The sequence below is a fragment of the Litorilituus lipolyticus genome (genome assembly GCF_006439335.1).
GTDB lineage: Bacteria > Pseudomonadota > Gammaproteobacteria > Enterobacterales > Alteromonadaceae > Colwellia > Colwellia lipolytica.
On sequence record NZ_SAWY01000027.1, the window covers coordinates 57672 to 115342 of the forward strand.

Annotated in this window: 50 protein-coding genes and 11 tRNA genes (2 of these 61 cut by a window edge); 40 read left to right on the forward strand and 21 right to left on the reverse strand. The window is 36.3% G+C overall.

The features are described 5' to 3' along the window. The 3 genes from EPA86_RS12240 to EPA86_RS12250 all read left to right on the forward strand — a co-directional run. A protein-coding gene (locus tag EPA86_RS12240) for a Tll0287-like domain-containing protein (protein ID WP_140604016.1) crosses the window boundary here: on the forward strand, window positions 1–471 show its 3' portion. 300 nt of this gene lie to the left of the window's left edge; the window shows 471 of its 771 coding nt (coding positions 301–771); its start codon lies off the left edge, out of view; it ends in the stop codon at window positions 469–471. Between the two features lie 27 nt (window positions 472–498). Next, on the forward strand, window positions 499–1233 hold the full coding sequence (locus EPA86_RS12245) for a type 2 periplasmic-binding domain-containing protein (RefSeq protein ID WP_170309648.1): 735 nt from the start codon (window positions 499–501) through the stop codon (window positions 1231–1233). A 129-nt stretch (window positions 1234–1362) separates the two neighbouring features. Further along, the gene (locus EPA86_RS12250; RefSeq protein WP_140604020.1) at window positions 1363–2337 is read left to right on the forward strand and encodes an aldose epimerase family protein; all 975 of its coding nucleotides are present in this window, start codon (window positions 1363–1365) and stop codon (window positions 2335–2337) included. Window positions 2338–2976: 639 nt separating this feature from the next. Here EPA86_RS12250 and EPA86_RS12255 read toward each other — a convergent pair. The 3 genes from EPA86_RS12255 to EPA86_RS12265 form a co-directional block, all read right to left on the reverse strand. After that, a tRNA-Met gene (locus EPA86_RS12255) sits at window positions 2977–3053 on the reverse strand. 76 nt (window positions 3054–3129) lie between these two features. Then, window positions 3130–3206 (reverse strand) — tRNA-Met (locus EPA86_RS12260). Between the two features lie 118 nt (window positions 3207–3324). After that, window positions 3325–3401: transfer RNA gene (locus EPA86_RS12265), tRNA-Met, on the reverse strand. Between the two features lie 297 nt (window positions 3402–3698). Here EPA86_RS12265 and rlmKL point away from each other — a divergent pair. The 5 genes from rlmKL (at window position 3699) to rmf (ending at window position 10426) form a co-directional block, all read left to right on the forward strand. Further along, window positions 3699–5831, forward strand: a complete 2133-nt coding sequence (gene rlmKL / locus EPA86_RS12270) for a bifunctional 23S rRNA (guanine(2069)-N(7))-methyltransferase RlmK/23S rRNA (guanine(2445)-N(2))-methyltransferase RlmL (RefSeq protein ID WP_140604022.1) — start codon at window positions 3699–3701, stop codon at window positions 5829–5831. Between the two features lie 17 nt (window positions 5832–5848). After that, window positions 5849–6103, forward strand: coding sequence for a glutaredoxin family protein (locus EPA86_RS12275; protein ID WP_140604024.1), 255 nt, complete (start codon window positions 5849–5851; stop codon window positions 6101–6103). A 59-nt stretch (window positions 6104–6162) separates the two neighbouring features. Further along, window positions 6163–8085: an ATP-binding cassette ATPase Uup gene (uup, locus tag EPA86_RS12280; protein ID WP_140604026.1), complete on the forward strand. Its 1923-nt coding sequence runs from the start codon at window positions 6163–6165 to the stop codon at window positions 8083–8085. A 75-nt stretch (window positions 8086–8160) separates the two neighbouring features. Then, window positions 8161–9978, forward strand: coding sequence for a DUF3466 family protein (locus tag EPA86_RS12285; protein WP_140604028.1), 1818 nt, complete (start codon window positions 8161–8163; stop codon window positions 9976–9978). A gap of 274 nt (window positions 9979–10252) precedes the next feature. Then, window positions 10253–10426: a ribosome modulation factor gene (gene rmf, locus EPA86_RS12290; RefSeq protein WP_140604344.1), complete on the forward strand. Its 174-nt coding sequence runs from the start codon at window positions 10253–10255 to the stop codon at window positions 10424–10426. An 87-nt stretch (window positions 10427–10513) separates the two neighbouring features. Here the strand turns inward: rmf and fabA are convergent, their stop codons facing one another. Next, complete coding sequence (gene fabA, locus EPA86_RS12295) at window positions 10514–11029, reverse strand: bifunctional 3-hydroxydecanoyl-ACP dehydratase/trans-2-decenoyl-ACP isomerase (RefSeq protein WP_140604346.1); 516 nt, start codon at window positions 11027–11029, stop codon at window positions 10514–10516. 263 nt (window positions 11030–11292) lie between these two features. Between fabA and EPA86_RS12300 the strand changes: the two genes are divergently transcribed. From EPA86_RS12300 to EPA86_RS12355, 12 genes are all read left to right on the forward strand, one after another. Further along, on the forward strand, window positions 11293–11562 hold the full coding sequence (locus EPA86_RS12300) for a hypothetical protein (RefSeq protein ID WP_140604030.1): 270 nt from the start codon (window positions 11293–11295) through the stop codon (window positions 11560–11562). 136 nt (window positions 11563–11698) lie between these two features. Next, window positions 11699–12343 (forward strand): UvrY/SirA/GacA family response regulator transcription factor, encoded by a 645-nt coding sequence (gene uvrY / locus EPA86_RS12305; RefSeq protein ID WP_140604032.1) that lies wholly within the window; start codon window positions 11699–11701, stop codon window positions 12341–12343. Between the two features lie 80 nt (window positions 12344–12423). Continuing rightward, window positions 12424–14253 carry an excinuclease ABC subunit UvrC gene (uvrC, locus tag EPA86_RS12310; RefSeq protein ID WP_140604348.1) on the forward strand — a complete coding sequence of 610 codons (1830 nt, stop codon included), beginning with the start codon at window positions 12424–12426 and terminating at the stop codon, window positions 14251–14253. Between the two features lie 47 nt (window positions 14254–14300). Further along, window positions 14301–14888: a CDP-diacylglycerol--glycerol-3-phosphate 3-phosphatidyltransferase gene (gene pgsA, locus EPA86_RS12315; RefSeq protein ID WP_140604034.1), complete on the forward strand. Its 588-nt coding sequence runs from the start codon at window positions 14301–14303 to the stop codon at window positions 14886–14888. A 160-nt stretch (window positions 14889–15048) separates the two neighbouring features. Then, window positions 15049–15124, forward strand: a tRNA-Gly gene (locus tag EPA86_RS12320). 60 nt (window positions 15125–15184) lie between these two features. Beyond that, window positions 15185–15258: transfer RNA gene (locus tag EPA86_RS12325), tRNA-Cys, on the forward strand. 4 nt (window positions 15259–15262) lie between these two features. Next, window positions 15263–15349 (forward strand) — tRNA-Leu (locus EPA86_RS12330). Window positions 15350–15469: 120 nt separating this feature from the next. Then, window positions 15470–15545: transfer RNA gene (locus EPA86_RS12335), tRNA-Gly, on the forward strand. A gap of 52 nt (window positions 15546–15597) precedes the next feature. Continuing rightward, window positions 15598–15673, forward strand: a tRNA-Gly gene (locus EPA86_RS12340). 71 nt (window positions 15674–15744) lie between these two features. Beyond that, window positions 15745–15831, forward strand: a tRNA-Leu gene (locus EPA86_RS12345). A 27-nt stretch (window positions 15832–15858) separates the two neighbouring features. Further along, window positions 15859–15934: transfer RNA gene (locus EPA86_RS12350), tRNA-Gly, on the forward strand. Between the two features lie 111 nt (window positions 15935–16045). Further along, a tRNA-Leu gene (locus tag EPA86_RS12355) sits at window positions 16046–16132 on the forward strand. Between the two features lie 195 nt (window positions 16133–16327). Here EPA86_RS12355 and EPA86_RS12360 read toward each other — a convergent pair. The 3 genes from EPA86_RS12360 to EPA86_RS12370 all read right to left on the reverse strand — a co-directional run bounded on the left by EPA86_RS12360 (window position 16328) and on the right by EPA86_RS12370 (window position 18643). After that, window positions 16328–17089 (reverse strand): substrate-binding periplasmic protein, encoded by a 762-nt coding sequence (locus EPA86_RS12360; RefSeq protein WP_170309649.1) that lies wholly within the window; start codon window positions 17087–17089, stop codon window positions 16328–16330. A 48-nt stretch (window positions 17090–17137) separates the two neighbouring features. Further along, window positions 17138–17575 (reverse strand): nucleoside deaminase, encoded by a 438-nt coding sequence (locus tag EPA86_RS12365; RefSeq protein WP_140604038.1) that lies wholly within the window; start codon window positions 17573–17575, stop codon window positions 17138–17140. 153 nt (window positions 17576–17728) lie between these two features. Next, a complete protein-coding gene (locus EPA86_RS12370) occupies window positions 17729–18643 on the reverse strand; it encodes a LysR family transcriptional regulator (protein WP_140604040.1) in 915 nt (304 codons plus the stop codon). Window positions 18644–18767: 124 nt separating this feature from the next. Between EPA86_RS12370 and EPA86_RS12375 the strand changes: the two genes are divergently transcribed. Then, window positions 18768–19289 (forward strand): NADPH-dependent FMN reductase, encoded by a 522-nt coding sequence (locus EPA86_RS12375; RefSeq protein WP_140604042.1) that lies wholly within the window; start codon window positions 18768–18770, stop codon window positions 19287–19289. 19 nt (window positions 19290–19308) lie between these two features. Here EPA86_RS12375 and EPA86_RS12380 read toward each other — a convergent pair whose 3' ends face one another. Together EPA86_RS12380 and EPA86_RS18465 are read right to left on the reverse strand one after the other, a co-directional pair. Continuing rightward, the gene (locus EPA86_RS12380; RefSeq protein WP_140604044.1) at window positions 19309–20004 is read right to left on the reverse strand and encodes a 2OG-Fe(II) oxygenase; all 696 of its coding nucleotides are present in this window, start codon (window positions 20002–20004) and stop codon (window positions 19309–19311) included. A 139-nt stretch (window positions 20005–20143) separates the two neighbouring features. Continuing rightward, the gene (locus EPA86_RS18465; RefSeq protein WP_281284883.1) at window positions 20144–25426 is read right to left on the reverse strand and encodes a S8 family serine peptidase; all 5283 of its coding nucleotides are present in this window, start codon (window positions 25424–25426) and stop codon (window positions 20144–20146) included. A 355-nt stretch (window positions 25427–25781) separates the two neighbouring features. On the opposite strand from EPA86_RS18465, the gene EPA86_RS12390 reads away from it, so the two are divergent. From EPA86_RS12390 to EPA86_RS12430, 9 genes are all read left to right on the forward strand, one after another. After that, window positions 25782–26609 (forward strand): MipA/OmpV family protein, encoded by an 828-nt coding sequence (locus tag EPA86_RS12390; RefSeq protein WP_140604046.1) that lies wholly within the window; start codon window positions 25782–25784, stop codon window positions 26607–26609. 69 nt (window positions 26610–26678) lie between these two features. Further along, window positions 26679–27032, forward strand: coding sequence for a DUF3019 domain-containing protein (locus EPA86_RS12395; protein ID WP_170309650.1), 354 nt, complete (start codon window positions 26679–26681; stop codon window positions 27030–27032). A 10-nt stretch (window positions 27033–27042) separates the two neighbouring features. Continuing rightward, window positions 27043–27747, forward strand: coding sequence for a response regulator transcription factor (locus tag EPA86_RS12400; RefSeq protein ID WP_140604050.1), 705 nt, complete (start codon window positions 27043–27045; stop codon window positions 27745–27747). A gap of 76 nt (window positions 27748–27823) precedes the next feature. Further along, a complete protein-coding gene (locus tag EPA86_RS12405; protein ID WP_140604052.1) occupies window positions 27824–29050 on the forward strand; it encodes an ATP-binding protein in 1227 nt (408 codons plus the stop codon). Window positions 29051–29330: 280 nt separating this feature from the next. Next, on the forward strand, window positions 29331–31205 hold the full coding sequence (locus EPA86_RS12410) for a diguanylate cyclase domain-containing protein (RefSeq protein ID WP_140604054.1): 1875 nt from the start codon (window positions 29331–29333) through the stop codon (window positions 31203–31205). A 174-nt stretch (window positions 31206–31379) separates the two neighbouring features. Continuing rightward, window positions 31380–33050, forward strand: a complete 1671-nt coding sequence (glnS, locus tag EPA86_RS12415) for a glutamine--tRNA ligase (RefSeq protein ID WP_140604056.1) — start codon at window positions 31380–31382, stop codon at window positions 33048–33050. Between the two features lie 135 nt (window positions 33051–33185). Further along, on the forward strand, window positions 33186–34742 hold the full coding sequence (locus EPA86_RS12420) for a mechanosensitive ion channel family protein (RefSeq protein WP_246058386.1): 1557 nt from the start codon (window positions 33186–33188) through the stop codon (window positions 34740–34742). Between the two features lie 56 nt (window positions 34743–34798). Next, the gene (locus EPA86_RS12425) at window positions 34799–35605 is read left to right on the forward strand and encodes a hypothetical protein (protein ID WP_246058388.1); all 807 of its coding nucleotides are present in this window, start codon (window positions 34799–34801) and stop codon (window positions 35603–35605) included. A gap of 116 nt (window positions 35606–35721) precedes the next feature. Next, window positions 35722–36162: an excinuclease ABC subunit A gene (locus tag EPA86_RS12430; protein WP_140604060.1), complete on the forward strand. Its 441-nt coding sequence runs from the start codon at window positions 35722–35724 to the stop codon at window positions 36160–36162. A gap of 82 nt (window positions 36163–36244) precedes the next feature. Here the strand turns inward: EPA86_RS12430 and ilvN are convergent, their stop codons facing one another. Beyond that, complete coding sequence (gene ilvN, locus EPA86_RS12435; RefSeq protein WP_140604062.1) at window positions 36245–36742, reverse strand: acetolactate synthase small subunit; 498 nt, start codon at window positions 36740–36742, stop codon at window positions 36245–36247. Further along, window positions 36742–38469, reverse strand: a complete 1728-nt coding sequence (locus EPA86_RS12440; RefSeq protein ID WP_140604064.1) for an acetolactate synthase 3 large subunit — start codon at window positions 38467–38469, stop codon at window positions 36742–36744. The genes ilvN and EPA86_RS12440 overlap by 1 nt, the downstream gene beginning before the upstream one ends. A 495-nt stretch (window positions 38470–38964) precedes the next feature. Between EPA86_RS12440 and EPA86_RS12445 the strand changes: the two genes are divergently transcribed. Both EPA86_RS12445 and EPA86_RS12450 read left to right on the forward strand, forming a co-directional pair. Then, window positions 38965–39543: a DUF4136 domain-containing protein gene (locus tag EPA86_RS12445; RefSeq protein ID WP_140604066.1), complete on the forward strand. Its 579-nt coding sequence runs from the start codon at window positions 38965–38967 to the stop codon at window positions 39541–39543. 131 nt (window positions 39544–39674) lie between these two features. Continuing rightward, window positions 39675–41219, forward strand: a complete 1545-nt coding sequence (locus EPA86_RS12450; protein ID WP_140604068.1) for an HD domain-containing phosphohydrolase — start codon at window positions 39675–39677, stop codon at window positions 41217–41219. Window positions 41220–41305: 86 nt separating this feature from the next. Here the strand turns inward: EPA86_RS12450 and EPA86_RS12455 are convergent, their stop codons facing one another. The 6 genes from EPA86_RS12455 to EPA86_RS12480 all read right to left on the reverse strand — a co-directional run bounded on the left by EPA86_RS12455 (window position 41306) and on the right by EPA86_RS12480 (window position 47818). Further along, complete coding sequence (locus EPA86_RS12455) at window positions 41306–42046, reverse strand: substrate-binding periplasmic protein (protein WP_140604070.1); 741 nt, start codon at window positions 42044–42046, stop codon at window positions 41306–41308. Between the two features lie 213 nt (window positions 42047–42259). Further along, entirely contained in the window at window positions 42260–43474 is a 1215-nt protein-coding gene (locus EPA86_RS12460; protein ID WP_140604072.1) for an ABC transporter permease, read from the reverse strand. 16 nt (window positions 43475–43490) lie between these two features. Next, on the reverse strand, window positions 43491–44801 hold the full coding sequence (locus EPA86_RS12465) for an ABC transporter permease (protein ID WP_140604074.1): 1311 nt from the start codon (window positions 44799–44801) through the stop codon (window positions 43491–43493). A gap of 23 nt (window positions 44802–44824) precedes the next feature. After that, window positions 44825–45517, reverse strand: a complete 693-nt coding sequence (locus tag EPA86_RS12470) for an ABC transporter ATP-binding protein (RefSeq protein ID WP_140604076.1) — start codon at window positions 45515–45517, stop codon at window positions 44825–44827. A 75-nt stretch (window positions 45518–45592) separates the two neighbouring features. After that, window positions 45593–46870 carry an efflux RND transporter periplasmic adaptor subunit gene (locus EPA86_RS12475; protein ID WP_140604078.1) on the reverse strand — a complete coding sequence of 426 codons (1278 nt, stop codon included), beginning with the start codon at window positions 46868–46870 and terminating at the stop codon, window positions 45593–45595. A gap of 282 nt (window positions 46871–47152) precedes the next feature. Then, on the reverse strand, window positions 47153–47818 hold the full coding sequence (locus EPA86_RS12480) for a PEP-CTERM sorting domain-containing protein (RefSeq protein ID WP_140604080.1): 666 nt from the start codon (window positions 47816–47818) through the stop codon (window positions 47153–47155). Window positions 47819–48308: 490 nt separating this feature from the next. Between EPA86_RS12480 and EPA86_RS12485 the strand changes: the two genes are divergently transcribed. Beyond that, the gene (locus EPA86_RS12485) at window positions 48309–48494 is read left to right on the forward strand and encodes a hypothetical protein (protein ID WP_140604082.1); all 186 of its coding nucleotides are present in this window, start codon (window positions 48309–48311) and stop codon (window positions 48492–48494) included. Between the two features lie 35 nt (window positions 48495–48529). Here EPA86_RS12485 and EPA86_RS12490 read toward each other — a convergent pair whose 3' ends face one another. The 3 genes from EPA86_RS12490 to EPA86_RS12500 all read right to left on the reverse strand — a co-directional run bounded on the left by EPA86_RS12490 (window position 48530) and on the right by EPA86_RS12500 (window position 50117). Further along, entirely contained in the window at window positions 48530–48874 is a 345-nt protein-coding gene (locus EPA86_RS12490; RefSeq protein WP_140604084.1) for a hypothetical protein, read from the reverse strand. 50 nt (window positions 48875–48924) lie between these two features. Further along, window positions 48925–49356, reverse strand: a complete 432-nt coding sequence (locus EPA86_RS12495; protein WP_140604086.1) for a DUF6641 family protein — start codon at window positions 49354–49356, stop codon at window positions 48925–48927. Between the two features lie 113 nt (window positions 49357–49469). Then, window positions 49470–50117, reverse strand: a complete 648-nt coding sequence (locus EPA86_RS12500; protein ID WP_140604088.1) for a response regulator transcription factor — start codon at window positions 50115–50117, stop codon at window positions 49470–49472. Window positions 50118–50203: 86 nt separating this feature from the next. Here EPA86_RS12500 and EPA86_RS12505 point away from each other — a divergent pair, with 86 nt between their 5' ends. The 3 genes from EPA86_RS12505 (at window position 50204) to EPA86_RS12515 (ending at window position 54200) form a co-directional block, all read left to right on the forward strand. After that, complete coding sequence (locus tag EPA86_RS12505; RefSeq protein ID WP_140604090.1) at window positions 50204–51808, forward strand: MASE1 domain-containing protein; 1605 nt, start codon at window positions 50204–50206, stop codon at window positions 51806–51808. A 109-nt stretch (window positions 51809–51917) separates the two neighbouring features. After that, window positions 51918–52211, forward strand: a complete 294-nt coding sequence (locus EPA86_RS12510; protein WP_140604092.1) for a hypothetical protein — start codon at window positions 51918–51920, stop codon at window positions 52209–52211. 168 nt (window positions 52212–52379) lie between these two features. Then, entirely contained in the window at window positions 52380–54200 is a 1821-nt protein-coding gene (locus EPA86_RS12515; protein ID WP_170309651.1) for an FG-GAP repeat domain-containing protein, read from the forward strand. 70 nt (window positions 54201–54270) lie between these two features. Here the strand turns inward: EPA86_RS12515 and EPA86_RS18525 are convergent, their stop codons facing one another. Then, window positions 54271–54570, reverse strand: a complete 300-nt coding sequence (locus EPA86_RS18525) for a DUF6626 family protein (protein WP_425462573.1) — start codon at window positions 54568–54570, stop codon at window positions 54271–54273. Window positions 54571–54795: 225 nt separating this feature from the next. Between EPA86_RS18525 and EPA86_RS12520 the strand changes: the two genes are divergently transcribed. The 4 genes from EPA86_RS12520 to EPA86_RS12535 all read left to right on the forward strand — a co-directional run. After that, window positions 54796–55269 carry a hypothetical protein gene (locus tag EPA86_RS12520; protein ID WP_140604096.1) on the forward strand — a complete coding sequence of 158 codons (474 nt, stop codon included), beginning with the start codon at window positions 54796–54798 and terminating at the stop codon, window positions 55267–55269. A gap of 373 nt (window positions 55270–55642) precedes the next feature. Then, entirely contained in the window at window positions 55643–56311 is a 669-nt protein-coding gene (locus EPA86_RS12525; protein WP_140604098.1) for a hypothetical protein, read from the forward strand. Between the two features lie 248 nt (window positions 56312–56559). After that, window positions 56560–57357, forward strand: a complete 798-nt coding sequence (locus tag EPA86_RS12530; protein ID WP_140604100.1) for a hypothetical protein — start codon at window positions 56560–56562, stop codon at window positions 57355–57357. Between the two features lie 94 nt (window positions 57358–57451). Further along, on the forward strand, window positions 57452–57671 hold the beginning of the coding sequence (locus EPA86_RS12535; RefSeq protein ID WP_140604102.1) for an AAA family ATPase. 416 nt of this gene lie beyond the right edge of the window; the window shows 220 of its 636 coding nt (coding positions 1–220); the start codon lies at window positions 57452–57454; its stop codon lies off the right edge, out of view.

The following is a 57671-nucleotide window of genomic DNA, read 5'->3' on the forward strand; positions in this document are numbered from 1 at the left end:
ATGGTAGAGGTAATGGAAGATAATAAAATGCTGTTTAATGATGAAGACATTGGTTTTAAAGGTATTATTCCCGCTATATTCGCTGCTCAGTTATCGGCAAAATTAGCAACTAAAGGAATAGGTTTAAAAATTAAGTTTACTCGAACCAAAGAAGATATAAGAAATGTACTAAATATTCCTGATCAATGGGAAAGTAAAGTCATGGCGAAAATAATAGAAAAACCAGAGATTTATTATGATGAGCAAGCCATAATTAATGACAAACCCGCTTATAGACAATTTACGCCTTTGCCTATGGCGCCTTATTGTTTGAAATGTCATGGTTCCATGGAGCACAATCCCTTAAATGCAGGAAAAGATAAAGAGGAATGGACAAATATTGATATGACAGGCTTTGAAATGGAAAACTGGACACTAAACGACTTTGGTGGTGGAGTTAGTATTTCAATTGAAAAGTCAGTGTTAGAGTAGCACTGTAATATTTATGAGTACTTTATATTGAAAAATAGTTCTTTATTCATCCTTTGGGTTGTATTTTTATTGTTTTCTCAAAAGGTGATTTCGCAACAGGCAGTAACTAAAAGCATTAATATTGGTGTAATTGAATACCCGCCTCATATAACTTTTCAAGGCTCAAAAATTGAAGGAAAGCTTATTAAGTATATCTCCTCTGTTTTTACGAAAGAGGGCTATGATATTGAAATAACACAACTACCAAGAGGCAGAGCAATTGTTGAATTACAAAAAGGTAATATCGAACTATTGCTTCCTTATGATGAATTACATGAAGAAATAAAAGTATTAACGTCGCCTTTGTTTCATGCTATGCCCGGTTTATGCTTTAGAAAAGAGAACTTTATTCCCATTCTGAGTGCCACCCATCAATTTAAGCACTTAACTGTCGGGGCACCTGTTGGAACTCCTGTCGTTAGCGCATTAAAAAATTCACAAGCAGTGTTAGTTCCTTTGATTGGTGATAACTCAATAAAAAGAGGAATTGATCTGACTCAGCGGGGCCGAATTGATGCTTTCTATCATCCAAGTCCTGTACAGGTATATCATCAAGAAAATACAGAGTTCAAAGAATTGGCTTGTTCATATTTTCATGGTTACAGTAATGGTGTATATGTTGCTGTAAAGCCTAACATGTCACAAGAAAACTTCGATAAACTCAATAGGTTACTTAATAGTGCGATTCATGAGATGTCTTATGGATATTATTTTGCCAAGTAACCAGATGAGATGATTTTTGGTGAAAATATCTAAAGAAACTTTATAAACTGATAATTTTAAAAGACAACCTAATAAGTAGTTTATTTTAAGTGTGCTGAGAACTTAGTACTGCAAAGGTAAAATGTTAATATGATGAAGAAGTACCAAGTTTCGGATGGTATGGGGCTTACAGTTACCGTTATCCCCAAGGGAGCGACGATAACAAGCATCTGCTTTCAAAATAAAGAATTAACCCTTGGTTATTCAGATATAAATGATTACTTATCCGATGATTTTTATCTTGGGGCTACAGTCGGTAGATATGCTAACAGAATAAAAAACGGTAAGTTTTCTTTAGATGAACATACTCACCAACTTAGTGTTAATCAACTACCACACTGTTTACATGGTGGAGAAAATAATTTCAGTAAACGCCTTTGGTCGGTAACTGAAATTACCGATAGTGAAATTGAACTTCACATTATCTCAGAAGATGGCGATCAAGGCTTTCCTGGTACCTTAGAAGTTTGGCATCGAATACGGGTAAGTAATAATAAAGTCTATCTTAGTTACAGGGCTTTTTCAGATAAAGACACCGTGGTTAATTTGACGAATCATTGTTACTTTAATCTAGAAGAAAACTCTCTTAGCATTAATGAACATCAGTTGAAAATTGAAGCAGAAGCATTTCTACCAATTGATGAAAACGGCATACCTTTAATAAAACAATCATTGAGTGAGCACAAGGCGTTTGATTATAGTGAGTTCAAGCTTATTGAACATTCGCTTTGTAGTGATCATGAGCAAATAAAAATAGCTAATGGCATAGACCATTGTTTTACTCTTAATGTTCAACATCAACATCAACATCAACATGCACTTGAGCTTGCTGCGCAGCTAATTTCTCCTAAAAGTCAGTTAAAATTATCGGTATATACCACTTTACCTGGACTGCAAGTCTATACAGGTAACTATCTATCCGATCCCTTTCTGCCTAAGCAAGGTATTTGTTTAGAAGCACAATTTTGGCCTGATTCGCCTAATAGAGCCGAATTTCCATCTGTTAAATTATGTGCAGGTGAAGAATATTTTCATGAAATTATTTATGAAATTAGTCGTTTGTGATAATTAATTAACTATACCATTTAAACTTGAATAGTTTAGGCGGATTAATACTGTTTTTGCTATAAAGTAAGTGAAAGTGAGGAATTGGTTACGGGAGCTTTTATTTTATGAAGAGTGAGCCAACGGCCATGTTTTCTAAGATGAATTGGTTGCGGGAGCTCTTATTTTATGAGGAGTGAACCAACGACCATACTTTCTAAAATGAATTGGTTACGGGAGCTCTTATTTTATGAAGAGTGAACCAACGGCCATGTTTTCTAAGATGAATTGGTTGCGGGAGCTTTTATTTTATGAAGAGTGAATCAACGGCCATGTTTTCTAAAATGAATTGGTTATGGGAGCTCTTATTTTATGAAGAGTGAGCCAACTGTCATGTTTCTGAGATGAATGGGTTACGGGAGCTCTTATTTTATGAAGAGTGAACCAACGGCCATGTTTTCTAAGATGAATGGGTTACGGGAGCTCTTATTTTATGAGGAGTGAACCAACGGCCATGTTTTCTATGATGAATTGGTTGCGGGAGCTCTTATTTTATGAAAAGTGAACCAACGACCATGTTTTCTAAAATGAATTGGTTACGGGAGCTTTTATTTTATGAAGAGTGAACTAACGGCCATACTTTCTATGCTATGAAAAAATTGGTTGCGGGAGCTGGATTTGAACCAACGACCTTCGGGTTATGAGCCCGACGAGCTACCAAGCTGCTCCATCCCGCGTCCGAATGACTTGATAAGAGTTTATCAAGAAAGCTAATAAGTTTTTTAATTCTATTATTAGAGAATAGCTAAAAATTGGTTGCGGGAGCTGGATTTGAACCAACGACCTTCGGGTTATGAGCCCGACGAGCTACCAAGCTGCTCCATCCCGCGTCCGAATGTTTATCAAAAGATAAAAAGCTAAGCCTGTTTTAATTCTGTACTTAAGAATTGGTGCGAAAGCTCTTGCTTTATGAAAAGTGAACTAACGGCCATACTTTCTATGAAAAATTGGTTGCGGGAGCTGGATTTGAACCAACGACCTTCGGGTTATGAGCCCGACGAGCTACCAAGCTGCTCCATCCCGCGTCCGAATGTTTATCAAAAGATAAAAGCTGAACTTATTTTATTTCTTAGTTCAAGAAACGCTTTATCAGTAAAATTATCACTGCTTGAAAGCGAGGCGTATATTAAGGAGTGCTGCGCGATAAAGCAAGCTGTTTTTTGAAACTATTGGCTATTTGTATAAATGTTCTACGTTGTGGGTTAATTATAGGCTATTTAGTTGTTTAACTCATACGATACTGACCTAATCCTTTAAGTTTTGTTTCTGTCATGCCTGCTTTAGGTATATAATCGCGCTATTGTTTAATTGGGAAATGCACTATGCAAAACTTTCTAGCTTTAACCTCACCAGGTATTGAAGTATTACTAGTAAATGAAATTGAAAACCTTGGCGGTGAACATGTTGTTCAAAAGCCAGAAGGGGTTTACTTTAAAGCCTCTCTTGAATTAGGTTATCGCATTTCTCTTTGGACACGGCTTGCCACCAGAGTTATGTTAAAAATTGGTGAAGGCGAGGCAAAAAATAAAGATGAATTATTTCAAACGGCTTCAAGTATCAATTGGGTAGAGCATTTTGATAGTCATCATAGCTTTGCTATTGATTTTGTTGGATATAGTGATGAGATAAGAAATAGTCAATTTGGTGGTTTAACCATCAAAGATGCCATTGTAGATCAGTTTAGAGAGCAAGGACTAGAGCGTCCAGATGTTGATAAAAAATCTCCTGAAATTAGTTTCCAGGCTAGGTTACTCAAAGATCAAATTAGTCTTTATTTGGACTTTTCTGGCCGCGGGTTGTTTCAACGAGGATATAGACAACATACCGGCGCGGCGCCTTTAAAAGAAAATTTAGCCGCGGCGCTTATTATTCGATCTGGTTGGTTGACTGATACAACAAAGCCTTTAGTTGACCCAATGTGCGGTTCAGGTACTATTTTAATTGAAGCTGTTTCTATGGCAGCAAAACAAGCCCCAGGAATTGAAAGAGCCACATGGGGTTTTGATGTTTGGAAGATGCATGATGAAGCGTTATGGCAGCAAGAGTTAAATAACGCCATAGAGCAATCAGCGACTTCTTTAGAGCAGCTTAATGTAAAAGTTTTCGGTATAGATATCGATTCAAGAGTATTAAAAACGGCTCAGCAAAATGCTCGTAATGCTCAACTGCAGCGATTTATTGAGTTTAGCTGTAAAGACACTAATAAAATGAATAATACCTTTGGTCAAGGTGGCACCATTTTATTTAACCCTCCTTATGGTGAACGAATTGGTGAATTACCTGAACTAGTTGAAAGCTTTGTCTTATTTGGACAAAAACTAAAGGCACAGTTCATGGATTGGCGTGTTGCTATTTTAACAGCCAATGTTGATTTGTTAGCTATGCTTAAGCTTTCAAGCTTTAAACGCTACAAATTCAAAAACGGTCCTCTGGATTGCCAACTTGCGCTTTATAATATTGATGAAAAGCAGCTTGAAAAAGACTCTACAACACCACAATCAAATTTTGCTGAGCAAGACAGTGCCTTTGCCAATCGATTAAAGAAAAACAGAAAATCATTAAAAGGCTGGTTGAAGTCAGGTCAAATCAATTCTTATCGCCTTTACGATGGTGATATTCCTGAATACAATGTTGCTATTGATATTTATAACGAATATCTAGTTATTCAAGAATACGCCGCACCTAAATCTATCGATGCAGAAAAGGCCGCCAAAAGATTACAAGAAGTTATTTATTGGGCTCCTAAAGTGTTAGATATCACCACAGATAAAGTGGTGTTAAAAACACGTGCAAAGCAAAAGGGGCGAAACCAATATCAGCGTCTCGATAAGTCTAAACAAGCACTTACGGTGAATGAGCACGGTGCTTTGTTTAAAATTAATTTATGGGATTACCTTGATACAGGCTTATTCTTAGATCATCGAAAAACACGTCAGATTGTGGCTAAGAAAGCAAAAAATAAGAGCTTATTAAACTTGTTTGCATACACAGGTTCAGTGTCTGTTCAAGCAGCATTACATGGCGCAAACTCTGTAACCACGGTAGATATGTCGAATACTTACTTAAGCTGGGCACAGGATAACTTTGCTTTAAACAAGTTATCTGGCCATAAGTATGAGTTTATCCAAGCTGATTGTTTAGATTGGCTGAAAAAAAATACTAAGCAATTCGATTTAATATTTATTGACCCGCCAACGTTTTCAAACTCAAAAAGAATGGAAGACAGCTTTGATGTTCAACGTGATCATGTCGCTTTGATAACTGATGCATTGAAGTGTTTAACCCCAGAGGGTGAAATATTCTTCACTAACAACAAGCGTAATTTTAAAATGGACTTTGAAGCAATGGACACTTTAGGATTGAAAGCAGAAAATTTATCAGATGTAACACGAGATAAAGACTTTGCTCGTAATAAACATATTCATAATAGCTGGTCAATTACTCGCAAAAAATGAGTGAGAGAACATAATTCATGACATCAATAAAGTATAACTTATATGGTAGTGAAGGCTGCCACTTATGTGAACAAGCATTGGCGCTTTGTAAAACACAATTGCCCCATGGCAGTTATGAGCAAATCGATATTATTGAAACCGAAAATGTTGCTCATGAATCGTTAACATTAGTTGAGCTATATGGTGTCCACATACCTGTTTTAGAAAGGTTGTCAGATCATAAGAAACTGTTTTGGCCTTTTGATGAAAAACAGGTTAAGGCGTTGCTTTAACGTCATTACATTTGCACAGTTATTTTCAAAAACTACTTTAAATAAATAAGTTAAAAAATATGGAATTATTCAGAATCGCCAATGGTGAACTTGCTTTTGGTGAAGGTAAAATTTTAGATCAAGCTGAACTAAGCGTACAAAGCAATGAACGTATATGTTTGGTTGGTAAGAATGGCGCAGGTAAGTCGACCTTGATGAAAGTTATCATGGGCTTACAGAAGCTTGATGATGGCCAAATATTGAAATCTAATACCATGCAAATGGCCATGTTAGAACAAGACCCTCCTGAATCATCTAATGTAAGTGTTTTTGATTATATTGCCCAAGGCGTAAAAGCCAATGCTGAGTTAATAAAGCGTTATCATGGTTTAATTAACTTAATAGCAGAAGACCCTAGTGAAGCAAATTTAGAAAAATTATCTAAAGTGCAAGAAGATCTTGAACAAGCTGGCGCTTGGCAAGATGAACAAAAAATTGAACAAGTAATGAGTACGCTTGCTTTAAACCCTGACGATAAGATATGTGACTTGTCAGGAGGATGGTTGCGAAAATTAGCCCTAGCAAAGGCATTAGTGACTTCACCCGATATTTTGTTACTTGATGAACCTACTAACCATTTAGATATCGATAGTGTTCTTTGGTTGGAGAAATTCTTAAAAGATTTCAGTGGCACTATTATCTTTATTAGTCATGACAGGGCATTTATTCGAGGCTTATCAACACGTATATTAGATTTAGATAGAGGTAAGTTAAAAAGCTACCCTGGTGATTACGATCTTTATATCGAGCAAAAGCAGCATGACTTGCAAGTAGAAGAGCAGCAAAATGCCTTGTTTGATAAGCGCCTTGCAGAGGAAGAAGTTTGGATAAGACAAGGTATCAAAGCTAGACGCACAAGAAATGAAGGACGTGTAAGGGCGCTAGAAAAACTGCGTTTAGAAAGAAAAGCCCGCAGAGAAGTGAAAACTCAAGGCAGCATGACAATCAGTCAAGGTGAGCGTTCAGGTAAATTAGTCTTTGAAGCTGAACATGTCAGCGTTGCCTTTGATGATAAAGTCGTGATTAAAGATCTAAATTTATTAATTAACCGAAATGATAGGTTAGCGTTAATTGGTGCAAATGGTACTGGTAAATCGACGCTTATTAAATTGATTATGGAAAAGCTTGCCGCTACCAGTGGTAAGATGCGCTCTGGCGTTAATTTAGATGTCGCCTACTTTGATCAACACCGTGAAGCATTAGATATAAATAAAACTGTACAAGAAATTGTTGGTGAAGGTAAACAGGAAGTCATGGTAAATGGTAAATCACGCCATGTTCTTGGTTATCTACAAGATTTTCTCTTTAGCCCCAAGCGCGCACGTACTCCGGTAAGAGCACTTTCTGGTGGTGAGAAAAATCGATTATTACTGGCGAGATTGTTTTTAAAGCCAAGTAATTTATTGATTTTAGATGAACCAACAAACGATCTTGATATAGAAACATTAGAACTTTTAGAAGAAGTCGTTGCAAATTATGCAGGAACCGTTATTTTAGTAAGCCATGATCGTGATTTTGTTAATAATTGTGTAAACACTTGCCTTTATTTCGATGGAACAGGTCATATAAATCAGATTGTTGGTGGTTATGATGATGTTGACAGTTACTTAGCGCAGAAAGAACAACAAAGACAAGCACAATTATCAGAAGTTAATAAAGTCCATAAATCACAGGAAAAAGGCCAAACGTCTAATGTGACTAATAATCAACAAAAGACGATAAAGAAGAAGTTATCTTATAAAGAAAAGAAAGAGCTTGAAGAGCTTCCTGAAATAATTGATGATCTTGAAACTTTAATTGAATCTTTACAAGATCAAATTAACCAAGCTGATTTTTTTAATCAAGACAGCGAACAAAGTCAAAAAATATTGAACCAGCTAGCAGAAAGTGAGTCAAAACTTGACCTTGCTTATACTAAGTGGCAAGAATTAGATGAGTTATAGTCTAAAAAACAATAACTTGAAGTCATCACCGCGTATTTTCAACAAATAATCTAAAGATTGAGTTAAGAAGTAATAATGAAGCATTTTGGAAAGAATTTTATTGCACTAGGTATTGTCAGTGCATTTAGTGCAGGTTTAATTACAACTGCACAAGCAGCTACTTATAGAGTGGTAGATAAAAACGTTGTCGATGAGCTTAAATATACTTATGCGCAACATCAAAATAATAATGGTGTGCTAGCCATATCAGGGGCAAAATTATATAACCTACCTGTACAGTTTGACTATCTAGATGAGCTTAATTTTCAAGATATTGAGCGATATGCTGAAACATTTCATGAGCAATATCATGAGTTGGAAGATTTAGAAGATTATGATGCGATGGTCGCTGGCAACCCAACGGCTAACGACTTATCATGGATTATCAAGTGGTTAGACGATGATACTTACGGAGCGGGTAGAAGACACAACCGTAAATTAGATGAATATCAAAAATTTGCAGATACTGTCGCTATGGTAAATTTAGGTGGAAACTCGGTAACTGAGCAGTTCACGATATTTGATGTGCCATTTGAGGGGACTGAACAATTAACCCGTTCTACTTTCGATATTATCTCAGGCACCACAGATTCAGGTGTTGCTTATGGCTCGGGTAGTGCGCCTTATTTGCCTATGGAGCCATTTACGGATAGCAATGGTAATATCAGGAACTATTGGATTAGAGATTTTGGTCAACGCGGCTTTTTCTCTTTTGATAACGGTGCACAAATTGTCCCAGTAGAGCCTATAGAAACCCAATATGGTGGTGGTTTATCGACGGTTATCGATATTAATGATAATAATACCGCAGTTGGTTATGTCAGTTTCAAATTAAATGAATACCTTGTCAGAAATACTATTGAAGGAACAGGCGATGGTGATTGTCGAAGTAGTGGTATTTTAAACTTAATGCCATTTGAAGTTTGTGTTCAGCGCTTTCAAGCTGATATGTATCATAAAATGGCCTATAAAGCATCAGTTTCTCCTGACGGTGAAATAATTACTGAGCAATTAGGTTTATTAATTGAACCACACCCAGATGATGAAAGAACCCATTCAAGTTATGCTACAGCGGTAAATAATCATGGTGTCGCGGTTGGTTTTGCCGATGGCTGGTATGATGAAAATGTAACAGAACCAGCAAGCAACCAGCGCACTTATACTGCGTATGCTGTGATGTATAAAGATGGTGAGGTATTTGATTTTAACCAGAAGAATAATGTTTACCCGTATTCGGGGGCAGTCTCAAAGGCGTATGATATTAATGATAACGGTATTGCGGTAGGGTATATATACAATGAAAGAGGTACAAAGAAGTTTTTCTATGTAGATACCGCTAAGCCTAAAGATACTATTGAAATTATTACACCTGATGATTTCTTTACGACTTCAGACAGTACTGCTTACGCGGTTAATGAAAATGGCTTTATCGTAGGTGATGGTCAAGTAGAAACCCATAATGATAGCCCTTCAAATCCACGTAGAACCGCCGCATTTTTATATGATATTAATAATGATGTCTTTAGTAACGTTAATGATCTCGTTGGTTGTGATAGTCCCTATACTATTTTAGAAGCTCGAGATATTAACGATGAGAATGTTATTTCTGCTACCGCAATTATTTCAAGCGATCGCTATGACTCCAAAGGTGAACTTGTGCTTGATGATGAAGGTAACCCTGTTAAAGAAGATGTTGTACGTGCTGTAGTTCTAGAACCAATCGAAGGTGAGATAGAAGATTGCTCTGTTGTTGAAGAGAAAGTAAAACGTCAAGGTGCTAGCATTGGTATTACTGCTCTATGGGCAATTTTTGCGTTAACACTATTTCGTCGTAGAACGTTAAATAAAAAATAGTTTTATTTCATTGTTATAAAACTAACTCGTTAAAAAGCACTCACTGAGTGCTTTTTTTATTTGTGATAGATGATTTTTCTTGGTGCAACTTACGCACTAGACTAATAAAAAATTTATTGAAATAAAGATAACTGTTTTCATCTACTTAATGGAGTCAGGGCTAGTATTCCAATGCTGCTGATTGTTTTTTAACTATTGTTGACTATTCTTAAAGTAACCTATCGATAGTTTAATTTCAAAAACAGTGGAAGCAATTAAGGAGCGTGTATACATGATGAAAAGGCAGAAACGCGATCGCCAAGATAGGGCTCACACTAAGGGTTATCAAGCAGGAATAGCCGGACGTTCTAAAGAACATTGCCCTTACCAAAGTAATGCAATTAAATCACAATGGTTAGGTGGATGGCGAGCAGCCATAGAAGACAAACAACAAGGCCTATTCAAGTAAACGCTTACGCAGTTTATTAATATAGCCAATAAAATAATAAACCCAGCATATGCTGGGTTTATTTCATATAATTCAAACTAAAATTGATTAGAAGCTAGTTGTATCGGTAAATAAACCAACTTTTAAGTCTTTAGCAGTATATATTTCACGACCATCAACACTGACGCTGCCATCTGCAAGGCCCATGAATAATTTACGCTTAATAACACGCTTCATATCTATTTTGAAGGTTACTTTACTTGCGGTAGGTAAGATTTGACCAGTAAATTTAACTTCGCCCACGCCAAGAGCACGTCCTTTGCCTGGACCACCAGACCAACCTAAAAAGAAGCCCACTAATTGCCACATTGCATCAAGACCAAGACAACCAGGCATAACAGGATCACCCTTAAAGTGACAGTCAAAAAACCATAAGTCAGGCGTAATATCTAATTCAGCTAAGATATAGCCTTTACCATGTTCGCCACCTTCTTCTGTGATAGTAACGATACGATCCATCATTAACATATTGTCTGAAGGGAGTTGAGAGTTACCTTCACCAAACATTTCGCCTGTGCCGGCTTTAATTAAATCTTCTTTGCTATATGAGTTTTGTTGTGCCATCGCCATAATAGAGCTGATACCCGATAATAAATTTAGGTCGCTACTTTAGCGTACGCTTGTACACTAAACAACTCTGAACAGTTAAAAAAATAAAATATTTTGATGAAAATCAAACTCTGCTTTGTACGCGCATTGCTACAGTCGACTTTTTGCTGCTAGATGATTTTGATGTGCAAGAATTTTAGAGGCGATATTCCTTTACGAAAAGATGTGTATATAATGTTGCTATCAGACAGCCTACTGGCAAATAAGAGTTAACCTAAATGAATCAAATCGAGCCTAAACAAGAAAGAAAGGCAATGAGCAATGCAGAAAAGCAAAAGCGCTACCGTGAGAGGCAAAAGGAACGCGGTTTGCAAGAAATGCGTGGCTACTTATCTCCAGAAGCAAAAGAGTGTTATAAATTAATTAGTGAACAAACTAATTGGTCTGATAGTGTTATTTTAAGTAATGCTGTAAGGCTAACCTATGCAGCCTACAAAAATGGTCAGATTGGTCTGCTAAATAGCTGGCTAAAAAATAACAAGCTCTAGAAGTTATAAAGGTTTTACACTTAGAAAGGGCAATGGTACATTAATTTCTTAAATACGTATCATTGATGCGTTATAGTCCTACGAATGTTAATGAACGTAAGTAAGATAATCATTTTAAAAAGAAAAGGCGAAACCATTGATAAACGTTTTATTAGTAGATGATCATGAGTTAGTGAGAACAGGCATTAATAAGATACTTAGCGACGTAAAAGGGCTTAAAGTTATTGGTGAATGTGATACTGGTGAAGATGCTATTAAATTTTGTCGTCAAACAGATGTTGACGTTATCCTCATGGATATGGATATGCCTGGTATGGGAGGATTAGAAGCCACGAAAAAGATATTGCGCATTTCTCCTGACGTAAAAGTTATCGTGTTAACGGTTCATAGTGAAGACCCCTTCCCAACTAAAGTGATGCAAATGGGCGCATCAGGCTACTTAACGAAAGGAGCAGGACCTGATGAAATGGTTAATGCCATAAGAGCTGTTAATAGTGGTCAACGTTATTTAACCACAGAAATTGCTCAACAAATGGCATTAAGTCAGTTTAAATCAGTAGAAGAAAATCCTTTTAATGCTTTGTCTGATCGTGAACTACAAATTATGTTAATGATTACTCGTGGTGAAAAAGTACCTGATATCTCAGAACATTTGGTATTAAGTACTAAGACAATCAATAGTTATCGATATCGCATGTTTGAAAAGCTTGGCGTGAGTAATGACGTAGAGCTAACGCATTTAGCAATACGCCACGGTATGTTAAAAACAGAAAAACTCTAATTTTGTCAGATCAAGTTAATAATCCACCTTCAACGCAGATTGATCACGCTGAGCAAGTTGAACAAGATAGTAATGAAAACGTGGTTAATAACTTCGACTCGGCTGCTTTTCTTGCTTCAGTAACAGAGCAAGCTGGTGTTTATCGTATGTATAACCTGCAACAAGAGGTTATATACGTAGGTAAGGCAAAGCAGTTAAAAAAACGTTTGTCGAGTTATTTCAGAAAAGATGTTGGCTCAGTAAAAACGAAGGCGCTGGTTAAACAAATTTGTGCAATAGATGTTACCGTTACTCATACCGAGGGCGAGGCACTTATTCTTGAAAATAACTACATCAAAAAATATCAACCTAAGTACAACATATTACTTCGTGATGATAAAACCTATCCCTATTTACTTATTACTGATCATAAGCATCCTAAATTAGGCGCACATCGCGGTGGTAAAAAAGTCAAAGGAGAATACTTTGGCCCATATCCAACAGTTGGTGCAGTATGGGAAAGCTTACGCTTGATGCAGAAGATATTTCCTATTAGGCAATGTGAAGATAGTTATTATCGAGCACGTTCTCGCCCTTGTTTACAATATCAGTTAGGGCGTTGTTCAGCACCGTGTGTTGATAAAATATCAACTGATGATTATCAAGAACAAGTTAAATTGGCTAAGTTGTTTTTAAGAGGAAAAAGCTCAAAAGTTATTGAGCAACTCGTTTCACGTATGGAACAGGCGAGTAATGACTTAGCCTTTGAACAAGCTGCTAAATACCGAGATCAAATTGCTACCTTACGTAAGATTCAGCAACAACAGCATGTAAGTGGCGTTGCGGCAGAAATGGATGTTGTTGGTTTGTATCGTATAAATTCTCAAGCTTGTGTTCATTTACTTTGTATTCGCGATCATAAAATTCTTGGTAGTAAAAGTTTTTATCCAGTTGTACCAAGTGAAACTACTGATAGTGAAATACTGCAAGCTTTTGTAAGTCAACATTATTTAAATCATGAACCTTTACAAGGAAGTATTCCTAAAGAAATCGTAATAGGTCATCAAATAGAGCAAGTTGATGAATTAAGTTTACTGCTGTCTGAACAAGCAGAATATGATGTAAAAATATCAACACGTATACGCTCTGAAAGGGCACAGTATTTAAAGCTAGCTACAACTAATGCCCAAACAGCACTAATTACTAGAAACAGTCATAAAGAGTCGATGCAGGCACGATTTGCTGCTTTGAATGAGGTTTTCGAGTTAGATAATGGCATTCAACGTATTGAATGCTTTGATATTAGCCACACAATGGGCCAGCAAACCATTGCATCAAATGTCGTTTTTAATCAAGAAGGGCCATTAAAAACTGATTATAGGCGTTATAATGTTCATGGTATTACACCTGGTGATGATTACGCTGCTATGGCTTTTGCGCTCAGAAAGCGGTATGGCAAATTAGCCAGCATGGAAAATATGCCTGATATTGTATTTATTGATGGAGGTAAAGGGCAGTTAGCAAAAGCAGAAGATTTTTTTAATGAAATAAATTTCGCTAAAACACCCTTATTGGTGGGGGTAGCAAAGGGCGAGTCTCGAAAGCCTGGTTTAGAAACGTTAATTTTGGCAGGAAGCCATCAACTCATCTCCTTACCAGCAACATCACCAGCGCTGCATTTGGTTCAACATATTCGAGATGAATCACATCGGTTTGCAATCTCTGGTCATCGAGCGAAAAGACAAAAAGTAAGTAAAAAATCACAATTAGAAATGATAGAAGGTATAGGAGCAAAAAAACGCCAAAGCCTTTTAAAATTTTTAGGTGGTATGCAAGAAGTTATGCAAGCAGATATTTCGCAACTTGAAAAGGTGCCAGGAATAAGCAAAGTGCTTGCGCAAAATATTTATGATGCATTGCATGACAAGTGATTCATAAACTGTGTAAAATAAAGTAAAAGTACTTGTAGTGAAAAGTAATGTGGACAATACCTAATCAAATAACACTTTTTCGGATCATCTTGATCCCTATCTTCCTGTTGGTTTTCTATCTTCCTCTTTCTTGGAGCAATTTTGGTGCTTTTGCCGTTTTTTGGACGGCATCGGTAAGTGATGCTTTAGACGGTTATTTGGCAAGGAAACTAAACCAGTCTTCATCCTTTGGTGCTTTTATTGACCCTGTTGCTGATAAGTTAATGGTGGTAGCAGCACTTGTTATGATAGCTCAGGATTATCAATCATGGTGGGTTTCAATTGCTGCAATCATTATGATTTCTAGAGAGGTTTTTATTAGCGCTTTACGCGAGTTTATGTCTTCACGTGGTAAACGCGATGTAATCGCAGTATCGAATATGGGGAAATATAAAACTGCAGCGCAAATGCTCGGTATTATGGGGCTTATTTGGCAGCCAAATTATGATATCCCGTTAATCTTCTTCAAATTACCCCATGAAGTCATTAATTATGCGGCTTACTTTTTCTTTGTCGTCGCAACTATTTTAACGGTATCTTCTTTAATAAGTTATTTTAAAGCTGCTTGGCCGGAGTTAAGAGAGCAAAAAAGCTAAGCAATTATCTAGGAACAATTGAATTAAGTTGATTTTAGCTAAAAAATCAGCAAATAACTCGCTTTTTGACCAGTCGAAATAAAAAAAGAATTTAAGGGTTGACTGGAAAATATTTCGATGTAGAATGCGTTTCCGTTGACAGGGTAGTCAACTAAGTGAAGCGGCTGTAGCTCAGCTGGTAGAGCATCACGTTGCCAACGTGAATGTCACGAGTTCGAGTCTCGTTAGCCGCTCCAATAACTTCTTGTTAAACAAGGAGTAACAAGGATATACCTCAACTCGGTTGTTGATAAAATGGCGGGTTGGCAGAGTGGCTATGCAGCGGATTGCAAATCCGTGGACCTCGGTTCGACTCCGGGACCCGCCTCCATTTTGCCCGGGTGGTGGAATTGGTAGACACAAGGGATTTAAAATCCCTCGCTTGTAAGAGCGTGACGGTTCAAGTCCGTCCCCGGGTACCATTTCATCAACATTCAGTTGAGATTTAAGGCATGTTCCTAGTTGTTAAAGTATATATTTTACGCTAGAATGCGCGCTTCTTTTTAGTGTACTAGGAAGAGTGTTCATAGTTTAAGTGATCTGCGGCTGTAGCTCAGCTGGTAGAGCATCACGTTGCCAACGTGAATGTCACGAGTTCGAGTCTCGTTAGCCGCTCCAATCTTTTTGGCAAAAGTTTGGCGAATCACTAAAAAAGTATAGCTCTTATGAAGCGGCTGTAGCTCAGCTGGTAGAGCATCACGTTGCCAACGTGAATGTCACGAGTTCGAGTCTCGTTAGCCGCTCCAATTAATAAGATATTACTAAGTAGGTACCAAGCTTACTATAAAAATACTATCCTCTATCATTAGATAGCAATGCCCGGGTGGTGGAATTGGTAGACACAAGGGATTTAAAATCCCTCGCTTGTAAGAGCGTGACGGTTCAAGTCCGTCCCCGGGTACCATTTCTATCTGTTGAGGAACTCTACGAAGCGGCTGTAGCTCAGCTGGTAGAGCATCACGTTGCCAACGTGAATGTCACGAGTTCGAGTCTCGTTAGCCGCTCCAAATTTCCAAACATATTTATTTTAACTTAGCGCTTGTTGTTAATTAATATCGATATGAAGTAGGTGCCAAGCTTACTTTAAAAATTACTATCCTCTATCATTAGATAGCATTGCCCGGGTGGTGGAATTGGTAGACACAAGGGATTTAAAATCCCTCGCTTGTAAGAGCGTGACGGTTCAAGTCCGTCCCCGGGTACCATCACTATTTTAAAATTCTGACTTAACACCCTGACACTATTAAATAACTTGCTAAAGCATCTTGCCCTATAATTGGTAGACGCTAAATTACAATCAATTTAAAATCCCTCGTTTATAAGCGTGTAAAGATTCAAGCTCCTTTTTAAAAGGAGGAATTTAAATAATTATAATTGCTTGGTTTACGAAGGGGGAAAAGTTAAGGGGTGATCCCATATTTATTTAAAACGTTTTTGAATTCACCTGACTCAATGAGTTTATTTAATAGCTCATTTATTTTACTGACAGAGGGAGAAATATTATTTCTCACTAAAACGGTGTGCTTATATGTTTGATCCATCTTATCTGAAATTAATAATTTAGCCCTCGCTGATGGGTTTTCTAATAAAAATCTGTCTAAATAAGATTTAGTAACAATGGCGATATCCATTCGATTTAATAACACTAATTGAATATTCATTTTTTCATCGGTAGAAAGGTGAATGTTGAATTTAGAACGTAAGAAGTTTGGCTCTGAATTAAAATCAGCAAATTGATAATGGTAACCTAACATAGCTGAAATGGATTTGTTGTTGAGGTTAGCAAAATAATCTTGATTTTTAGCTTTGTCTTTCAAGGCGATAAAAACCTCACCACCAGTAAGAAAAACTTTTGATGCCTCAATAGGGGCCTTTTGCCAACCCCAAAGCATACTTTCAAAGAATAGAACATCAAATTGTTTTTGCTCAAATGCTATGTATCTTCTTCGAGCACTTGTTAAGACAAAACTAAAATGAAATTCACTCTGAATTTTATTAAGTGATTTAAGAAGGTCAAGTGTAATGCCTGACGGCTTGCCTTGTTCATTTTTTTCTACAAACGGTGGGAAAATATAACCACCGACTAAAACTTGCTCGGCTGCTGAAAGCTTAGCAATAGAAAGTAATAGAAAACACTGTAGTAAAATTATTTTTTTTAACATCAACGTCATTTTTTATGATGAATAGTGGTATTAAGTTCTTGAGTCAATTTATTCGCCTATATCTTCATCCCACAACTTAGGGTTTTGCTCAATAAAGGATTCCATTAGTTGGTAACACTCATTATTGTCTTCAATTACAAGCTCCACGCCACGAGATTTGAGATACGCTTCAGGCCCTTGGAATGTTCTATTTTCTCCTATCACTACTTTAGGTACCCCATAAAGTAGTATTGCACCACTACACATATCACAAGGTGATAAGGTGGAGTAGAGCGTCGCACGTTGATAATCACTAGCTTTTAGCCTACCTGAGTTTTCTAAGCAATCCATCTCTGCATGCAAAACTGAACTACCTTTTTGCACTCTTTGGTTATGTCCTCGACCAACAATTTTTCCATCTAATACGAGAACAGATCCAATGGGGATGCCACCACTTTTCTTACCTTGTTTAGCTTCATTTATTGCTGCTTGTAAAAACTTATCCATAAAGGTCTCCATTTTATCACCCTAATAAGTATAGACACATTGCAGAAAAGGTGTAAAAAATAGTTATTAATTATAGATAAAACAATAAACTAAGCTTAATAGGAAGATTATTGTTATCAAGTTGTTTATATATTTACTTCTCTGCTACAAATTTCATGCTTTAATGTAGTCACGATTCTGTTTACTGGACAATAAATCGATAAAGCCTCTAACTCTTGGAGAAAGATACTTTTTACTAGGATAGACAACATAAACGCTAATAATAGGTTTTTTATAATCTTCAAACAGTGTTACTGCTGTTGCTAGCGTGTCATTATCAAGACAAAACTCTGGTAAACGGCAAATACCGTTACCATCTTGCATCATAGCTAATTGCATTTGGGCATTATTAGATAATATCGCCTGATTTACCTCAACCTGTATGTTGTCTCCTGTAAGTGATTGGTAATGCCAACGACTTGGTCTTTTCATGTTGGCATAACAAATACAAGAATAATCTGCTAATTCTAGTGGGCTTGTAGGTTTGCCATATTTCTCTATGAATCCTTTTGATGCAAGAGTAAATGCTTCACATTGATAGATTTTTTTACATATTAGGCTGGATTCTTCAAGTTGACCTGTTGCTCTAATAGCAAGGTCATAACCTTCTTGGATAACATCAATATGCCGATCATTTAAATCTAACTCTAGTTCTACTTGAGGATAAAGTTGAGCGTATTGAGATATAATTGGCTGTAATTGCTTAGTACCAAACGCAACAGGGCAGCTTATACGCAAGCGGCCTTTAGGGGCAACATGGCTTTGAGTCATCATACCCAACGCGTTTTCGGCATCAGAAACGAGCTGCTTACACTGCTGAAAATAAATTTCTCCCTCTGCAGTTAAGCTGATAGAGCGAGTCGTTCTTTGAAGTAACCTTAAGCCTAAGCGAGCTTCTAACTTGTTTATTTCTTTACTGATGTAGGATGTTGAGTGACCCGTCGATTCTGCGGCAGCTGAAAAACCTTTGTGCTTTACAACTTGACAAAAAATTACGACACCATCAAATAGTTTTGTATTAAGAGTCATATGGAAAAAGTGATTCTATATTCGCCCTATTAATTATTACTGACTAGTAATGTACACTAAACCTTATTGAAAAGGCAGAGTTTTTATTGCGAAATTACTGTCACATTATGAATAGGGGATATTTATGAAAGTTTTAACATTTGCAGCAAGTAACAGTAAAAAATCAATTAACAAACAGTTAGCTATATATGCTACTTCATTAATAGAAGATGCTGAGGTAGAAGTATTAGATATTAATGATTTTGAAATGCCAATATACAGTCAAGATAGAGAAGAAGAGTTAGGGATACCTGAAAAGGCTAAATTATTTTATAGTAAAATTGCGTATGCAGATGCCATTGTTGTTGCTTTTGCTGAGCATAATGGCTCCTATACTGCGGCATACAAGAACTTATTTGACTGGACATCAAGAATTGATATGAAGGTATATCAAAACAAACCAATGATCTTATTAGCAACATCACCAGGGCCAGGAGGTGCATCTAGTGTGCTAACTTCTGCTGTGAACTCCGCACCATTTTTTGGCGCTGATGTAAAAGCCAGTTTATCAATACCAAGTTTTTATGATAATTTTGACGTTATACAGCAAGAGTTTTTAAACGCTGAGCTGTTAAATCAATTAAAAAGAGCAGTAAGTCAATTATGATAACTAAGGGAGTAATGCTTTATCCTGTATAGATTTTATTGGCAGGATTAAATAGAACCCATGAGGTAAGTACGTATTTATCGCTTGATACAGGTATATTTCCCCTATGGGTATGAGTAAAACCACAAGGGGCTATAACCATAGTGCCAGTAGTGGGCTTTATGCTTCTGTTCTGATAATAAAAGTCAGTTTCACCACCTTCATCGACGTCATTTAAATAGATTAGGAATAGTAATACCCTATGCAATGCGTTGTTGTGTTCTGGCTGAGGGTATATTTCTGAGTGCCAATAACTGTAGTTTCCCTTTTTAACATCATACTTTTGGGCATTAATAGGTGCTAACCTAAATAAATAACGTAATAAGTTTAATGCATTGGGTTTGCCAACCTCATCAAAATTATCTTCAGTCAGTATTACAGGTTGTTGAGTTTTAGGGTGGTTCAGTGTAATTGAAATACCACTTATCAAACTAAAGAAATATTTACAAACATAGTCAGTAATATGTTTAGTGCAAGCCTGAGTTATGACTTGAAGGTCATCTCGAAATTCAGGAGTCTTGTTTAAATAAATATCGTGGCTGAATTTCTTAGTCATATCGATACCGCCACCTGTTTGCCCGTGTGACTTATTTGGGTTCTTTTCAAACTTTTGTATAAAGTTTTTGCAGAACTCTTCTGATAAGGCATTTGGGTATAATTCAATGAAGTCAGTCATATTTTATCTTTTGTATTGAGTGTGAATAGCTTAAGTATTATTTGATTTCAAAATAAAAAGTCTAACTAGCGTGTAGTTAGACTTTAATGAATGAAGGGGCTAACTTAAAAGCCACTTCATTTTTACAGAATGATATGTGTTACTTCACGACTGTTGTTTTACGACGTAGACCTGCAACTAACATCAATAGCACTGCAGCAAAGCCAATACTACCACCAGAAGATTTCTTGGTTTCTTCTACAGGAGTAGGGTACATACAGCTACCGTCATCTTTGTTTGCATTTGCAACATAGTTAGATGCCGAAGAGTCAGTACAGCCTAGCTCAACCCCGTCAGAATTAACCGTTAACTTGAAGCTTGTGCTTGCTTTGTCCATTGGGTTTTCAATATCAGCAACTGTTATTGTTACCATTGTTTCACCATGGAAGTTAGCATCAGGCATGATTGTAACCGTTGAACCTGAATTATGACTTGAAGCACTACCTGTAACATTGTCACCAGAAATAATGATTTCGTTTACTGTAGTTAATTCAGAGTTATCAGCATAATAAACAGAAATATCAACTGATTCGTTCTCATCAACTTCAACATCGCTAATCATAGTAATGTCGATGTTTGATGGTGTCATTAAGGTGTGGGTCATATTGAAATCACTCATACCATCAACAGAACTTGTTGCTGTCATTACTTGGTCAGTACCAATTGCATCTCGACTAACTTTAGTCCAAATAGTTACTTCAAACTGTGAAGACTCAGGACCATAGTAATCAAAACAAACTACTAAACCATCGTGAATTTTTTGCTCTAAGTTATCATAGGCAAAGCTATTCCCCATATAACCACCTGAAATAGGTCCACGAGAGTAAATAGGTCCTCTAAAACCTTGTAAACCTATTGAACCACGACCATCTTGGCTGCCAAAGTCAATATTGTCATAAGCATAGTAAAGCTCATGTTCACCTTTACCGTGGCGAGTATTCACATTGAAAATCACTTCAAAATCAAAGCGGTCATCTTTTTCTTCCCACTTATAAGGACGTCCTGGCAATGAGTAATCACGGCCTGCTGAAGTATATGAACGTGCATTATCGTATTCGATAATCCCCCAACCAGTTTGTGTGCTCGCTAATGAAATACCGGAAGTTTCCTTATAAGTGTTTTTCAACGGCACACTCATAATGTCAGATGCCATGCCTGGGCTAACCGAGCGCCACATAGGCCCCATAGATTCATAAGGGAACGAGTCATATGGGAAGTTAAAGTGATATGGCCAGAAAGTTGGTTGAGCCCATAAATCCATCAAACCGTTACCACGTAAGCTAATTGCGTTTTCAGGAGAAACGTTCAACTTATCGGAATTGTTATATAGATGGAACGAATCATAACGACCGTTAAAGATTGAAGCGACGGGAATAACTAAGCCATCACGCCAATAAATGTTGTTATCCGCAGGTCTACCGTATTCATCTTCACCCGTTTTAAAGCCACTAAAAATGGCAGGGAAGTTAAACTCTTCTAAATCAACATAACCGCCAGGGTTGCTGTTGCCAAAGTTTGGCATACGACACATTTCATCTTCAACATTAGTTGACATAATGTAGCTAGCTTTAATATTTGCTGTATTAGGCTGAGTACCAGAGATAGTTACTACGTTACCTTCAATTGAAATATCTTCAACGATATCGCTTGAAGCCATTACATCATCGGCAGAAAAGCTTAACCCTTCAGGCATGTTCGCTGTGATCGTAAAGCTACGATCTGCACCTGTATCATTAGGCTGTACTTCAAAGGTATAAGGTATGACATCACCTGCTCGCGCTTTAGTTTGAGTCACATCTAAGTGCACATCATCTTGGCCACGTTCAAGCTTAAAGGAAACTTTACCTACATTACCGGCATTAACTTCAGAAGTACCAAAATCAAGCATAGAGTAATAAAGATCGCCTTCCATCATATCTGGCAAGTTATAACTCAGTGTTGCACTTACTGTGTCTTCACCGTTGGTTGGCTCTACAGCTAATGACATTTCACTAGATTCTTTATCCGTCACAACTGCAATAGCATAACTAAATACTTCATCAGCTAAATCTGGATACTTAGGCGTTGTACCATTTAATTTACCGCTGTTATAAAATACAGCCCAGTATTCACCTTCTTCTGGATTGTTAATATTACAGAAATTATTAAACATAATGTGATTTGACACACACAATATTTCTTCAAATGGGTCTGCTTTACCATTGCCGTTATAGTCTTTACCAACGTAAACGAGGATATTACCTACATCAAAGCTCTGGTCAAGCTGTGATTCAACAGTCCCTTGTGATTCAACTATTAGACGTTTGGCATTGGCAGGCACCGAGATCATTTCAATATGAGTTGCTTCGTCAAGTCGCTCTGACATGGGAATAGTTTCATCTGAGTTCATGCTCCAAGGGAACCACTTATCATCATCTTTAGGCAATGCAATTGTTTTTACATCGGCTTTAACTGGAGCATAAACTCGTGTGTATGGCGCATCTAATGCAGGTAATTCGATATCATTAAATTGAAAGCTACCTTCATTGCGATGAGCAACAGCGCGTAAACGGGCCGGCATAGCATTTTTGCTAAACTTAAACGCTAATGGTAAATGTGCTTCACTGCTGGCTCCTGTTATTTCAGTTAAAATAACATCAGAATGTAATTCAACTTCGGCATTAGAGAATAAGTCTTGGGTATCCATGATAGATGCCTCAAAAACTACCGTTTGTGACTCTCCTTTGCTTAAAGTGAATGTACTTGGCGTTGCTTTAATATTTACACCATTTTGAGCTGTTTGGTTACGTACATCGAAGTTCCAGTTAACAACATCGGCATGATCTATTTCCCAGCTACCATCTTTTGTTGCTTTGAAAGTACGGGTCCATTGACAGATAGGCTTACATTCAAAGTTAACTAACTGTGGTATGTTTAACCTATGTACTTGACCACCATTACCAGGGTTAGCAGCACGAAAGTTTTCAACGCTTTCATCCATGATTAGACCTGTGTCGATAGCTTCAGCCACATTAATGCGACCTGCACCTGCTCGGTAAATAAAGGCATCGGCAACATCGCCACCGTTTTCATTTAAGCGACGATATTTAACTACATTGTCGGCTGTTAACATCAAAGCAGATTGTACTTCGGTAGGAGTCCAGTCTGGGTGAGCTTCACGAATCAATGCCATTGCACCAGCAACATGAGGGGAAGCCATTGAAGTACCGCTAATAGCACTAAAATCAGTATTTGCACCTGCTGCTGTAAATGGGTGTTCATCAGCGTAAGCCGCGTAAATATTAACACCTGGTGCTGAAATTTGCGGAATGAGCATTTCTGACGTTGAGCTACTAGGACCACGAGAAGAGAAGCTTGCTAACCAATCGCCATTTGCTGGATCATGTTCAGTTTCTATTACCGTTTTACCTATGGTGATCATATGACCCTTTTCAGAATATGAGTCAATCCAATCTTCTAAACCATCGGTATTATCAGGATGGTTATATCCTAAATATTCACCATCCCATGCTTCACGGGTTAAGTGAATTGAAGGCAATGAGTAAGAGACTATCGGTGTACTATCCCCTTTAGCATAGTTATACATTATAAAGCCATCGGCACCACCCGCTTTTATATTGTCCGACTTAGCGGTTCTGGCAATGCCATTGGGATCTGACAAGTTATTGCGTTGACATACTACAATAACATCCGTTTCGCCTTCAGCAGCACCTACTATAGGAGAACCATCTTTATAAAAATTGAAAGTGCCAGCAGGGTAAGGAGTTCCACAATACCCCCCCCCATCTTTGTTGCCATTCTCATCAGCATAGTCTTTTGCCCAAACAACAACACCTGTTATTTCTGTTGTATTGATTGAGCCACCAACTAGACCTGTATCGATCCATTGGGGTTCTTCTGAGCCCAATGGATTACCACTTTCATCAGTAGCAAAGCCTTCAAAGTTTAATTTAGCTTCAACAACGATTTCTCGATCGTGGGTGGTTGCAGCAACACTTGCTAGCCAAGGTGAGGCATGATCAATTGAACCAAAAAATTCACCAGCACCATATGGTTGACCACCATTACCTGCTGCAACAGCAACAGAAATACCTGCTTCACGGGCAGCTAAAAATCCAAGTTCAACGCCATCATCCCAAGGAGAGGTGCTGTCTTGTCCACCAATAGAGAAGTTAATAACGTCGACACCATCCTTGATCGCATCTTCAATACCACCCATCATTGATTCCCAAGGACAGCCTAAGTAACCAGAGTCATTACTAGCGTGACATACTTGATAAGAGACTATATTAGCATGTGGTGCTACGCCTGATATTTGCGTAAACATGTCTTCTTTCACTAATACACCATCAGAAGCCGATTGGCTAAAGTCTGGTAGTAAATAATCAACATCTTTTAATACATTACCAGCTGAAGTTGAGGCAACATGAGAACCATGCCCTTGGTAATCTTCACCTATAGCAGGGTGTCCTGGAATCATGTCATCAAAAGCATCGGTAATTACGTCGTATGAACGCACACCAATTAATTTATCGTTACAAAGATTTTCTTGGCCTTCTACAGCGCAAGCACCAACATAGACACCTTCACCCCAAGGGTTAGTATGATCATAACCATCATCACCGACATCAGCAAAAGATTGGTGGTCGGTATTGATACCCGTATCAATAATACCCATTATGATACCTTCACCTTTGTACTCTAGACCGGATTCAGTTTGTCCCATCCAGACCTTGTCAGCACTGATTTTTTGAGGACCTGCATCGGTATGGATTTCATAGGTTTTAGCACGGTGAATATAAGCTACTTCAGGTAATTGTGAAACGCGCTTTGCTTCTGACTGAGTCATTTCAACCGTAAATGCGTTAACTGCTGTAGTAAATTGTTTACGTACCTCTTTACTCCCGACAGCTTTACTCATTGCTGTAATTGCAGCTGACTGTTTATATTTAAGGTAGTTGTTATATGCAGTTATACGGTTGGTAGTCGCTTCTCCCGCTTTGTACAATCTGTTGATACCTAAGTCGCTCTTTAATGAATCAACGTGAGTTCCTTGTAACCCTTTAATACCACCTTTATATAAAGAGGTTGGTTGATCTTTTAAACGAATTACATAAATGTGCTCACCAGTAATGTCAGCTTCCTCAACAAATTTTTTCTGTTGAGAGTTAATTTGAACATTTAGGCCATCATTTTTAAGCAAAGAGCCAGTGGAAACGTTATTTGATGTTCCCGCTTGTATTTTTTGTATTTGCTCTTGGGTTAAATTTGGTTGTTCTAATGAATGAATAATTTCACTAGGTGCCAAACTTGCCGCTGCATTCATTGCTGCTGCCCCATAAAGGGCAGTAAACAATGCAATAGAGACGTTATGTTTTTTCACTATATTCTCTCCGGATATAATTATAATTTTTAGTGCCATTATGAAATGGCGTTATAATATATAACGGTATCGCATTCTCAGGTGTTAGTGATTCTCTGTAGGTTTTTGTAGCGTGTTAATTATAATGTTAAATTTGTATCTTGTTGTATTTTAAGTGGAAATCCTTGGCTTTTGGCTTTGCCATTAATAATGGGATGTTTTGAGACACCTTTACTTGTTTGCATATTTAGTCACTTAGGTGGTTGTTTTATGCAAGAGGTTGGTGTTTGTAGCTTTTTGTACTAAAGTGTTAATTGCTGTCATAAATTCTGTTAAAGTCACCTTTGACTTATTTATTGCTTTTATTGTTTTTTTAATGAAACTCTTTTTTCTATTCCTAATCATTTTTATCCCGTGTTCATATACTACAGCTTCTGAAACACAGAATGTTGAAGTTAATAAGTGGGATTTTTCAGTATATCTAGGCCAAGGCTACGTAGAAAACCCAATTATTAAGTTAGATGATTTAAAAATAAATGTTTTTCCTTCTTTTACTTATTATGGTGAAAAGTTTTTTATCGACAATACAACGATTGGGTATAGCTTAATTGAAGGGGATAACATTTTCTTCGACCTAGTGGGTGCTGTAAATGAAGATGGTTTATTTCATCACTTTCAAAATAAAAACTATACTTTGGTCAATATTTTAGGCTTCAAGCCAACTACCGGAGGTGGGAGAAAGCCAGAACTGAGTGGCTTTGAGCCGATTGAGCGTAATATTTCTTATTTAGCAGGGTTAAATATAACCTACATGACAGATTATTTTACCGCACAGTTAGCCTATTTAACTGATGTTTCAGGCGTTCATCATGGTAATGAAGTCAGGGTTTCTTTATCTAGAAATTTGGTGTTTTCTTGGTTCGAATTGTATTTCGAAATAGGACAAGTGACAAAAAGTAAGGATTTAGTTAGCTATTATTATAAGTTAAAACCTGAAGAGCTATCTTTTTTAAGGGATAATTATCAGGCGGGTGAAGCGACTAACACTTTTTATAAAGTGCAAATCGATATTCCTTTAACCGAGTCCTTTACGGTTATTGGAGTTGTGAAAGAAACACGTTTGGGTGATAAGATTGATGAAAGCTTTCTAACAGATAAATCGAGTTACTCTTCTAGTTTTGTTGGCATTAAGTACCATTTTTAGTTGCTTATGAAAATAATAAAACTCCTAACAATAACCACAATAATATGCTTGTATATTACAAGTTGGGAGTTGTCAGCTAAAGAAAAAATCAGTAGTAATAATGTTCAATATTCATTTAGTCTTCAACCCGAAATTTGTGTATTAGAAAGCCCCCAAAGCTTCTGCCATCAAACTGTAGTATTCGAATTTATTGACCAGCCCCCTCATAATATTTGTATTTATATAAAGCAGAACTTAGCATCAAAACAATGTTACTCTTCAAAGCATCGATCTATTTTTAACTATGTTGTTAATACCGATACAAGTATTGAGTTAGTTATTGAGGATGAAATAACTCATAAAATTTTAGGCATTACTGAATTTAAAGTGACAAAATATAAACCCGTAAGACAACGCCGTCGTTTTTCTTGGAATTTGCTGTAAACTTATTAAGATGAATAATATAAAGCCTTTATGTAAATTATTATTAATTGAAGACGATTTACCGCTAGCTTCACTCATTAGTCAATACTTGCGCAAACACCATTGTGATTTAGTGCATGTTAGCACTGGCGCTGAAGTAGAGCTGCTTGTAGATATAGATAAGTTCGATATCATTTTATGCGACGTGATGTTACCAGATACCACAGGCTTTGAATTGTTACCATCAATCACAAGCTTAACCTCATGTCCTATCATATTTTTAACGGCACTTGACGAAAATACTGATCAAATTCAAGGTTTAGAATTAGGAGCTGTGGATTATATCGTTAAGCCAATTGAGCCAGCCGTTTTATTAGCACGCATTAAAGTGCAGTTACGTCATAAGTTTATTCAACACAATTCTCCATTACTTACTATAAATGACTTGATCTTTGATAAAAAATTAAAAAAAATATCGTTTAAAAATAAAACTTTGCCTTTTACTGTACAAGAGTTTGATGTTCTCAATGTTCTTGCGGAACACTATTTGGATGTTGTGCCCCGTGAAGTATTATTTGAACAGGTAATTGGCCGGGATTATGATGGTTTAGATCGTGCCGTAGATTTAATTATTAGTCGCCTACGAAAAAGGTTTGAAGAGTTGTCTCTAACCTTTATGTCAATACGCTCTATTCGAGGTAAAGGCTATCTCTTCAGTTGTGAACAAGTTAATTAGCTCATATAAAGTTGCAGTAGCTAGAAATTAGCTATAAACACAGATTATATGCTCTGAAATCTAATTGGGATAGAAAATGAAGTTTCAGTTTGCGCGTTTATATTTGCTTATCGTTTTAATCGCCTCGTTGGTGATTTTTTCCTTCAGTGAAATTTATAATAATTTCTTTCAAGACGATATGAGTTATCAGATTGATATAAAACAAATTTTACCATATTACACTCAAAGTCGAGGGAGCATTCCTTATGATAATGTAAAGTTGAAAGTAGTTACCGCTAAATCTATTATCATGCCAAAACATTTAAGTCAGTTGTTAGCACAAGGACAAATTATAAAAATAGCGGATGAGACTGGTTACGAGTTTTATTATCAGTATTTAGATAAGAATAATTTATATCAATTTGGGCCAGTATTAACTAAGAAGGCGAACGAGGATAATGGTGAGTTATATTTTGTTCTTTTATTTTACTCTGCTTTAGCTTTATTAGTGCTAGGGTTTATTTGGCCACTTTTTAAAGATTTAGCGAAGCTACAAACAAAGGCGTTAACTTTTGGAGAAAAATTACAACCCATCAGTAGTGATATTTCTCGTAGTTCAAATATTTATCCTTTAGCAAATACTTTTGACAAAATGTCTCACCAAATAGTTGAAACGATGCAAATGCATCAAGACTTATCTCGCACCATCGCTCACGAGATACGTACGCCACTGGCAAGAATGAAGTTTGTTTCGGAACTTATTTCTGATGATATTGATGTTGAACATCAAAAGCGTTTAAAGGCAGATGTCGATGAAATTGAGCAACTTATGGCTGAATATTTGTCATTTGAACGTTTAGAGCATGAACATTATTCCATGGATAAAAAATTGGAAAATGTTACTCAATTTTTCAATTCTTTAAATGAAAAATACCTTTACCAAAAAGGAAGTATATCTATAGATTTCTCTTCAAATACAACCCATGCTTACTTTAATAGAAAGGGAATGGATAGAGCGATACAAAATTTAATTAATAATGCACTTCGTTATGCTAATACCGTTATTGAAGTGAATTTTATTGTAAAAGATCAAATGTGTTTCATTGTTGTTGCTGATGATGGCACAGGTGTTGGAAAAGAGGCAAAGAAGTTAATTCAGCCATTTATCCGCAAAAATTCGAAGGACAATAACGATACTGGCTATGGTTTAGGTTTATACATCGTCAGGAAAATTTTAATTTGGCATCAAGGAAAGTTATCGTTAGGCAATTGTAGTGAATTAAAGGGAGCAAAAGTGACCCTCTCTTGGCCGAATCAAAACTAGTATATTAGAAAAACGATTATATTTAGATAATAAGCTGTAGGAAAAGTGTTTGATCTTCACCATATTTTTGTAGGTAACCTATGGTATTATAGTGCTTTATTAATAATACAAGTTAGTTCTATATTGGCTTCCCCTTTTTTTAACGCACCTTTTTTACAAACACATGTTTATGCTATATGGATAATATCAATCTATAGTTATAGCAAGTATTACCTTGAGGTAATAAGACGTGGTTGTTTGAAAATCATGTTAACGGTGGTCAGTAATTAGTGGTGTTCATTTGAACTTAAATAAGAATGTCTTTTTATTAGCTATTTTACCTGTAATAGCGCTTGTTGTGCTCTCTGCTTTTATGCTTGAGCAGCAGCTTAGTGTTATAGGGCAAGCAAATAAGTTAAAAAAAGTGATACAACTTAGCTTGTTAAATAATGAAGTAGTTCACCAATTACAAAAAGAGCGAGGGCGAAGTAATGTTTACCTCTATCGTCAAAATAAAAGTAATTTTTCTTTACTGAGCCAACAGCGTCTTCTAACTGACAATGCGCTAAATAAGCGAGCGCAATATTTATCAATTGAACAAGATAAAGCAATTTACCCTGTTAGTTTTTTAATCATAAATCAAATGGGGTCTTTAGTCGAAAAAAGAGAAAATATAGATAAACTGAATATCACCTCGAAAGAGGCTATTTCATTTTACAGTCAAATGATCAACCCTTTAATTGACAGTCTATTATTACCGGCAACGCCTTCCAAAAGTAAAGATGTTGATGATTTATTATTTTCTTACTTTCACTTAAGTAAAGCAAAAGAATATGCAGGCATTGAACGTGCTCTTCTTGCAAAACTATTAAGCCAAGGTGGTCTTAACGATCAAGATGAAAAAGAAATCATACAAACTAGAGCAATGGAAGCTACTCATTTACAAACATTTGGGATTGTTGCTAATGATTCAATATCCTCCGCTTATCAAAATACAATAAAGGATGAAGCATTCATTAATTATGCGAAAATAAGGCGAAACCGCATCGCATTTATTAATAAACAAAGATGGTTTGAAGATGCAACGGCGAGAATTGATCTTTTGCACAATATAGAAAATGAAATTGCAAAATCATTATTAAATCAATTAGATACAATAGGTCAGGATAACAAACAGCAACTTAAAATAAGTTTGCTATATGGTGGTATGTCTATAGCTCTAACGCTTTTACTTTTTGTGAAGTTATTACATAACATGGCTATTGAACGTCGTTATAAAAAACAATTAGAAAATCAAACTGAAGAGTTACATTTATTTAAATTAGTTGTTGATAATTCTCATAATGGCGTAGTAATAACATCACCTGCGGGTATCATTTCATATGTAAACCGACACTTTTGTAATATGTCTGGCTATGAAGCGAATGATGTATTAGGTAAAAACCCTCGTATATGGAGTTCAGGTGAAACAGCCCAAGAAACGTATCGCCAACTTTATAAATCGCTAAAAGAGCAAGGCATTTGGCAAGGAGAGTTGAAGAATAAACGCAAGGCTGGTGAACTTTATTGGACGAGTACTGCTATTTTCCCAGTTAAATCAATTGATGGCACCGTAAAAAGTTATGTGTGTATTCAAAAGGACATTACTCAACAGAAGAAAGATAAAGAACAAATAGAACACTTAGTTAATCATGACACTTTAACAGGTTTGCCTTCATTACGTTTAGGTCGAGATAGACTAGCTCAAGCAATACTCTCGGCAAAGAGACATCAATTAATCACAGCTGTGATGTTTATTGATTTAGATGGTTTTAAGAAAATAAACGATACTTTTGGTCATAGCGCAGGTGACAAAGTGTTAATTGCCGTAGGTCAACGCATAGTTGATTTATTAAGATTAACCGACACCGTTGCAAGAATTGGCGGCGATGAATTTATCGTTATTATGACTGATATTAAAGATGAGAAGGCTATTTCACAGGTAGCTCAAAAAATTATAAATGAAGTGAAACGTCCTATAGATTATAAAAATGAGCAGCTTTTTGTTACTGCCAGTATAGGTATCGCCCAATACCCCATACATGGCTCCTCAAGCGAGGAGCTTATGCAAAATGCTGATAATGCAATGTACTCAATCAAAGATAAAGGGAAAAATAATTTTACTTTTTATCACTAGCTCACTGTGATTTATATTCATAATAGTGTGTATGTTGCTAGCCTTTTGGTTCTTCATCAAAAATAGTCTATTTATCACCTTAATACGCTATTACCGTCGTTAAACACTTGTTATAATGAAAGTCATTAATGTTTTTAAGCATGTTATTTTTTTATTTTTCGAGGTTAGTTCTAAATGTCGGATACTGAAAGCCGCCCAACAAATTTTATTCGTCAAATCATTGATGCCGATTTAGCTAGTGGCAAACATACAAGTGTGCAAACGCGTTTTCCTCCTGAGCCAAATGGTTATTTACACATTGGTCATGCAAAAGCTATTTGTTTGAATTTTGGTATAGCTCAAGACTATAACGGACTTTGCAATCTGCGATTTGATGATACTAACCCAGAAAAAGAAGATATTGATTACGTAAATGCCATTCAAAAAGATGTTCAATGGCTAGGTTTTGAGTGGGCTGGCGATATCCATTATTCTTCAGATTATTTTGAACAGTTACATGGATATGCAGTTGAGCTGATTGAAAAAGGCCTTGCTTATGTTTGTTTCTTAAATGCTGATGAAACCCGTGAATATCGTGGCACTTTAAATAAACCCGGCAAAAATAGCCCTTATCGTGATACCAGTGTTGAAGAAAACTTAGCTCTTTTTGAAAAAATGAAAAATGGTGAGTTTGAAGAAGGGATTTGTGCTCTTAGAGCTAAGATAGACATGAGCTCTAGCTTTATGTGTATGCGAGATCCTATTATTTATCGTGTTAGATTTGCTCATCATCATCAAACAGGTGATAAGTGGTGTATCTATCCAATGTATGATTTTACTCACTGTTTATCTGATGCAATTGAAAAGATCACTCATTCAATATGTACTCTAGAATTTCAAGATAATCGTCGTTTATATGATTGGGTCATAGAAAACGTATCGGTGCCAGCCGTTCCACGTCAATATGAGTTTTCTCGTTTAAACCTTGAATATACTTTAATGAGTAAAAGGAAACTTAATACGCTGGTAGAAGAAAACCTTGTTAATGGATGGGACGATCCAAGAATGCCAACTATTGCTGCGTTTCGTCGTCGCGGCTATACACCAAGTTCTTTGCGTGAGTTTGCTAAGCGAATCGGTGTGACTAAAATGGATAACACTGTCGAAATGAGTGTACTTGAAGCATGTATTCGTGAAGATTTAAACGATAACGCACCTAGAGCAATGGCGGTTCTAGACCCTATTAAGTTAGTGATTGAAAATTACCCAGAAGGTAAAACAGAAGAGTTAACAGTAAAAAATCATCCAAGTGATGAAAGCCAAGGCTCGCGCATTGTGCCCTTTAGTTCAACGCTTTTAATTGAAGCTGAAGACTTTAAAGAAGAAGCAAACAAAAAATATAAGCGCTTAGTCTTAGGTAAAGCCGTACGTTTACGTGGAGCATACGTGGTTACTGCGACTCGATGTGATAAGGATGAACAAGGTAATATTACAACAGTTTATTGTAATTACGATGCTGAAACGTTAGGTAAAAATCCTACAGATGGTACAAAGCCAAAAGGAGTCATTCATTGGGTTGATGCCGAAAAATCACTTGATGCCACTGTGCGTTTGTATGACCGACTATTTACTGTGCCTAATCCTGCTGGGGCAGATGATTTTCATAGTGTAATCAACTCAGATTCGTTAATAACAATAGAAAATGCGAGAGTTGAGCCTGCTTTACAAAACGCTCAGCCAGAACATGCGTACCAATTTGAAAGACAAGGTTATTTTTGTTTAGATAATGCTATAGAAAAACAGGGTAAACTAGTTTTCAACCGAACTGTTGGTCTGCGTGATACTTGGGCGAAAATATCGGGCTAACTTGAGTAAACTGGTATCTGTTGTCATAAAAACCTGTAGCTATTTCTTTTAGTTACAGGTTTTTTTTGTGTTGTATTTTTATTAATATATTGACGACACTATTAAATATAATTGCTTTACACCGAAGGAAGAACAATGATGCACCAAAAGCGATACATTGTGGGAAAAGTAACAAAACTTCAGTTTGCTATGATTGGTTTAATGCTTTTGTTAAGCCCATTAACTCTGATTGCAAAAGAAGAAAACTCAGAAGGATATGTGGCTAGCACTACTAAAGATATTCGGGTACCTATAGATGAATTAGAGCTTGCCTTATTACCTTTATTTAAGCATGAAATGGAAGCTGAGGTTCAAGCTTGGCTAACGGTGTTAAAAAATAAAGCAACCATCTTAAGTGAAGCTGAAATTTTAGTTAGTCAAAAGCAACATGGTGTTGAGGTTTTAACAAACCTCGCTGACTCTAGTTCCGAAGTTGTAGAAATCAATGAATCAACTGATAAAAAGGCAAGTGATGATGTTCAAGAGGTTGAGCAAGAAGTACAAGAAGATTTAGCTCATTTAGAAGAACTTTCACAAAAGCTTGATAATCAAAATGCTGAAAAAGCCGTAGCTTCCTTGGAGGCAAAGCAAAATAACTTATCTGCACTTTCTGAGCAGGCTTCAATATTTGCAGTAAAACTACAAGAACGAAGAAAAAAGCTGATAGCTAGTTTAACCCAACTTCGTGAAGAGAAAAATGCTGTTTTAGAACGCTTTAATGTCGTGCTATCTCATTGGGAAGCAAAAGGCGGTGATGTAAAGGAATTAAAATTATATGCAGATGCACTTGATACTACCAATGTCGATTTATCTGACGGTAATGCGACATGGTTAACGTTTAAAGGTTGGCTTAACTCTAAAGAGGGCGGTTTACTGTGGTTAGCAAATCTAATTAAATTTTGTATCGCAATTTTTATTGTTTATTTAATTTCTATGTTTATTGGTGCAATCACTGATGCAGCCTTAAATCGAAATAAAAAAATATCCTTTCTACTTAAAAACTTTATTCAAGTCATGGTTAGACGCATTATTTTGTCAATAGGCTTTATTGTTTCTTTAACTATCATAGGGGTCAATGTAGCACCTGTTTTAGCATTGATAGGTGCAGCAGGTTTAGTTATCGGCTTAGCATTACAAAGTACATTGAGTAATTTCGCTAGCGGTATGTTAATACTTATTTATAGACCTTTTGATGTTGGTGAAGTGATTGAAATTGATGGTGTTGTTGGTACGGTTGACTCCATGACATTATTATCTACCGCAATTAAAACGTTTGATAATCAACACTTAATTCTACCAAACAACAATGTTTGGGGGACAACTATTATCAACGTGACAGGGAGTGAAACACGTCGTGTGGATTTAGTTTTTGGAATCGGATATAGCGATGACTTATCAAAAGCTCAAAATATTCTTGAACAAATCGTACAGCAACATTCAAAAGTACTAGATTCACCCGAGGCAATAATAAAAGTTCATGAATTAGCAGACTCATCTGTTAATTTTGTATGTCGTCCGTGGGTAAAAACGGTTGATTATTGGGATGTTTATTGGGATATTACGCGAGAAGTAAAAGAGCAATTTGATAAGCAAGGCGTTAGTATTCCTTTTCCTCAACAGGATGTACATTTACATCACATTAAGGCTGATTAGATAGTTAGATGCAAGTACACTTCTTAAAACTGATTATCATAATGGTATTTCTGACGATGTGTTGTTATTCGGTTGTCGCCGACGATGGTAGCAATTCAGAAATTGAAGTGGTTCATTATGCCTATGCTAACTATTTGGGAAGTGGTATATATCGTACCACGGGGCAAGACGCGAGTATCATTAACTTACCCTTTGCTTATGACATTGATACCGTCGGTAAAACGACCTATGGTTTAAGGTTACCACTTTCACTGGGCTTTTTTGATTTTGAGATTGCTGATATTCCAGAGCTTGATTTACCCTCAGAAGTTGGCACTGCTACTTTTACTCCTGGGGTTGCTTTGAGTTATCAGTACTCAGATAATCTCGCGATAGAAACATATTTAGATTACGGTTACGCTAAAAACTTTACCAGCGGTTATAATGTCAGTATTCATTCTGCAGGTATCTCTTCTTTATATCACTTTGATTACCAAGAGCTTGATACAATTTGGGCCACTAGACTTTACTACGCTGCTTATCAAGGAAATGGCTACAGTGCCCAAGATTCTTACGCGGCTCTACAGGTTGGTTTAGATGCGGGCTTGCCGTTAAAATATCAAATATTTAGCTATCCTTTTCAGCCGCGATTATTTGCTACGGCTTTTTGGTATTTTAATGATGTAGAATTTAACTCGCAAAAATCAATACTAAATTCTGAGGTAAGTAATGTTACTTTGTCTAACTCGGTTGAATTTGGTTTAACATTTAAATTTGACAGAGTGATTGGCTATTCTTGGGCAGGTTTTGATAGGCTAGGACTTAGCTATCGATTTAGTGATGACTTTAGTGCATTTCGACTTTTATTTTCATTTCCTATTTAATATGTTTAATTTTTATTTGCTGCTAGAAAGGCACCCTTGTAGAATTGCATCAACAAATAATTGAGTTAATTTAATATTATTTGAAAATAAATTTAAAAAAATCAAAAGGAATTAAAATGAAAAAATTTTCACTTATTACAGCGTTATTAATCAGTGTTCTTAGTTTAAACAGTTATGCTCGTGATGATATTGCAAAATACTCCGTACCAGACTTACTCAAGACGACTAAAGCACAAGATGCTTTGTTAGATGTGCCATTATTTTTTGCCAGTCAAGCGCATAAAGAAGTTGAAAAAACTTATGGTGAAGTCTCAACGAACAAAAAAACTAATGCGTTTATGAAGTCTGATGAAGAAGCTTGTCAGTGGGCGATGTTAAGTGCACTTAAAGCATTACAAGAGCGCGCTATACGTGAAAATATGGATGCAGTTGTTAATATTAAATCTAACTATAAAAAGCGTAAATTTGTCAGTGAAACACAGTTTGAATGTGGAGCAGGTGCCGTAATGGCAGGGGTAGCGTTAAAAGGTACGCTAGTTAAATTTAAAAGTGAGTAAAAAATACTAAACACAGTCGTTTAGATATTAGCGCTCAAAAAAAAGAGGCTTTAAAGCCTCTTTTTTGATCTTATTTTTCAGACTAAATACGTAAGGCTTTTTCACCTCGTGCAATACCAACACAGCCTGAACGTACTGATTCAATGATCTCTGTTTCATTTCTCAATGTATCGATAAAGGCGTTTAATTTGTCTGCATCCCCTGTTAATTGGATGGTATAGATTTGTTTTCCTATATCAACGATAGCACCTCTGAAAATATCAGTAATTCGTTTTACTTCTGTGCGTGACTTATCACTTAATGCGACCACTTTTACGAGTAATAATTCTCGCTCTAAGTGCTTTCTGTCAGTTATGTCTGTGATTTTAATTACATCGATGAGCTTGTTCACTTGCTTAACAATTTGCTCTAATATTTTATCATCACCCTTTGTTGCGATAGTCATACGAGATAAGCTAGCATCTTCGGTTGGCGCCACTGTCAGGCTTTCGATATTAAAAGCGCGTTGAGAAAATAAACCTACAATACGAGAAAGTGAACCAGGCTCGTTTTCCATTAATATTGCTAATATACGTCGCATTATGCTTTTACTCCTTTTGATAACCACATTTCGTCGATAGCACCTGTACGAATATGCATAGGGTAAACATGCTCTTTTTCATCGACTAATACATCAACAAACACTAAACGGTTTTTAATACTAAATGCTTCTTCAAGTTTACTATCAAGCTCAGATAACGTGTTGATTTTTATCCCAACATGACCGTAAGATTCTGCTAATTTTGTGAAGTCTGGTAAGGACTCCATGTAAGACGAGGAGTGTCTACCGCCATAAACCATATCTTGCCACTGCCTTACCATACCAAGTGAGCGATTATTTAAGGCAACAATGACAACCGGAAGGTTGTATTGCATACAGGTAGATAACTCTTGAATATTCATTTGGATTGAACCATCGCCTGTTATACAAATAACGTGTTTATCTGGAAAAGCTAATTTCACCCCCATTGCGGCAGGTAAACCAAAGCCCATAGTGCCGGCACCACCAGAATTAATCCACTGGCGAGGTTTTTCAAACGGATAATATTGCGCAGCAAACATTTGATGCTGTCCAACGTCTGAAGCAACATATGCTTCACCATTGGTAATCTTATACATAGCTTCAACGACTCGTTGAGGTTTTATTTTTTCATTTTCATCTTGCTTATAGCTAATACTTTTCATATTGCGCCATAAGTTAATTTGTTGCCACCAAGGTGCTAGTACTTCTTCGTCTGGAGTAAAGTCAGTTGCAGCTAGTTCATCAAGTATTTGCTGAATGACTACATCTACTAGGCCAACAACAGGAACATGGGCGTTAATGGTTTTAGATATTGACGTTGGATCTATGTCTACGTGAATAATTGTGGCATTAGGGCAAAACTTTTCAACATTGTTAGTTACTCTATCATCGAATCGAGCGCCTAATGCAAGGATCACATCAGCATTAGCCATGGCTTTGTTTGCTTCTAAACTACCATGCATACCTAGCATACCAATAAAGTTCTCATGCGTACCTGAAATCCCGCCTAAGCCCATTAATGTATTGGTTACTGGTGCCTTTAAAGTTTCAACCAGCTCTGTAAGTAGGTGGGAAGCATCTGATAATACAATACCACCTCCAGAGTAGATCACTAAACGCTGTGCAGATTTGATAGTGCTTACTGCTTTTCTTATTTGCTTAGGGTGCCCCTTTACATTTGGGTTATAAGAGCGCATTTTCACATCAGTGTTGATATTAAAAGTTCCTTTATTTTGAGGAATTAAAATATCTTTTGGAAGTTCAACCACAACAGGGCCAGGTCTTCCTGTACTAGCTATATAGAATGCCTTTGCAATGGCATCAGGAATATCAGCAAGGCTACGACAGTTAAAACTATGTTTAATAATAGGACGAGTACAACCAACAATATCTGTTTCCTGAAAGGCATCATTACCAATAAGAGAAGTCGCTACTTGCCCTGATAAAACAACCATCGGAATTGAATCCATATAAGCTGTAGCTATTCCAGTTACACAGTTTGTTGCCCCAGGCCCTGAGGTAGCTAATACAACTCCCACTTCACCTGTTGCTCTTGCATAGCCGTCGGCCATGTGAGTTGCGGCTTGCTCGTGTCGAACTAAGATGTGTTCAATTTCATCTTGCTGAAAAATAGCGTCGTAAATATCTAATACGGAGCCGCCGGGATAGCCAAATATATATTTTACATTAAGTGCAGAAAGAGATTTTACTACCATCTCTGCACCGGTAAAAAGTTCTGTTGTCATATCATCACCTTGGTTCATGCCATAGCACCCAAAAAATTAATAAAGCTTTTCTTATGGTCAAAAAAAAACCCCGATCTTGATCAGAGCGGGGTATTTTTATCGTTTGGTTTATTTGTTCTGTTAAACGTAACGAAGCCCCAGCAATGATTTGACAACCACTACAACGTTGAGGACGACGAGTTTAAGACTTACGTTTAACATTTATTAATTTTTATAAAATTTAATACAAATAGATGGTGTTATTTTTAAGGCTTTAGCGGTATCTGTCAACCATTAAATACAATTTGTTTGAAATAACTAGTATTTTTGTTGGCGCAAAAGTCTTGACACTATAGAACGACTGAAATTTTAATGATTTTTTAATTTAAAAAAAGCAGTAAAGCTGTATTAGTTTTTAGATTTGCTTTATATTTATCTTAGATACATTAATTAACAGTTTATTTACTGTAACAAGAGTATGTTATAGATCTCTAATACCAATGATGGAAGGAAATTATGAGCCAAGTAAAAACATTGATGATAATTGCAATATCGCTAATCATGTTAGGTTGTGCAACAAACCAAGCTAAAGTGTCATTTGATCGCAACGCCGATATCGACACGATGAACTATAAAACTTTTGCTTGGCTAACCGAAGCGAAAATTATGGCTCCTCCAGCTGATTTTAATCCTGTAATGAAAGTACGTGTTGATGAAGCGATAGAACAAGCATTTATTGCAAAAGGTTATCAATTAGTTACTGATCCTGAAGAAGCTGATTTTACCATCTCATATACTGTTGGTAGCCGAGATAAAATCAAAGTGAATAGTTATCCTGCTACATATAACACTGGCTTTGGTTGGGGGCGTGGTTACTATGGTGGAAGAGGCTATTACGGTAGCGTGCATATGGGTACAGAAACTAGCGTAAGACAGTACACTGAAGGTAAGTTAGCAATAGATATTTATGATGTTAAATCACGCCAACCTGCATGGCATGGCTGGGCAACTAAACGTTTGTCATCGAATGATACAGAACAGCCGGGCACAGCCATTAAAGAAGTTGTTGGCCAGGTGGTAGCACAGTTTTACTAAGCGTTAACATATTTTTCAACGTAAACAATTATATAAAAGCGGCATAGGCCGCTTTTTTTTATTCATTTCTCGTATTTTTTATTATCTGAATTACACTTAGTATAAGTTTCACAACATATAAAAAAAATCAAATGAGTGACTTTATTTTTCACGACGAAATTGAGACTGATGACAGTGCGCCTAAAAAAATTGATAAGTTTTGGCGGGTATTAGTCATTGATGATGATGAGTCTGTTCACCAAGTAACTAAACTTGTGTTAGCTGATACTGTTATTGAACATAGAAAGCTAGAAATTGTATCTGCTTATAGTAGTGAAGAGGCAAAACAAATTCTACAAAAAGATGATAGCTTTTGTATGGCTTTTGTTGATGTGGTGATGGAAACCGATCATGCAGGGTTAGAGTTGGTTGAATGGATTAGGAAGGAGCATAAAAACCAAGCAATTAGGCTTATTCTCAGAACTGGGCAAGCAGGAACTGCACCTGAAGCGAAGGTTATCAGAGATTTTGATATCAATGATTATAAAGAAAAAACCGACTTTACAGCGAATAAAATGATCACTACGGTTTACGCCAGTATTCGTGCTTATAGAGATATTATGACTATTCAGCGTAGTCTCGATGCCTTTAAGATATTAATCGAAGCTACTCATGATCTATTAAAAATTAACCAACTCAGACCTTTTGGCTCTGCAGCGTTGAATCACTTACTCGCTTTAATGAATGTAGACAGCTCTGCTTTATATATTGCACGTACGCAAATTGATTTCGCACAACAAGTGACTAGCTCAATAATTGCTTGTACGGGCAAATACGTATGTGAGAGCGACTCACTTGAGTCTTCTAATATTGACACAGAAGTTAAGAGCAAAATCCAACAAGTTTTTCATGATAAGTCGCATTTTAGTAATAACGAATGCTTTGTTGGTTATTATCAATCGGGTGTTAATTCAGCATCGGTACTATATATAGAGTTTGAGGATGATAATGAACACTTTAAAGCCAGCTTAGCTGAGTTATTTGCGACAAATGTAGCTCTTATTCTCGAGAGTTTAACTAAGCAAAAAGAAATTGAGAAAACGCAAAAGGAATTACTATTTATTGTGAGTGAAGCCGTAGAGGCAAGAAGTAAAGAAACAGGAGCCCATGTTAAAAGAGTTGCACTGATCTGTGAGCTGATTGCGCGAAAACTTAATTTGAATGAAGATTATATTGACGCGTTACTTTTAGCTGCCCCCTTACACGACTTGGGTAAAATATCAGTGCCTGAAGCGATTTTGCATAAACCTGACAGCTTGAATGAGCAGGAACGAGAGATAATGCAAACTCATGCGCAAATAGGAGGGGAAATACTTGATAAGTCTTCTGTTAGTGTCTCTAAGTTAGGTGCGAAGCTAGCTAAGTATCACCATGAAAATTGGGATGGTAGTGGTTACCCTGAAGGTCTCTCTGGTGAAAACATTCCACTTGAAGCCCGCATTATGGCGGTAGCAGATGTTTTTGATGCGCTAGGCTCTAAACGCTGCTATAAAAAAGTATGGGGTGATGAGCAGATCAGAGCTTATTTGCTCAGTGAAAAAAGCAAAAAATTTGATGCAGGCATTGTCGATATTGTCATCGATAACTTTGATGAGTTTTTAGCGATAAGAGAAAAGTTTCCAGATTCAACTTCGTAATTATATTAAGCAGGGCTTTGTAATAACTGTATTCAAATAGATAATAAGCTATAACTATGATTGTATAGCTTGGAAGTAATAATATTCTAAAATTTCCATTTATTGATTAACTTACTCAACTCTCCTGAGGACTTTAATGTAGAAAATGCTTCTTGGTATTGTTTTATTAAAGCAGGATCACTATTTTTATTAATGGCGATACTTAATGGGGTATTTAACTGCTGAACTTCGGTAATTTTTTCAAATTTATTGCAATCTATAGCAAAACGTAAACAGGTTTCTTTTATGGTTTGCTCATTTTCAATAAAATAGTCAATTCTGTTAAGTAACACCATCTGCATGCGTTGATTAGGGTACACGACAGGGTATAAATCAATGTTAGGTAATTGGGAGACATAGGCATATTCATTGGAGCCTCGGTAGGTCGCAAAAGATGTATGTTTAAAATTATTCGATAAGGCCAATTGATGGGTGTTACGCTCTTTTAATCCCCAAATAAAGTACCTTTCTACTAAAATGTCACCAATCCAATGAAATAAAGGCTCTCGTTTAATGGTTCTAGAAATCGAGTATATAAAGACATTCTTTTTTGTTAAAGCATTATCATAAGCTCTTGCCCAAGGCATGATATGAACTCTTGGTGTGTCTTTTGTTCTATTGAAAAGGGCTAATATAATTTCAGTAGGAAGGCTTTCAGGTAGGGCGTCTGATTGTCTAAGTTTACAAGGTTGGTTGCACTCTGTTACAACCGTAAGTTCTCGCGCATTGAGCGAATTAATACTTAGTAAAAGTATACAAATAGATAAAAAATAAGAACGTGCAATCATTAAATACAACTATGCTCAATACAGCTAGAACCATCATAAAACAATCGTTGCAATATATTCAAGGAAAGTTACTTAATGAAAATGCACTGATGAATAAAGTGTTATCGCAATGACGAAATATCAATAAAGGCTATCGAGCGAAATAATGTTGTTTTAGTAACATAAAAAGGCGAGCACTTGTTTTGTGCTCGCTTTAGTTTGTTCATATTAAAATTAAACTGTTCTTGTTGCTGTGGCCGGAGGGATTAAAGCTGCTTTTTTGGCAGGGTATAATACAGCGAGTTGCCCAACAATAAATAACGCGACAGCACCAAAGGCAATTAATTCAAAACCTATAGGAGTTAAATTAAAGGTTTTAACTAGCCACATGTTTAATGCAATTGCCCCAGCAATACCAATAATTACGCCTACACAAGATATTAAAAAGTTTTCAACAAGAAAGTAGCGCATTACTTGCCATTTTGTGGCGCCAATTGCTCTGCGAGTACCTATTTGTTTTGTACGTCTATTTATACTGAATATTGCTAAACCCACAATACCAAACCCCGTAATGAGTGTTAGGGTAATAACTACTGTTGTTAGTATTTTGTTGGTAGCATTATGTCGTCTATAGCTTCTTTTTCGTGTTTCTTCTAAGGTAGTTACTCGGCGAATAATCCTTTCTTTATTACTCTCAGCTAAGGTTTTTTCGATAATAGGCATTAACTCATCTCTTCGGCCACTCTCTGTTCTAATAAAGTAATAGCTACTTTGAGTCTCCATTTGAAAAGGCACTAACATACTGCGTTCAACGCCTCCCCAGCCATTCCATGGGGCTTGCAATGTTTTGATAATGCCAATGACTTGCATTGGTTGATTTTGCGAAATGTAAATTGTTTTACCTAGGGCCGTCTCCCAGTTATCAGGGTAGAGCTGCTCAGCAAAAGCCTTAGTGATTATAGTTTTACTTGGCCAAGTCGATTGTCCATCTACACGCCATTCAATATCCTCAGCAGAAAAATTTGTACCTGCAAGAAGCTCAACACCTAAGGTATTGATAGCGTGATCATCCACCATGTAAACTGCGCTGCCAATGGTATCTTTATCATCACCGGGTTCATGTTGTAATGACATAGACCAGCCCCCACCACTAAGTGGAATAGCATTGATTTGAAGAGCATCAATAACGCCTGGAGTTTTACGTATGGAATTTAAGTCCGTTTGCATTTCTGCTTGCAAATTATAATCTTTTCCGAAAACAGTATTGGTTAAATAAAAGGTGTTTGCTTCATCTAAACCACTTTCTCGTTGCATTTGACTTTGTCTGTCTTGGATCATAAATATGGCGTTAACCATAATGGTCATTGTTAACGCTATTTGTAATGCGATTAACAATGCGCCTATTTTATTTCGCAAGAGTGCGCGTACAATAAGGCCTATTTCTATCATGATAATATCCTCGCCTTTATTGGCTTTTTAGCTGATGAGATGGTTGAACTTTGCAAGCTCGCCATGTAGGGTAAATTCCTGCAATAATGGTTGCAAAGAATGATATTGCTATGGCTAAGGCCATCATATTTAAATCAAGAGTGGCTAAGTTTTGCATATAATCGCCATATAAGGTTTCAATACCTATTAGTCCCCAAAAGGCGAAAAATAACCCTAACAAACCACCAGCAAAGCCAATGCATCCTGCCTCGATAATATATTGAAAAAATAGCGTTGATTTACTTGCTCCTAACGCTTGTCTTAAGCCTATTTCAGGTGCTTTGCCTAAGAATTTTGCCAGTAATAATCCTACGGTATTTAATAAGCAAACAATGAGAAACATGAAAGACATTGTCATCATTATGCGAGCGTCATCAGCAACGACCTCTTGAACTTCTAACCATTGCGTTACTGTTGATAACCTATTGTCCATCGGGCGTAAAAATCGTCCGTATTGCTTTTGTTCTTCAACATAAGCATTAAGAAAATTAAGGTAATCATCTTTATCTTGTTCTGTTTTTAACTCGACCCAAAACTGTGTCCAGATACACTCAGAAGCTAAGAAGGCCTCGAAGCCGTCACCGGTAGGTTTCCAGCAATTTGTGTTACCGGACATTCTCATTTTTTCTTCAGCGATAAGATTAAACGGAACAAAAATATCTTCGGTTTCGTTAAAAGCGCCGGTTGATATGTCGTAAAAACGAGGTTTAGGTTGCCAATGGTCAATGACGCCAACCACTTGAAAAACGTTGCCATCGATTCGAATTGACTCTCCGACTGAATTTTTACCGCCGAATATTTTTTCATTGGTTTCTTTATTAAGAACCACAACTAACTCTTTATTGTCATCAGCTTGATTCGACCAAGCATTACCGTAGATAAAAGGCACATCGAACATAGCAAAAAAATCAGCAGAGTTAGCTCGAGCATTGACTATCATAGGTAATATTTCTGGATCATTTGGCTCTATTACAGCATACGCTTGTGCTTGAACATTTTGTCGAAATGCTTTTTTAGCCTTCATCAAATTTGTAGAGTCAGTGTAGGTTAGTTGATCTGGCGGGTTTTGCCCTTCATCAAAAGGATCATTTACATCCCAACTATCAAGTTGCACGTAATATAATTGCTCACTTTTATGAGGAATAGGGTTGGCAGACATTAAGTAATTAACGGTCACCGTTGTCATAGTTGCGCCAATACCTAGGCCAATAGCGAGAATCATTAATAAGCTCAGCCCCCAGTGTTTGAGGATGCTGATTCGAGCAAGTCGTAAATAGTAATTAAACATGGTACTTCCTTAGTGTGTGAGAGTTAGGCTGAAGCTTTTTCAGCAACAACATCTAATTCGCTTACTCGGCCATCCCTAACTTGAATGGTTCTAATCGCACGCATGGCTAGTTCTAGATCGTGCGTAACCATAATGATGGTTGTACCTTGTTGATTAATTTCTTCTAGTAAAGTCATCACACCTTGTGCCATTTGCGAGTCAAGGTTTCCGGTTGGTTCATCAGCTAATAAAAACCTAGGCTCGGTTGCTAACGCTCTTGCAATGGCGACACGTTGTTGTTGTCCACCAGATAACTGACTTGGAAGGTGCTTCATACGAGAAGCTAAACCTACTCTCTCTAAGTTTTCTTCAATTCTGCGACGCCTTTCTTTAGCATCAAAGCCACGATACCTTAATGGTACATCAACATTGTCAAATAAATTCAAATCAGGAATAAGATTAAAGCCTTGAAAAACAAAGCCTATCTTTTCATTTCTCATACGTGAGCGCCCATTATCATTGAGTTGCCCAACGTCTTTACCATCAAGGGTAAACTCACCGTTTGTGTAGGTTTCAAGTAATCCGGCAATATTTAAAAAGGTGGTTTTACCAGAACCAGAAGGTCCTGTGACACTAACAAAATCACCTTCGTTTACGGTTAAGTTAAAATTGTTTAAAGCATGTGTTTGTATATTTCCTGTTTGAAAGGTTTTATTAATATTCTTCATAACTAGCATAATGATGTGTCCTTGTTCGTTTATATTCTTATAAGAAGTAGTTAGGCACTTTTATCGAAACGTGCCTAGTTTGCGTTAGTTGTTTAGTAAAACTTGCTCGGCAGCATTGAACATATCAGTGCCAGAAATAATGATACGTTGTCCTTCTGTTAAGCCGTTAAGTACTTCAACATGGCTTAAACTTCTTGCGCCAAGAGAAATTGGCGTTTTAGTCGCAAGGCCGTCATTAATTAAATAAGCGAATCTACCACCGCTACTTTCCATGAATTGGCCACGTTGAATTTGTAATACGTCACTCTTATATTCCAAAATAATTTGGGTATTGAGTCGTTGATTTTGGCGGAGTTGTTGAGGGGTTTCTTTTGAAAAGCGTACTCGTCCTGTAACCTGATTATTCAGTATTTCGGGGGAAATTGTTACAAGACGAGCACTAAACTGCTTTTGTTCAAATTGCACGTTAACGTCCATGCCGATTACCAGATCATCGGCATAGCTTTCAGGGATATCTATCTCAACTTCTAAATTGGATAAATCAACAACGGTTAAAATTGCTTGGTTTTTACTTAAGAATGTTTTGTTGTCTGTATTTAAATTACCAACAATGCCACTGACAGGTGAACGAATTGTTAAACCTTCTACTTGACGTTCAAGCTCACTTACTAAAAGTGCTTGACGTTTAATATCTAGTTGCAGTGATTTACCATCAAAATCTAAGCTTTCAATGTTCAGCGCAGCATCTTGTTCCGCATGTCGGTGTTGTAACTGAGCATTCTTTAATTCATCTTGCGCTTTTTCAAAATCAATTTGATTAATGGCATTTTTCTCGTACCCTAAATCTGCTCGGCGTTTTTCACGCTTAGCAGAAACTAGACGAACATTGGCTAAATCAACAGATTTTTGATCGATTAAATGCTGTTTTTTTGCTTGTATTTTTTGACGTTCATAACTAGATTTTAAGCTATCTAAAATAGCTTGCTGCTGAAATAGTCGACTCGTTAACTCTGGACTCTCTAAAGTTGCTATCGCTTGGTTTTCTTTTACTTGATGCCCCGCTTCTATCAGTAAGGTAATGGTGCCATCTGCTGGGCTATATACCGTAGGACTGACAGCAGCGACAACTCGACCCAGTACTGAAATATCACGAGTAAAGTCTCCACGGGTCACTATAGCTGTTCTAACTCTTTCTGCAGAAATTGAGTGACTTGCTTGGCTCCATTTACTGGCAGCAGGTGCTATTTGCCAAATAATAGTTGCTATAACAACTATCGTGATAGCTATTGAGGTAATTGTTTTAGTTTTGTTTTTAGGTTGCGCGATCACTATATCTTGATCACTAGTATCTTTTATTTTCATTTTATTCCCCCGAATGTTTTTGTATAAGTCGAAAGAGAATGCGAAAAAGTTTAAATTAATTTTGAAATAATCTTTAAGGAGAGATTTTAAAATGGTTTTAATGAGACTTTTTTAAAGATTAATGTTTAGTGGGGTATTAAGACAAAAGACAAGATGTACATTTGATATGCGCACTCGTAATGTGTTGCTTTAAAACATATTTTTTAGGAGAGCTGGTGTGAAGCTGTTAATAAAAAAGCACCAACAAGTGGTGCTTTTGTTAAGTAAAACGTTGATTAAATTTTATTTCTTAATTTTGCGAGATGTTAACCCCAAAATACCTAAAGCGAAAATAGCAAGGGTAGAGGGCTCTGGCACTTGTGTTAAAGCTACATTATCTAAACCTAAACTGGCTGGTCCAGTAAAATTCTCAGGGATAAATGCATTAAAACTAATTGAAATATTTGCTAAATCCATGGCTGCAAAAACAGAATGGTCAAAAGAAACTACCTCGCTAAACCATGAAGGGTCGTTTATAGACTTTATTGACTTGCTGAATAACGTTTCAACTAATGAACCATCAGTGATAATTACAGAAAATGTACGTTCAATAGGCCAAGTCCAACCATTATCACCAGTAACTGCGTAGTCAAAAGCTAATGAATAAGAGTTTAAAGCACCAAGGTCGACCATTTGACTTAGTGCAAAGGTTTGAGGTCCATTACCATCAAAACTATTATACGCTTCATAGCCCGCACTAGGGTCTGCCAAAAGGTTCCAACAAATACCGTCATCGTTAAGGGCAACTGTCCAGTCAGTATCGCAACCTGAATTGCCATTTGAAGAAACATTCCAATTTGATAGATCTCCTGTTTCGAAATCACCATTTTCAATCAGGTTTGCATTAACATAACAACTAGTGGATAAAGCTAAACTAACACAAGCCGCTTTTAATATTTTTATATTCATGGCATACCCTATAAATTATTGATTTAAACATGACTTTATATTGATAGGTGATAAAGCAAGAAAGCAAGTAATGCGCCAGAATGAAATTGTTTTTATTTTCAGTTGGTTATGGTCGTGCTAAAGAAGTTGTAATTTTATACTGTAAAGAAAATGGACACCGTATAGTATTTGAGATCTACCATTTATTGGTTAAGGATAAGGAGTTTCAATAACTTTATTGGTAGCAAACAGTAATTCTAGCAGATATATAATCTGCTCATTAGTGAGTCTATAGTTTTGACTGAAGTGTTGTTGCTATTCTCATTTGGTTCTTAGTTTATTTAGTACTAAATTCTATAGTTACCACTCATTCAAACATTCCTGTATAATCCCGCGCATTAAACAACTGCCTAACGCCCTGAATTTGCTAAGGCAGTACAACACCACTTATGACGCTACTCTTTATCAGATTTAGCATTAGTTAAATAATATAGAGTAAGTTGAGAGCCTTATGACCGTAGAACAATTCGACCCGAATGCTCCTAAAAAAAGCAGTAACTCAAATGAGAGCCAAACAACCACGTTAGACATTCCATCTAAAATGATTGAAGAGCAACATAACGAAGTTGTTAGCTCTAATACAGAATCAGAACGCGCTGCAAAGGTGGGCTTCGTGAGTCTTGGGTGCCTAAAGTAGTGTAAGCGTTGCTTTGTAGCGCCATGTGTTTCTTCTTACTTCTCAGTTAAATACTCAACCAAGCCTTGTCGTAACTCCTTATCTAACAAGCCACTTGCAACACGACAATCAACAGGTATATCTATATTAAGTATTTGCCGTATAGCAAAAATAAACGATAAATTTAAGCAAACCTTTTCACCTATAGCTAAACAGCTACCGTCTAAGTCTTTGTGTAGCTCATATTTCCAAGCCTTGTATTTAAGCAGTGACTTAAAAATAATAAGCATTTTATATTTGAGGTTGTTTATTTGTGCGGACGGTAATAACTGGTGGGCAATAAGCTTATAGTCCATTGCTATAAGCTGTTTATCGGTTAAGTGATTAAAATTTAATGTCATCAATACAGTGAATTCTAGCTATAAACGAATAGTTCACTGAGATTTTACCATTACTTTTTACCTACTGCCTTAATTGCCATAAGCTTAGAGTCAAACTCACCAGCCTTTACTGCTTCGATTACAACGTCATAGACACCGGTTAAAGCTGTCGAATCCTTTACCGCTATCGCATACAAGCCTTTTGCGAGTTCAAGCGATTTTGAGCCGTATTTGATAGGGGTAAAGTATTGCTCGTCAATTTTGTAAAACCATGGCTTGATTTGTTTAGGTACACGAACCTTATTTTTTATACCTGTTTCTTGGTCGATAACATACTTATATTTGAAAGCTTTAAACTCTTCGTTTTCAACAAGACAGCGAGCCATTTCTCGCTGTACTTCTAGTCGAGCTATAAGTTTGTTTTGTCGCTGTATAAGTGGGTCAGTAGGATGCTTAGGTGGTGCTTCGGTAATATTGAGTTTACTTAAAAGAGATTTAGTCATAATTGACTCCTTTGGTTAACAATGAAGTAAAGTTTATTGTTGTATTAACCAAAGGACGACCGAATTATGCAGAGGTGTTTACAGTGCTAAAAAATGTACGTTTTTCGTGGTTTTTAGCTACTAATTAGTTTATCTGGGCATATACTGTTACTTTTTAGAGCAATCTTTAATAACTCGAACGATTCTTGAACTTCTAACTTTGCCAAAATATTAGCCTTATGGGCATGTACTGTTTTGGGCATAATGTTGAGGTTTGATGATATGGCCTTTATTGAATAGCCTGTTGCCAATAAACAAAATATATCATGCTCTCGGCTGGTTAATTGCTTAACTTTTGACTGCTCTAATTTGTTATTATCAAAGCGAATGTTTTTAATAATATCAGCACCTAAGAAACTGTTGCCATTAACGACATTATCAATTGCTTCAAATAGCTCTTCTGAGGCGTTATTTTTAGAAATATAAGCATTGGCTCCAGCGTCTATAGCATCAGTAACATAGGGATCACTATCATACATGCTAACAATGATTATTTTAGCTTTAGGCATGTTTGATTTAATGACTGGAATTAAATGTAGGCCGTTTTTGTCAGGTAAGGAAAGGTCAAGAATGACTATATCAAGTTGCGCTTTGTCTATTGAGCAAATAGCTTCATTAAAACTACTCGCTTCTAATACAACTTTATAACCTTGTTCTAGCTCTAGTAGACGCTTAAACCCCTCTCGTACTATTGAGTGATCGTCAATCAGTGCAATATCCATATTTACTAACCTAGTTAAGAGTTTGATTGTTAAATCATATTTAACAATTATATACTGGCTGTAACAATAACGTTGAAGCCATTAAAATGCAAAGCTTAAGCACAAAGTACATTACTAATTTTTCATTAATTTCGATCGCTTATGGCATGCTCTGGTACTTTACTTGGTTTTTACCCGTTAACTTTGCTGTCGTTAATAATTCTGCTAGCTGGTTCTTACCTGCTGGTTTTCGTTTTGCTGCTTTTTTAATGCTTCCAAGAAGGTATTGGCTTGCAATTATACTAGGTGAGTGGACAGCAATTAAGTTGCTAAATGATCTTAAAGATCCAATGACACTTTTTGCTGAATTTGTTTCTATAGCACCGCCTGCGTTGATCTACCTAACTGCGGCACATATACACCTAAAGCTGTATGGCAAAGCTGCATTTAATAATGTTAAGCAAACAATTTCTTTATTATTCTTCGGCTTTAGTGCCGCTATATTAACGGCTACTGTGTTAGTTACTAGCATGATTTATCATGGGAAATATGCATCATCGGGTACTGAAATGCTTATTAGTGAAATGCATTTAGCTAATATATTTGCATTTGCTTTAGGTGATATTGTAGGAATGCTGTTAATTGTCCCTAGTATTATTCTTATCTCAGACTTAATTAAGAAAAGAACAACGATTGATATTTGTATTAATTTTAAAATGCTAATACAGTTTTTTTCTATAGCAATGATAGGTATTTTATTACTGTCGAATTTACATCAAATTCCTTTGTATTACATTCAAATGATTGTAGTAATGCTAGTGATCACCTGTTCCTATAAATATGGCTGGCAAGGAGCAGTAGTTAGCGTATTTACAATGTGTATTGTTATTGTTCTAGCTGCATTATTAGCTGACACACAAAGTTCTATGATCGAAAACCAAGTTTACTTAATAACTATTGCTGTTATTGCGTTAATACTCGGAACATCAATATCTCAACAAAACCAATTAACTCATCAACTACTGGAACAGAATTTAACCTTAGAAACGTTGAATATTGGCTTGAACGAAGAAGTAAAAAAGAACCAACAATTGGCCGCAAAAGTCATTAGCATTCAAGAGTCTGAAAGAAAGAAAATATCTACAGAGTTACATGATGATATCGGGCAAAACATTACAGCAATTAATACCGAGGTTAAAATAATAGAGCGTTTATCAACAAACCAAATGGTTGAAGCTTCAATTAGTAATATTAAGCAGTTAACAAGCACTATTTACTCAACAGCACATCATTTAATGAGCATGCTACGCCCACGTGTCATTGATGAGTTAGGGCTTGAAAAAGCACTGGATAGCAGCCAATTTCATCAACTGCTCAACAAAGCTGGTATTAACTATCATGTAGATATTCATGGTGAATTTGAGAGCCTTGATGATGTAGTGAAAATTGCAATTTATCGTATTGCACAAGAGTCAGCCACTAATGCAATAAAGCATTCGCAAGCTGGAAATTTTTATTTAGATTTATCGCTAGAGAATCAATTACTAACTTTAAGAATAAAAGATGATGGTATTGGCTTTGATACGACTGACAAAGATAAATTAAAAGGGCGTTTTGGCTTACTGGGTATAGAAGAGCGTGTGTTATCTTTACAAGGCCAGTTTGAGCTAAACAGCAGTGATATAGGCTCTGAAATTATAGTAAAAATTTAACCTTACCAGTGTTAGTTGCATAGTAAATAGTGCCTTCGAGAACTAGGAATCTCCTGTTATATCCTCGTAGTATATCCATAGTTTTAATGGATAACTTAAAGGGATAAACATGCCGTTATTAATAACAATTATTTTATTTTTGTTTATACATGCGTTTAACTTATTAACAATTGCAGGGGTATGTGTTGGCTTTATTATTAGTGGAGCATTTGTTTACTTTACTGGCGGCTGGTTTGTAAAGTGCTTAACAGTTGCCCTATGCTCGCTTTTTTATATAAGCAACAATTACAGTTGGGAAGCAATGGCAATACCTATGGCACTCAGTACACTTTTAATAATAGTTAAACGCTATTATTTAGCATTAGGTTTCGGGCTGTTAGCTGGTTATATAGGTAGTAGATAATAACCATTATTAAGAGCGATGCGGACTATTTTTTCAAACTAAGAATATTTCCTAGACGAACTAGGAAATTCCCACCTTATTCTCGTAGCATGTTACATATAAAATATAGATTAAGCTCGTTAGAACACTGTTTTATATATCATTTAATATGCTTTATAGGGAATGAAAATGCGTAGATTAATTTTGTTAATGGCTTTACCTTTCATGTTAACTGCTTGTGGTGGGGGAGGTTCAAGTGATAATACAGAACCCGTTAAAGAGGTTCCTAAACCATCCATTACAGTTTTAGAAAATCAAAATGTTAATGAAAACAGCACTAGCACTATTTCATTTACTATTGCTAACTATGCTGGTGAAATGGCCGTTGAGCAAATATCTGGGCTGTCAATTAGCAGCCAAGTGACTACAAGTAATATTGAAATTACTACACCAGAAATATCAAAAGACGAAGTGTCTGTAATTCGTTTGAAGCTTGTTGATTCGAATTACAGCTCAATATATAAAGATATCACTATTAATATCACTAACGATATTAGCAAGTTATATGCTTATGACTTCAATCAATATCTAATTGCAGATAATACAGTCACTGAAAATGATACATACAAAATTGAATACTTTGGTATGTATAGTGAGAAGACCTCAGAGCCCTATACAGAAGCAGTTTGCTACCCTGATCCAAATGTGTGTAATGACGAAGATAATATATTTGCATATGAAATAAATAACTATGGTTATGGGGATTTCAATAATGACGGGTTGATGGATGTCGTTATTACTAAAGGATATTCACCTCATACTATTGCAAGGGACTGGGAATATACCACGCCGTCCGTACCACTTTTCTTTTTGCAAACTCAAGATGGTACATTGGAACTGAATAATTCGATTGTAGAAAACTACGATAGTTTAAGGCAATGTTGGTCGTATCGTGTTGCAATTGCTGATTTCAATGGTGATGGAAGAGACGACTTTGTCGCATCATCTTTTTGTCAATCATATGAGGGGTTTAATGGTAACCCTGATTTTAAGCTCCCAGATGATGAGAAAGAAAAGCCATTATTGTTACTTTCTAATGATGAAGGTAAGTTAGTAGAAAGTAAGGATAATATAAATATTGATATGAGTACTTACTGGGGAGCTCATGAAATATCTGTTGGTGATGTTAATAATGATGGGGTTGATGATATTTATACAGGTGGGCATGTACTTATAAACGACGGGCAAGGCTTTTTTACAGATCAAACAAATTCTTTTGTTGATGAAATTACTGGAGCTGGCGGTTCAGCAATTGGTGATATTAATGGCGATGGTAAAAGTGATTTAATAAAGGATCATGTAGCCTATATTTCTAATGCTAATAACGATAGCTTTAAAAAAGTTAATTTACCCGCAGGTTTTTGGGGGGCTAATAATACGCGGAGTAACTATTCTAAAGTAGCAAATATACTTCCTGATGTACCCGGTAATGAAATTATCTTAGCTGAAACAAGAACAAACCCATATTACGATGGGCGTTACATACAATTGTATAGTTACCAAAATGATTCTTTTGTTTCTTATAGCAATGTTTTAATAGGGAACGAAAGTAGAGTAGGTACGGGTTTTGAAGATAATATTTATAAAAGTGGTGAAGGAACCTTTACTTTATTTGATACCAATTCTGACGGATTACTTGATCTTGTTGATATTACTGCTGGAGCATTAAATACAAGTAATGGCAGCTTTGACGGAGTTGATGTTTTCAAAAATAAAGGGGACGGAACTTTCGAGTTGCAAAGTAATGACGCTATTACTTATATCGCACCAGACGATATTGTCGGTTTTGAAGATAATGATAATGTTAGAGCTTGGGGGGTACCTGCAGCTATACCTATGCAGTTACAAAAAGATAAGCCAGTGAGTTGGCTGACCTTTGTTGAACCTTATCCTGAACAATGGCCAATTCAAGAAAGAAACTATGTCTACTACACAATTAAGGCTAAATAGCTTCATAATTACTTAACTCAAAAGGGCGCATACGCGCCCTTGAACTTTTCAGCTATACAGTTAATAAAATCTAACTTTTTACTCTACTCTTACATAAATAGTTAATTTTTGAACGAACTAACTCTACTAGGCATTGCAATTTATTTCGCCTATTCAATACCTCGAAACTATCAACGTCATTTAACACACTAACTAACAGTATAAGTACATATTCTAGAGTCGACAGTACATTGATACTAGGTTGTGCCTTTTGTGCAAGTATTACGCTGTAATAGCTCCTGTGCATCCCTAAAAATTGTTCACTAAATTGATACCCTGATTTGCACATGTTTAAACCTTTTAACTGTGCATATATTTCTTGCAATTCCATTGCTGCTCCTTTTTGCAAAGGGTTATTAAACCCGTTTTAACTATTTATCAATAAATCGCTAATAACTTAATTAAAAAATCAATTTATTCAACGAGTTTAACCTATCGAAAAAGCTCACTTCCCAAGAGCAATATTCATAATAAAAACTGATGCTTCTTCGTGTTTTTACTAATTTATTAGCGCCAAAAGATAAATAAAAGCATGTGTTAATTTATAAGGATATTTATGAAAATAAAAAACAAGAATCAGCAAGCTATTGTTGAATGGGTTAATAATAGCAAGACAAAATTTAATTATGCAGCAACACTTACTTTTCCTAATGATACTTCGTCACAAGAGCAAGCTAAAAAGATATGTAATCAATTCTGTAACTTTTATAACTCTGAACTTGGTTATAAAAACTATAAACGCAAAGTAATACATGACAAGACGAAAGCAGCCGCAATATATGCAAGCTTAGAAGGTGATGGGCAAGTGCAGGATTATCATTATCATCTTGCACTTTATAAGCCTGAAAACATACCTGATTGGAAATTTGAATTATTGGTAAAAGACTGCTGGAAACGAGCAACATTTTCAGGGTTTTGCAAAACAGACGTCAAGCCTATGACTAGCATTGGTTGGACGACCTACATAACAAAACAAGTCAGCTCTACAAACACAGATTCTTTGGACGAAATAAACACAAACATACACTAAAAGCTTATGGGGTAGCAGCGAGTAGATAGTAGCTCTGTCGTTGCCATAAGTTTAAACAGGCTCACTACAGTGGGCTTGTTTTGAGAGTGTGTCAGTTATATCACTTATTTAATTATTTTTCCTTTCTGTTCAATTAACTTAAAAACAAAGACACAATAGATAGATGCGAAGTTTACGTAGCAAGTCTATCTTGCAGTGATTCTCGACTGGCTTCGCTAGACGAGCTAGTAATAATTCAATAACAAATCTTTAATCGCACATTTTAAAAGTCGTGTAACACGACTTTATATTTAAATCGACAAATCAAAAATTAATAATAGGGAATAATTATGTTATTACTACCTAATCTTGTCACAACACAAAACAAAAAATAATGCTTGAGCAACAACAGTATCGATTAACAGCTCTCTGGTTTGAATTTTTTAAATTAAATGAAACTTATAAAAAATACTGCGATGCAAAACAACAAAATGACCAAAAGACAATAGAAAATATCAATGATATGTATCCCCATTTGAGTGGGCTGTATCATCATTGGGGAAACATACATCACGAATTTAATGATTTCGCTGTTTGGCAAAGACATCACATGCATTTAGTTGTTGCAGGCTCTGTTGACCAGTACAACGACGTCAAAGAAATCCCGCGTACTAAAAGCCGATATTATCTAAGTATACCTCTAGCGCTTGATGAAAAAACAGCTTTAAATCAGGCGAAAGAGCTAATTGAGAGTGTCTATCGGCAAAAGAAAAACATCAAAGTCAAATATCCACTGCGAATAAAACAATCAACTTTAGAAGCAGTAGAAAAGCAAATAGAAAAGTTGTATGGCTGTTTAGTTACTGCTTTGGAAGAAAATAAACAATCAAATAATCTAAGTATTATTAATGAATTAGGAACTGACGGCTATAAGAAATGGCCTACTGATGCAAACTCCGCTAAAAGCTTTCCAAATGAAACTAGAGAGATCAGAAATTTTAAAACGTGGTCAAAATCCATTATCGAAAATACCTTGCACGGTAAATTCCCTGTCTACTCATAATTCCTTTATTACACAGTAAATATTAGTTCACACCTCATTGTATTTGGTTCTTAAGCTCATAATAGTAAAAGAGTTTAATAGTGATTTTCTAAAGGAGGGGAGTTTTTATTAACTTCCCCCTCACGACGGAATATTAAAAATCATTCATAGTTGCGTACACCTCGATGCAGTTGCGGCTGTGTGTCGAGGGCTGCGTAAATATGATTGTATTTTTTGCAGTTAATTAAAAAGCCGTTGAGAACTTAATAATGTCTAATAAAGGCTTGATTTGTACTATTGAATCCTTAATCCAAACCCGTAATGACTGGGAGGTGAATGAATACAAGAGCAGTAACCTAAAGCTTTACAGGCTGTTAGATGACTGTTACCAATTAGCTACTGAATTTAAAAAAAGCAGTAGTGCAAAAAATGACATAGAAGCGATGTTAAAAGCAAGAAAAATGCAAGTTCGTGCAGATGACAGCATTCTTCGTAAATTGTTAAAGCTTGTCTTTGCAAGTGATAAGCGACGAGTTTCTGCCTATGCAAAAGTTGTTGAAGTAGCTATTTCTGAGAAAATATCACCAAAAGAGTTGCCGCGATGGATTGATGAAAAAGGTGGTATAGAAGAAATCAGAACAGCCAACACTAAAAGTGGAAATGCTGAAGAAAAAATTAACCATGGCAAGGTTATAGCTCAAAAGCTAGCGCCGATTTCTACAATCCCTCAACATGAAGCAATTACTGAGCAGGCTGGGCTTGTTGTATTAATTGCAAATGTTAAAGATGACTTTTCAACAGAAGTGCTTTACAGCGTTAACCATCAAACAGTTCTTAATTCAGCTTTAAAGGAACTAAGCCGAAAAGAAAAAACTGATAACGCTAGCTTTGAGAGGCTTTATAAATCAGTTGCGACAACGCAACCCGGAAAATCTGCATCAGTAAAAATAGCTAACCTCGTAAAGAAGTCGACGAAATCGAAGAAGGCTAAAAGGTGGAAAGCGTTAAATATTACTCCTACAGCCAGACCATTAGATAAAAATTCTAAGCGTGCCGAAAATCAATAGTTCGGTCTTGAACTGAGTTTACTTAAGCCTTCATTAAACAATATAACTTGATGCATTGTAGCGCTAGCCGCTGCAATGTGTATAAGGAACCACCATGAAAAATTTTACTGAAAAATATAAACCAAAGAATTTATCTGAGATTAATTTTCCTGATAGTGAAAGTGAAGAAATAGTTAATCACTGGATTAGCTCCAAATCGTCAGATCCTCTTTTATTATTAGGACCACCAGCAACAGGTAAAACAAGTATTGCAGATATTGCTGGTGCAGCAATGTACGCAGATTTTTATGAAACAGATCAGTTAAATCTCTGTG

Bases quoted from the DNA above. Each gene is read 5' to 3' on its own strand.
- EPA86_RS12445 (WP_140604066.1), top strand. From the start codon at position 38,965: ATGAGCCAAGTAAAAACATTGATGATAATTGCAATATCGCTAATCATG.
- EPA86_RS12370 (WP_140604040.1), bottom strand. From the start codon at position 18,643: ATGACTCTTAATACAAAACTATTTGATGGTGTCGTAATTTTTTGTCAA.
- EPA86_RS12365 (WP_140604038.1), bottom strand. From the start codon at position 17,575: ATGGATAAGTTTTTACAAGCAGCAATAAATGAAGCTAAACAAGGTAAG.
- EPA86_RS12525 (WP_140604098.1), top strand. From the start codon at position 55,643: ATGCTTGAGCAACAACAGTATCGATTAACAGCTCTCTGGTTTGAATTT.
- EPA86_RS12285 (WP_140604028.1), top strand. From the start codon at position 8,161: ATGAAGCATTTTGGAAAGAATTTTATTGCACTAGGTATTGTCAGTGCA.
- EPA86_RS12485 (WP_140604082.1), top strand. From the start codon at position 48,309: ATGACCGTAGAACAATTCGACCCGAATGCTCCTAAAAAAAGCAGTAAC.
- EPA86_RS12490 (WP_140604084.1), bottom strand. From the start codon at position 48,874: ATGACATTAAATTTTAATCACTTAACCGATAAACAGCTTATAGCAATG.
- EPA86_RS12480 (WP_140604080.1), bottom strand. From the start codon at position 47,818: ATGAATATAAAAATATTAAAAGCGGCTTGTGTTAGTTTAGCTTTATCC.
- EPA86_RS12440 (WP_140604064.1), bottom strand. From the start codon at position 38,469: ATGACAACAGAACTTTTTACCGGTGCAGAGATGGTAGTAAAATCTCTT.
- EPA86_RS12405 (WP_140604052.1), top strand. From the start codon at position 27,824: ATGAAGTTTCAGTTTGCGCGTTTATATTTGCTTATCGTTTTAATCGCC.
- EPA86_RS18525 (WP_425462573.1), bottom strand. From the start codon at position 54,570: ATGGAATTGCAAGAAATATATGCACAGTTAAAAGGTTTAAACATGTGC.
- glnS (WP_140604056.1), top strand. From the start codon at position 31,380: ATGTCGGATACTGAAAGCCGCCCAACAAATTTTATTCGTCAAATCATT.
- EPA86_RS12505 (WP_140604090.1), top strand. From the start codon at position 50,204: ATGCAAAGCTTAAGCACAAAGTACATTACTAATTTTTCATTAATTTCG.
- EPA86_RS12450 (WP_140604068.1), top strand. From the start codon at position 39,675: ATGAGTGACTTTATTTTTCACGACGAAATTGAGACTGATGACAGTGCG.
- fabA (WP_140604346.1), bottom strand. From the start codon at position 11,029: ATGGCACAACAAAACTCATATAGCAAAGAAGATTTAATTAAAGCCGGC.
- EPA86_RS12360 (WP_170309649.1), bottom strand. From the start codon at position 17,089: ATGTTAAAAAAAATAATTTTACTACAGTGTTTTCTATTACTTTCTATT.
- EPA86_RS12380 (WP_140604044.1), bottom strand. From the start codon at position 20,004: ATGACTGACTTCATTGAATTATACCCAAATGCCTTATCAGAAGAGTTC.
- EPA86_RS12465 (WP_140604074.1), bottom strand. From the start codon at position 44,801: ATGTTTAATTACTATTTACGACTTGCTCGAATCAGCATCCTCAAACAC.
- EPA86_RS12500 (WP_140604088.1), bottom strand. From the start codon at position 50,117: ATGGATATTGCACTGATTGACGATCACTCAATAGTACGAGAGGGGTTT.
- EPA86_RS12470 (WP_140604076.1), bottom strand. From the start codon at position 45,517: ATGCTAGTTATGAAGAATATTAATAAAACCTTTCAAACAGGAAATATA.
- EPA86_RS12495 (WP_140604086.1), bottom strand. From the start codon at position 49,356: ATGACTAAATCTCTTTTAAGTAAACTCAATATTACCGAAGCACCACCT.
- EPA86_RS12390 (WP_140604046.1), top strand. From the start codon at position 25,782: ATGAAACTCTTTTTTCTATTCCTAATCATTTTTATCCCGTGTTCATAT.
- EPA86_RS12275 (WP_140604024.1), top strand. From the start codon at position 5,849: ATGACATCAATAAAGTATAACTTATATGGTAGTGAAGGCTGCCACTTA.
- EPA86_RS12420 (WP_246058386.1), top strand. From the start codon at position 33,186: ATGATGCACCAAAAGCGATACATTGTGGGAAAAGTAACAAAACTTCAG.
- rlmKL (WP_140604022.1), top strand. From the start codon at position 3,699: ATGCAAAACTTTCTAGCTTTAACCTCACCAGGTATTGAAGTATTACTA.
- EPA86_RS12530 (WP_140604100.1), top strand. From the start codon at position 56,560: ATGTCTAATAAAGGCTTGATTTGTACTATTGAATCCTTAATCCAAACC.
- EPA86_RS12515 (WP_170309651.1), top strand. From the start codon at position 52,380: ATGCGTAGATTAATTTTGTTAATGGCTTTACCTTTCATGTTAACTGCT.
- EPA86_RS12510 (WP_140604092.1), top strand. From the start codon at position 51,918: ATGCCGTTATTAATAACAATTATTTTATTTTTGTTTATACATGCGTTT.
- EPA86_RS12425 (WP_246058388.1), top strand. From the start codon at position 34,799: ATGTGTTGTTATTCGGTTGTCGCCGACGATGGTAGCAATTCAGAAATT.
- ilvN (WP_140604062.1), bottom strand. From the start codon at position 36,742: ATGCGACGTATATTAGCAATATTAATGGAAAACGAGCCTGGTTCACTT.
- EPA86_RS12300 (WP_140604030.1), top strand. From the start codon at position 11,293: ATGAATCAAATCGAGCCTAAACAAGAAAGAAAGGCAATGAGCAATGCA.
- pgsA (WP_140604034.1), top strand. From the start codon at position 14,301: ATGTGGACAATACCTAATCAAATAACACTTTTTCGGATCATCTTGATC.
- uup (WP_140604026.1), top strand. From the start codon at position 6,163: ATGGAATTATTCAGAATCGCCAATGGTGAACTTGCTTTTGGTGAAGGT.
- rmf (WP_140604344.1), top strand. From the start codon at position 10,253: ATGAAAAGGCAGAAACGCGATCGCCAAGATAGGGCTCACACTAAGGGT.
- EPA86_RS12460 (WP_140604072.1), bottom strand. From the start codon at position 43,474: ATGATAGAAATAGGCCTTATTGTACGCGCACTCTTGCGAAATAAAATA.
- EPA86_RS12475 (WP_140604078.1), bottom strand. From the start codon at position 46,870: ATGAAAATAAAAGATACTAGTGATCAAGATATAGTGATCGCGCAACCT.
- EPA86_RS12250 (WP_140604020.1), top strand. From the start codon at position 1,363: ATGATGAAGAAGTACCAAGTTTCGGATGGTATGGGGCTTACAGTTACC.
- EPA86_RS12520 (WP_140604096.1), top strand. From the start codon at position 54,796: ATGAAAATAAAAAACAAGAATCAGCAAGCTATTGTTGAATGGGTTAAT.
- EPA86_RS12455 (WP_140604070.1), bottom strand. From the start codon at position 42,046: ATGATTGCACGTTCTTATTTTTTATCTATTTGTATACTTTTACTAAGT.
- EPA86_RS12375 (WP_140604042.1), top strand. From the start codon at position 18,768: ATGAAAGTTTTAACATTTGCAGCAAGTAACAGTAAAAAATCAATTAAC.
- EPA86_RS12430 (WP_140604060.1), top strand. From the start codon at position 35,722: ATGAAAAAATTTTCACTTATTACAGCGTTATTAATCAGTGTTCTTAGT.
- EPA86_RS12400 (WP_140604050.1), top strand. From the start codon at position 27,043: ATGAATAATATAAAGCCTTTATGTAAATTATTATTAATTGAAGACGAT.